This is a genomic window from Kaistella soli, assembly GCF_019038595.1.
Taxonomy (GTDB): domain Bacteria; phylum Bacteroidota; class Bacteroidia; order Flavobacteriales; family Weeksellaceae; genus Kaistella; species Kaistella soli.
The window spans coordinates 1-57,671 of the sequence record NZ_JAHOPF010000006.1; the positions used below are offsets into that span (position 1 = coordinate 1).

The 57,671-nt window shown below is 37.3% G+C and carries 46 protein-coding genes (1 of these 46 running past the window's edge); 18 read left to right on the forward strand and 28 right to left on the reverse strand.

Annotation, left to right across the window (positions count from 1 at the left end; genetic code table 11):
* Positions 1-182: 182 nt before the first annotated feature.
* On the forward strand, positions 183-788 hold the full coding sequence (locus KSK37_RS12085; protein ID WP_217201821.1) for a transposase: 606 nt from the start codon (positions 183-185) through the stop codon (positions 786-788).
* A 686-nt stretch (positions 789-1,474) separates the two neighbouring features.
* Here KSK37_RS12085 and KSK37_RS12090 read toward each other — a convergent pair.
* The 7 genes from KSK37_RS12090 to KSK37_RS12115 form a co-directional block, all read right to left on the reverse strand.
* Positions 1,475-4,963: a DUF6443 domain-containing protein gene (locus KSK37_RS12090; RefSeq protein ID WP_217201822.1), complete on the reverse strand. Its 3,489-nt coding sequence runs from the start codon at positions 4,961-4,963 to the stop codon at positions 1,475-1,477.
* 5 nt (positions 4,964-4,968) lie between these two features.
* Complete coding sequence (locus KSK37_RS12095) at positions 4,969-8,292, reverse strand: hypothetical protein (RefSeq protein WP_217201823.1); 3,324 nt, start codon at positions 8,290-8,292, stop codon at positions 4,969-4,971.
* Between the two features lie 195 nt (positions 8,293-8,487).
* Complete coding sequence (locus tag KSK37_RS12100) at positions 8,488-12,051, reverse strand: DUF5977 domain-containing protein (RefSeq protein WP_217201824.1); 3,564 nt, start codon at positions 12,049-12,051, stop codon at positions 8,488-8,490.
* The gene (locus tag KSK37_RS12105) at positions 12,048-13,664 is read right to left on the reverse strand and encodes a T9SS type A sorting domain-containing protein (protein WP_217201825.1); all 1,617 of its coding nucleotides are present in this window, start codon (positions 13,662-13,664) and stop codon (positions 12,048-12,050) included. The genes KSK37_RS12100 and KSK37_RS12105 overlap by 4 nt, the downstream gene beginning before the upstream one ends.
* 581 nt (positions 13,665-14,245) lie before the next feature.
* On the reverse strand, positions 14,246-17,578 hold the full coding sequence (locus tag KSK37_RS12110; RefSeq protein WP_217201826.1) for a hypothetical protein: 3,333 nt from the start codon (positions 17,576-17,578) through the stop codon (positions 14,246-14,248).
* A gap of 138 nt (positions 17,579-17,716) precedes the next feature.
* The gene (locus KSK37_RS14155) at positions 17,717-17,848 is read right to left on the reverse strand and encodes a hypothetical protein (RefSeq protein WP_281418167.1); all 132 of its coding nucleotides are present in this window, start codon (positions 17,846-17,848) and stop codon (positions 17,717-17,719) included.
* Positions 17,849-18,098: 250 nt separating this feature from the next.
* Positions 18,099-18,338, reverse strand: a complete 240-nt coding sequence (locus tag KSK37_RS12115) for a hypothetical protein (RefSeq protein ID WP_217201827.1) — start codon at positions 18,336-18,338, stop codon at positions 18,099-18,101.
* 232 nt (positions 18,339-18,570) lie between these two features.
* Between KSK37_RS12115 and KSK37_RS12120 the strand changes: the two genes are divergently transcribed.
* On the forward strand, positions 18,571-19,137 hold the full coding sequence (locus tag KSK37_RS12120) for a hypothetical protein (protein WP_217201828.1): 567 nt from the start codon (positions 18,571-18,573) through the stop codon (positions 19,135-19,137).
* Between the two features lie 19 nt (positions 19,138-19,156).
* Here the strand turns inward: KSK37_RS12120 and KSK37_RS12125 are convergent, their stop codons facing one another.
* Positions 19,157-20,044: a DUF4145 domain-containing protein gene (locus tag KSK37_RS12125; protein WP_217201829.1), complete on the reverse strand. Its 888-nt coding sequence runs from the start codon at positions 20,042-20,044 to the stop codon at positions 19,157-19,159.
* A gap of 320 nt (positions 20,045-20,364) precedes the next feature.
* Between KSK37_RS12125 and KSK37_RS14085 the strand changes: the two genes are divergently transcribed.
* On the forward strand, positions 20,365-20,613 hold the full coding sequence (locus KSK37_RS14085) for a hypothetical protein (RefSeq protein ID WP_343216994.1): 249 nt from the start codon (positions 20,365-20,367) through the stop codon (positions 20,611-20,613).
* Positions 20,614-20,788: 175 nt separating this feature from the next.
* On the opposite strand, the gene KSK37_RS12135 is transcribed toward KSK37_RS14085, so the two are convergent.
* Positions 20,789-21,244, reverse strand: a complete 456-nt coding sequence (locus KSK37_RS12135) for a GNAT family N-acetyltransferase (protein WP_246566570.1) — start codon at positions 21,242-21,244, stop codon at positions 20,789-20,791.
* Positions 21,245-21,808: 564 nt separating this feature from the next.
* Between KSK37_RS12135 and KSK37_RS12140 the strand changes: the two genes are divergently transcribed.
* Positions 21,809-22,393 carry a hypothetical protein gene (locus KSK37_RS12140; protein ID WP_217201830.1) on the forward strand — a complete coding sequence of 195 codons (585 nt, stop codon included), beginning with the start codon at positions 21,809-21,811 and terminating at the stop codon, positions 22,391-22,393.
* 529 nt (positions 22,394-22,922) lie between these two features.
* Here KSK37_RS12140 and KSK37_RS12145 read toward each other — a convergent pair.
* From KSK37_RS12145 to KSK37_RS12180, 8 genes are all read right to left on the reverse strand, one after another.
* A complete protein-coding gene (locus KSK37_RS12145; protein WP_246566572.1) occupies positions 22,923-23,924 on the reverse strand; it encodes a DNA adenine methylase in 1,002 nt (333 codons plus the stop codon).
* Positions 23,884-25,383 carry a hypothetical protein gene (locus KSK37_RS12150; protein ID WP_217201831.1) on the reverse strand — a complete coding sequence of 500 codons (1,500 nt, stop codon included), beginning with the start codon at positions 25,381-25,383 and terminating at the stop codon, positions 23,884-23,886. The genes KSK37_RS12145 and KSK37_RS12150 overlap by 41 nt, the downstream gene beginning before the upstream one ends.
* A 1,004-nt stretch (positions 25,384-26,387) precedes the next feature.
* Positions 26,388-27,179, reverse strand: a complete 792-nt coding sequence (locus KSK37_RS12155) for a hypothetical protein (protein WP_217201832.1) — start codon at positions 27,177-27,179, stop codon at positions 26,388-26,390.
* Between the two features lie 882 nt (positions 27,180-28,061).
* A complete protein-coding gene (locus KSK37_RS12160; protein WP_217201833.1) occupies positions 28,062-29,108 on the reverse strand; it encodes an IS110 family RNA-guided transposase in 1,047 nt (348 codons plus the stop codon).
* Positions 29,109-29,372: 264 nt separating this feature from the next.
* On the reverse strand, positions 29,373-30,338 hold the full coding sequence (locus KSK37_RS12165; RefSeq protein WP_217201834.1) for a GxxExxY protein: 966 nt from the start codon (positions 30,336-30,338) through the stop codon (positions 29,373-29,375).
* 178 nt (positions 30,339-30,516) lie between these two features.
* Positions 30,517-31,596 carry a hypothetical protein gene (locus KSK37_RS12170; protein WP_217201835.1) on the reverse strand — a complete coding sequence of 360 codons (1,080 nt, stop codon included), beginning with the start codon at positions 31,594-31,596 and terminating at the stop codon, positions 30,517-30,519.
* 322 nt (positions 31,597-31,918) lie between these two features.
* A complete protein-coding gene (locus KSK37_RS12175) occupies positions 31,919-32,992 on the reverse strand; it encodes a DUF4238 domain-containing protein (protein WP_217201836.1) in 1,074 nt (357 codons plus the stop codon).
* Positions 32,993-33,088: 96 nt separating this feature from the next.
* A complete protein-coding gene (locus KSK37_RS12180; RefSeq protein WP_217201837.1) occupies positions 33,089-33,235 on the reverse strand; it encodes a hypothetical protein in 147 nt (48 codons plus the stop codon).
* Between the two features lie 195 nt (positions 33,236-33,430).
* On the opposite strand from KSK37_RS12180, the gene KSK37_RS12185 reads away from it, so the two are divergent.
* Positions 33,431-33,592 carry a hypothetical protein gene (locus tag KSK37_RS12185; protein ID WP_217201838.1) on the forward strand — a complete coding sequence of 54 codons (162 nt, stop codon included), beginning with the start codon at positions 33,431-33,433 and terminating at the stop codon, positions 33,590-33,592.
* 232 nt (positions 33,593-33,824) lie between these two features.
* Here the strand turns inward: KSK37_RS12185 and KSK37_RS12190 are convergent, their stop codons facing one another.
* The gene (locus KSK37_RS12190; protein ID WP_217201839.1) at positions 33,825-34,157 is read right to left on the reverse strand and encodes a hypothetical protein; all 333 of its coding nucleotides are present in this window, start codon (positions 34,155-34,157) and stop codon (positions 33,825-33,827) included.
* A 1,207-nt stretch (positions 34,158-35,364) separates the two neighbouring features.
* On the opposite strand from KSK37_RS12190, the gene KSK37_RS12195 reads away from it, so the two are divergent.
* From KSK37_RS12195 to KSK37_RS12210, 4 genes are all read left to right on the forward strand, one after another.
* Positions 35,365-35,517: a hypothetical protein gene (locus tag KSK37_RS12195; RefSeq protein WP_217201840.1), complete on the forward strand. Its 153-nt coding sequence runs from the start codon at positions 35,365-35,367 to the stop codon at positions 35,515-35,517.
* Between the two features lie 481 nt (positions 35,518-35,998).
* Positions 35,999-37,297: a TlpA family protein disulfide reductase gene (locus KSK37_RS12200; RefSeq protein WP_217201841.1), complete on the forward strand. Its 1,299-nt coding sequence runs from the start codon at positions 35,999-36,001 to the stop codon at positions 37,295-37,297.
* A gap of 38 nt (positions 37,298-37,335) precedes the next feature.
* Positions 37,336-40,515 (forward strand): SusC/RagA family TonB-linked outer membrane protein, encoded by a 3,180-nt coding sequence (locus KSK37_RS12205; RefSeq protein ID WP_217201842.1) that lies wholly within the window; start codon positions 37,336-37,338, stop codon positions 40,513-40,515.
* 10 nt (positions 40,516-40,525) lie between these two features.
* Positions 40,526-41,875 carry a RagB/SusD family nutrient uptake outer membrane protein gene (locus KSK37_RS12210; RefSeq protein ID WP_217201843.1) on the forward strand — a complete coding sequence of 450 codons (1,350 nt, stop codon included), beginning with the start codon at positions 40,526-40,528 and terminating at the stop codon, positions 41,873-41,875.
* Between the two features lie 50 nt (positions 41,876-41,925).
* On the opposite strand, the gene KSK37_RS12215 is transcribed toward KSK37_RS12210, so the two are convergent.
* From KSK37_RS12215 to KSK37_RS12230, 4 genes are all read right to left on the reverse strand, one after another.
* Positions 41,926-42,243 carry a hypothetical protein gene (locus tag KSK37_RS12215; protein ID WP_217201844.1) on the reverse strand — a complete coding sequence of 106 codons (318 nt, stop codon included), beginning with the start codon at positions 42,241-42,243 and terminating at the stop codon, positions 41,926-41,928.
* A 182-nt stretch (positions 42,244-42,425) separates the two neighbouring features.
* Complete coding sequence (locus KSK37_RS12220) at positions 42,426-42,881, reverse strand: MauE/DoxX family redox-associated membrane protein (RefSeq protein WP_217201845.1); 456 nt, start codon at positions 42,879-42,881, stop codon at positions 42,426-42,428.
* Positions 42,882-43,035: 154 nt separating this feature from the next.
* Positions 43,036-43,833, reverse strand: coding sequence for a hypothetical protein (locus KSK37_RS12225; protein ID WP_217201846.1), 798 nt, complete (start codon positions 43,831-43,833; stop codon positions 43,036-43,038).
* The gene (locus KSK37_RS12230; RefSeq protein ID WP_217201847.1) at positions 43,830-44,468 is read right to left on the reverse strand and encodes an N-acyl amino acid synthase FeeM domain-containing protein; all 639 of its coding nucleotides are present in this window, start codon (positions 44,466-44,468) and stop codon (positions 43,830-43,832) included. The genes KSK37_RS12225 and KSK37_RS12230 overlap by 4 nt, the downstream gene beginning before the upstream one ends.
* Before the next feature lie 130 nt (positions 44,469-44,598).
* Here KSK37_RS12230 and KSK37_RS12235 point away from each other — a divergent pair, with 130 nt between their 5' ends.
* Positions 44,599-45,354, forward strand: a complete 756-nt coding sequence (locus tag KSK37_RS12235; protein WP_217201848.1) for a response regulator transcription factor — start codon at positions 44,599-44,601, stop codon at positions 45,352-45,354.
* Positions 45,355-45,603: 249 nt separating this feature from the next.
* Here the strand turns inward: KSK37_RS12235 and KSK37_RS12240 are convergent, their stop codons facing one another.
* The gene (locus KSK37_RS12240) at positions 45,604-46,407 is read right to left on the reverse strand and encodes a ThiF family adenylyltransferase (protein WP_217201849.1); all 804 of its coding nucleotides are present in this window, start codon (positions 46,405-46,407) and stop codon (positions 45,604-45,606) included.
* A gap of 148 nt (positions 46,408-46,555) precedes the next feature.
* On the opposite strand from KSK37_RS12240, the gene KSK37_RS12245 reads away from it, so the two are divergent.
* From KSK37_RS12245 to KSK37_RS12270, 6 genes are all read left to right on the forward strand, one after another.
* Positions 46,556-47,395, forward strand: a complete 840-nt coding sequence (locus KSK37_RS12245; RefSeq protein WP_217201850.1) for an RteC domain-containing protein — start codon at positions 46,556-46,558, stop codon at positions 47,393-47,395.
* A gap of 211 nt (positions 47,396-47,606) precedes the next feature.
* Positions 47,607-47,810: a hypothetical protein gene (locus tag KSK37_RS12250; RefSeq protein WP_217201851.1), complete on the forward strand. Its 204-nt coding sequence runs from the start codon at positions 47,607-47,609 to the stop codon at positions 47,808-47,810.
* A 513-nt stretch (positions 47,811-48,323) separates the two neighbouring features.
* On the forward strand, positions 48,324-49,082 hold the full coding sequence (locus tag KSK37_RS12255; RefSeq protein ID WP_217201852.1) for a hypothetical protein: 759 nt from the start codon (positions 48,324-48,326) through the stop codon (positions 49,080-49,082).
* 2 nt (positions 49,083-49,084) lie between these two features.
* On the forward strand, positions 49,085-49,489 hold the full coding sequence (locus KSK37_RS12260) for a DUF5675 family protein (protein ID WP_217201853.1): 405 nt from the start codon (positions 49,085-49,087) through the stop codon (positions 49,487-49,489).
* Positions 49,486-49,704, forward strand: a complete 219-nt coding sequence (locus tag KSK37_RS12265; protein ID WP_217201854.1) for a hypothetical protein — start codon at positions 49,486-49,488, stop codon at positions 49,702-49,704. Before KSK37_RS12260 ends, KSK37_RS12265 begins: the two co-directional genes overlap by 4 nt.
* The gene (locus tag KSK37_RS12270; protein ID WP_217201855.1) at positions 49,701-49,889 is read left to right on the forward strand and encodes a hypothetical protein; all 189 of its coding nucleotides are present in this window, start codon (positions 49,701-49,703) and stop codon (positions 49,887-49,889) included. The genes KSK37_RS12265 and KSK37_RS12270 overlap by 4 nt, the downstream gene beginning before the upstream one ends.
* A gap of 430 nt (positions 49,890-50,319) precedes the next feature.
* Here the strand turns inward: KSK37_RS12270 and KSK37_RS12275 are convergent, their stop codons facing one another.
* The gene (locus KSK37_RS12275; protein WP_217201856.1) at positions 50,320-51,246 is read right to left on the reverse strand and encodes a malate dehydrogenase; all 927 of its coding nucleotides are present in this window, start codon (positions 51,244-51,246) and stop codon (positions 50,320-50,322) included.
* 273 nt (positions 51,247-51,519) lie between these two features.
* On the opposite strand from KSK37_RS12275, the gene epsC reads away from it, so the two are divergent.
* Together epsC and cysK are read left to right on the forward strand one after the other, a co-directional pair.
* The gene (gene epsC, locus KSK37_RS12280) at positions 51,520-52,335 is read left to right on the forward strand and encodes a serine O-acetyltransferase EpsC (protein ID WP_217201857.1); all 816 of its coding nucleotides are present in this window, start codon (positions 51,520-51,522) and stop codon (positions 52,333-52,335) included.
* Positions 52,336-52,649: 314 nt separating this feature from the next.
* On the forward strand, positions 52,650-53,582 hold the full coding sequence (cysK, locus tag KSK37_RS12285; RefSeq protein ID WP_217201858.1) for a cysteine synthase A: 933 nt from the start codon (positions 52,650-52,652) through the stop codon (positions 53,580-53,582).
* 55 nt (positions 53,583-53,637) lie between these two features.
* On the opposite strand, the gene KSK37_RS12290 is transcribed toward cysK, so the two are convergent.
* The 4 genes in view from KSK37_RS12290 to KSK37_RS12305 are tightly spaced (at most 41 nt apart) and all read right to left on the reverse strand, a layout consistent with a single transcriptional unit that may run on beyond the window.
* On the reverse strand, positions 53,638-54,372 hold the full coding sequence (locus KSK37_RS12290) for a DNA-formamidopyrimidine glycosylase family protein (protein ID WP_217201859.1): 735 nt from the start codon (positions 54,370-54,372) through the stop codon (positions 53,638-53,640).
* Between the two features lies 1 nt (position 54,373).
* Positions 54,374-55,396, reverse strand: a complete 1,023-nt coding sequence (locus tag KSK37_RS12295) for a catalase family protein (RefSeq protein ID WP_217201860.1) — start codon at positions 55,394-55,396, stop codon at positions 54,374-54,376.
* Between the two features lie 41 nt (positions 55,397-55,437).
* Positions 55,438-55,992 carry a biliverdin-producing heme oxygenase gene (locus tag KSK37_RS12300; RefSeq protein WP_217201861.1) on the reverse strand — a complete coding sequence of 185 codons (555 nt, stop codon included), beginning with the start codon at positions 55,990-55,992 and terminating at the stop codon, positions 55,438-55,440.
* An 8-nt stretch (positions 55,993-56,000) separates the two neighbouring features.
* Positions 56,001-57,671, reverse strand: the 3' portion of a protein-coding gene (locus tag KSK37_RS12305; RefSeq protein ID WP_217201862.1) for an ATP-binding protein. Its footprint extends 519 nt past the window's final position; only the last 1,671 of its 2,190 coding nucleotides appear in the window; its start codon lies off the right edge, out of view; its stop codon occupies positions 56,001-56,003.

Genomic DNA, 57,671 nt, shown 5'->3' on the forward strand with positions numbered 1-57,671 from the left:
TCGCTTAATGCTTCAACTACTACTTTAAATTTGAATCCTGAATTGAATTTTCTTCGCTGTGACATATTGTAAATTTAATTGTTTTTTTTCAACTAAACTTACTGTCCGATTTTCCGGGGGAACTATAGAGTCATCGATTTAAAATTAGTCTTTCTACGGTTACAGAGATTCATCTGACCGAAATGAGACTGCTGTATACCCATCGGGAAAAAATAATCAAGTCAATATCCCAATATGAGAAGGAGTTTGAAAATACAGACTTTTTGCCCAGAGAAATACAAAAGGAGATCCTGAAGTCCACTAACAGTATTTTAAAGAGCTTACATGCAAACTTAAAAAAGATAGAGGATCGTTTGGGTGTCATCCTGAAGGAGCATGCTGCAATGGAAAAGAACTTTAAACTGATCACGAGTATACCCGGAATAGGTAAACAAACAGCGCTCTATTTAATGATTGTAACAAAGAACTTCACGGCCTTCAAAGAAGCGCGACAAGTCGCCTGTTATGCAGGAGTAGCCCCTTTCCCGTATCAATCTGGCAGCAGCATTAACGGGAGGACGAAAGTAAACAACCTGGCAGATAAAAAACTCAAAAGTCTGTTGAATATGTGTGCATTAAGCGCTAATAAATACGATATTGAACTGAAAGAATATTTTCAAAGAAAGGTTGGCGAGGGCAAAAATAAGATGCTAGTTCTAAACAACATCAGAAATAAGCTTCTGGCGAGGGTTTTCGCAGTTATCAACAGACAGGAACCATATGTTAATTTGAGAAAGTATGCCGCTTAAAAAAATGAGATTTTACTTGTTTTATACGATAGAATGCGGGATCGGGGGTTTTCGCAGTAATCAACAGACAGGAACCTTATATTAATTTGAGAAAGTATGCCGCTTAAAAAAATGAGATTTTACCTGTTTTTTACGATAGAATGCGGGAGCGGGGACGTTTTATTGAAAATAGAAACCAATAAAATCCTCGGTTCGAATTTTTCGAACCGAGGATTAAAGAAATTATTTTTCTTTGTAATAGCTATGAATACTGCATTTTATAAAAAATAGGAAAATAATTTTAAAGATGTTGGTTATTAGACGAAACCTTGTTATTTACGGGGACAGAGCGGCGATATTGGTTAATTAAATATAATATTAAAAAAGTAGTAACAAAAAAAGTACAAGATAAAAATAATCCGTCATTTCTACTAAATATTCTTGCAGGCAATAAAGTAGATGAAAAATAGAGTAAAATCACCCAGTGTGTTTTTTTCGAAAACTTTAAAAGCACATAAGAATAAAATAACGGTAAAACAATATATATCAGAAAGATGCTACTATAAAACAACAAAATAGGAGATGCTATATTTTTTAAAGCAATAAATTTGAACAATAAAACAACTACTGCTTTAAATGAATCTACATTGAAAATCAAAATTAAAAAATAGATGTACTTACTTATTTTTTTCATACCAAATAAATATTTAATTAGACATAAGACTTCTAAGACCCTCCAATAAATTTTGAGTTACATCTATATCACTACCCATCTTTTGAATCATCCTTAATTTAATTTCGTCTTTCATTTTTTGGGGAATAAAGGAGTTGGGTAGGTTATCATATTGTTTTACCCCTCCTGTCCAAAAATCAGGTTGATTATTTAAAAAATTTAAAGTTTTTTGTCCTTTTTGATTGATATTATAAAACGCTTCATATGAAAAATTAGTCAATTTATCTAAAGAACCTATTTTTTCCGCTCCATAATCCAACTTTAAATACCCTCCGTGATTTTTTTGAAAATTATATGTATAATTTTTAATTGTAGTTTCAACGCCTTGCATTGCATCGGGTAAATTTCTATATAAAACAGTTGTTTGTGTTGCTGTGATAACATTTGCAGTCCCTAGTTTTGTTTCTGTTGTACTAATTTCGGTCGTTTCAGTTTGATAAGAATTGTTAGGTAGTAGAGTAACATCAATTCCATCATTCGTTGTGTATGTATTATTTGTGACACCATCAGAATATGAATCATATCCTGCTGCTTTTGCTTGATCGGCACTTTTTATATTATCTTTCCATTCCCATGTTGTACTACCATTTTCATCTGTATTGCCAACCCAATCCTCCAATCTACCATCAGGATCAATGAATCGTAAAGGGTTATTGTAAGCGTAACGATATGGTGACCAAGACCTATTTACTTCCGCCAGCGGATCCACCACACCCCATCTTCCTATATCCGGCATGTACATTCTCGCTCCATAGTCGTACATTCCGGTCTCTTGTAACTCCTTGCCGTTGTACTTGTAGTTGTAAGTAGCGCTTGATTGGTTTTCATTATAACCCTTGTGTTTCAGGCCAAAAGGATAATAATTGTTTTCAGTATCAATGGTAACAACTCCTGCGCTGTTTTTAAAGTAACTTAACCTTACATTTCCGAGATGATCGGTGTAATTGTAAATGTACGTATTTTTTACAAAATCATAATAACCTTCTGCAGTGGGCATAAATTGCAACACTTCATTTTCATATTGGAAGCCGTTCAGATAATCTGTACTTTTATCACCCGACCTGCATGTAGGACAGATTATGGATACTGTTTTATTTTTTTTAACACCGTCTGCGCTGTAAGTGTAATTTACGGTTGTTGACATATCAACTTCCACCACTTTTACCTCGTTAGATAAGTTTAAGAAATTGTAGGAAATTGAATTAATGTTTTTATTCTTCTCTGAGGTCATGTTGCCATTGGAATCGTAAGTAACGCGGTTTGGAATGGCTGTATATGGATATCCATCGTCATTCTGTTGAGCATCTGAAATGGTTTGCAATTGGTTTCCTGTGTAGGAATACGTTAAATTATCTATTAAAGCTGCAAAAGCATTTCCGGCTATTACTGAGCTCGAACGTTTTAATTCTGTAATATTTCCATTCCTATCATAAAGTAAGCGTTCAAAGTATTCCCTTGCTGAAGGATTTTGGGAATCCTGATAATAACCTGCCGTAAGACGGTTCAAGCCATCATATACGTAGCCGTATCTGCGTAAAATAAAATCATTGGCAGTTGCCCAATCCACCTCTGCAATATTGCCATTGTATTTAGGTATTACTTTATCATTAATAAAATCTGTATTTGGAACTTTTAAGCCATCCACATTATTATACTTTATTTTGTATCCAAATAATTTTGTACCCAGACTAGAGGGATCATTTATAGTCGTCATCCAGCCGCGGATATTATACGTATAATCGATTTCCTGAATCCTGTCACCCACTTTTTTCTTGATGACCTGCCCGATTTCGTTATAGGTGTTTTCTGCCAATATTTCAGGTAATTGTTTATCGATCTGATGTTCATTCTTTAGTAAACGGTTTTGGTGGTCATACGTAAAGGTTTCTTCTATGGTGACACTATTGCCTGTGCTTTGCCTGCTGTGATGGGTAAAGGACTTCTGAGGAAGGCCCGTAAAATCGAGAATATTTTCTGTTATGGTAAAACCGCCGAGATGATTGACGCTGTGGTTTCCTATTTGTCTTCCTTTTCGGTCATAAAAGGTGTAGTTTTTTGTCCAGTAATCATCTTCTATATTTTTAACAAAAGAAGCGGTGGACAGAGATCTGGTAGATTGGGTGACTCCAGCAGGAAAAATATCTTCCAAAATGGGCTCACCCTGAATGGTATTACCAACTGGATAGGGTGTTCCTATAGGATAAGTATCATAATAATTGACGGAAAGTAAAGTCATGCTTCCTGTTGGAAAGGCGTTCTTGGTGTAAAACAATGGTAATCCCTGCAAGGTAATAGAGGCTGTGGAGACCCGCACTTCATTATTAAGTCCTTTCATGTTATTCAAGGCAGTCTGCATAGCATCGCGGGTTGCCGTATTTTTGAAGAAGCCGGTATAAACCACCCTTCCAAACATATCATACTTGGTGAACAGCCAGCCTCTGGCTTTAAAGTTATTGGTGGTTAATCTAAGATTTGCGTCCTGAGTCAAAACCAGTCTGTCCTGTTGGTCATATACCATATACTCCCAGCCTTTCCCCGGAAGTTTTTTTTCTGCTAACCGGCCTCTTCCATCATACCTGTACTGATAACACAGTTGTGATAATGTAGGACCATCTGAACTTAAATCAATATTCAAATTGTTCTTTATAGCATCTGATGCCAATGGTGAAAGAACATATGCCAATAAATTGTATTCGTTATATATATAATATGTATCGACAGGAGTCAGTCCTTCCATTTTTCTTACTAATAAGGTTTGTCCTTCACCATTTTTAAACTCGTAGGAAATATTTCCATCTTCATCAGTCACTTTGTTTTTATAAAGCTGATTGGCTGGATAATATTCAGCACCAACTGTCAGGGACAGTGTATTATTAGTAACTCCAGCTTTCCAAGGAACTGGGTCAACTGTGCCGAACTTGAATACGTCAGTGCCTGAATTGGTTTCATAATCAAAAGTTACAGGTTTGTTTTGCCATGCATCTCCTACCTGTACCTGCTGCTGAATTCGGTTTAAAGGTGAACTTTCTAAAACCTTGTGAGAAAAAGGTTTGGCATCTGTAAGAGAGAAATCTTTAGTGGTACTGTTTTGTGGGCTTGTATAATAGGTGACCACACCTGCTGGATCTAATGCTTGGATTCCTCCATCTTTGCTAACCATTGATACAGATAAATAGGAATCTATCTGCCTGCCAAAGTTATCATAAGGAATGGTAGTAACCAAATCGTTGCCTTTGGGTGATGCTTTAATAGCTACAGTCTGCTTTGGTCGGCCCAGGCCATCAAAGTACGTAACAGACTGCTGCTGTTTTTTACTTTTTTCGCTGGTACGTGTAGGCTCCAAATATTGTCTGCTGTAAACGAAGTTTTCTGTTGTAAGAGTGGTAAGCCCGCTGGGAAGTACAGTTTGTGAACTGAAGACGGCAAACCATCCCATAAGTAGTATTAAGTAGAATTTTTTCATTATGTTTATTGTTTGTATTTGTAACCGTATTCTTTAATTACATTACCGTTTAAATCAACAACCGATTGCAATCTATTTGAACTATCATAGTTGTACATCTCTCTGATTCCTGAAGGAGGTGTGATACTGGTTACTCCAATTAAAGGTTTATAAGTAAAAGTACTGATCTGGTAACCGGGCAAGCCAACTCTGAAAGTATCTAATTGAGTTATTAAATTTGATTCCGAGTAAGAGGGGTTGCTGTAATCTGATGCATTTACAATATTTGTAATTAAGCCCTGAGGAATGTCAGATAACTTAGCTCCTTCTATTTTTGCTATTGGCTGCGACTGGTTATAGCCCCAAATGATTACAGTGGAAACCCCTGCTTTTGTGGTGTATTGGATGAGGTTGCCTTTGTTATCATACTGATCGTATGTGATCTCAGTAGGCGATGATAAAGTCTTCTGTATATCATAGAGTAAAACCGATTTCGGCAAAGGAAATCCTGAGGTATTTGCATCCGCATCACCCTGACTCAACGGAAAAACCGTTTCCTCTTTGGAAATGATTTTTCCAATATCTAAAGAATCTGCTTTTTTTACTATCATAGTTTCTAAGGGTGTTCCCACGATATTCTTATCGATCAAAAATTGATTTCCTTTTTCATGAGCGTATTGATATGAAATTTCCCTCGTGGACATGTCAGGAGTTATTATTTTTTGAGAGGTTAATTGTTTATGAATGGGATAACCATAAAAATAATCAGTAGTCGTTTTTAACACTTTTCCAGTTAGGTAATCGGATGTAGTTGTTGAATCAATATTATAGATCTCGGTAAATAGAGGGTAGAATTGATATCTGTAAAAAGGTCCAAAAAAATCGGTCAAACGATATTCTGCAACTAAACCGAAGTCGCTGATTTCTTTTCCCAGCTTAGAGGAATACGAATTCGTTATTACTTTTAGAGTGTCACTATCTTTATTATAAACGATTTTCTCTAATAATAAAGAATTTCTCCAGTGCTGAAATAAGTCACTTTTGTTTCTAAGTAAGGTTGTCGGTTGATCAGACTGCACTACTGATCTATCGTCGACGTTAAAAAAATGTTCCGTTCTTCCTAAACTTTCCCCTTCATTGTCATAATCTATTTCCGTCACTTTTTTATATACAGGTCTTCCACTGTTGAAAAAGGAATGTAAGGTACTGCTCGATATTTTATATGAACCACCTTCGGTTGAGTAGTAATCCTTTTCAATATGCAGTGGATAATTGAGAACAGTTCCCGATGATTTCCGGTCAATTTTATAGAGATAATTTTTACTCTTTACAATATTTCCGAATTCGTCTTTTAATGAATACTTTTTTAACCTCAACCCTCCAATTTTTGTATTTCCACCTCCCACGGATCCGTTTGTGCCATCTTCATTTTGGAATTCTTCCCAACCGAGATCAATCTCGAATCCAAATTGCAACGGATGACTGCTGTTGTTAATTTGTCTGTTTTTGGCAATTAGCTTATAGTCCCCAGGTAGCAACCTGAGTGATAATTCTGACTGCCCAATCGAAATCTCCGACTGATCCTGAAGGTTTTGAATTTTTAGTGTAAAGTTGCAGTTTGTGTTATTAAATATAGAACTATTACAGCCTTCATTTCGGGCATTTACAGTGACATACGATGCCGCATTTGAAATGGTAAAAACTTGCTCATAATCTTTTTGCAGTACAACAACATCCGTCGGAGTGATGATTACATCAGCTCTTAAACCAAAAGTTTTTGGGTTTGATGCGGAAAAATTGAAGGGATAAGATAAATCTAGAATTCGATCTGCATCATTTAACTCGTATTCGTACTCAATTGATCCGCCAGTAGGATATTTTATTTCCTTGAGGGTAGATGCAAGGCTTGGCAAAATTGAAACCGATCGGTCGGCATCACCTGCTATACCTGCAATTGCTGTTATGGGAAAAAGATCCGTTTTGGGAATTAAAGATGTATTGTTTTTCCCATTAAAAAATCCCCATGCATCTTGTGAGAAACTATACCTATTTGGCAAATCTTGAGGATAATATGTGAAATTGTATTTCAAAGGAGTAACAGATGAGCCTTCAAAAATATTTATCGAGTTTAGTTTTAATCTGAAATTGTCGTAATATTGATAATAACGTTCGTCATAGTTATAAGTTAAATCAGCCATAAAATAAGCTGAGTTCAGAACTACTTTTCTTATTTTTTCAGGACCATTCTTAATGACTATTTCATTAATTGATCTGGATTCCGGAAGATCAGCTCTTGGTACTGAATTAGAAACAAAATCGATTTCAGTTAAGTTATTTTTAATTTTCACCAATCTTCTTTCTTTTACATTTCTAGAGGTATAATTTCTCTTAAAGGGTATAGAAGGTTGTACAGCATATATATGAGAATTTGGAGAGATAATTTTACTCTCTTCTAATTTTGAGTACAGAGTGTAAGTTGGCTGTTGTTCATATTCAAATGTTATAGTCTCAGAATTTGGGGCTTCAATTTTTGTTAAATACCATGTTGTAATATAATTTGGAATTGTATAGCCAGTATCAGATACTGCATTTGTTATTGAAATGCTTTTTGAATTTTCAGAATGCTCCACCTCATTATAAGTGCCAAAATAATATTTATTACCAAAGCTATCTGTAATTATCCATGATTTTATTACCCCACCGATGATATTTGGTATTATTTTATTTTCCGTTAACGGAACTTGAATAAATTCATTATTTGCACGGTCATAATAAAATGACACATTCAGACTTCCAGCCGAAACATTAAACAAGTCGGGCTCCAAATCATTATTTTCTTGCTCGCCACCATATCTGGGATTATTATAGTATCCAATCCTCATTTTGGGGATGGTCGCGCTGGTATACATATAGCCATTACTGTTATCATCAGGCAAATTCTTTACTACTCGTGTTACCAAACCTTTACCAATTAAACTCCAACCCAGCCCTACATTACTGGATATTTCATCAACCTTAATTCCTCCAGCATAGTAATCTAAGGAAATTGGATAATTTATATTTCCCATCACAATATTATAAATAGGAATGGAAATTTTAGGGATTCCCGTACTTAAATTAACTTCCTGATCAGTAAACTTCAACAGTGCATTTACATCCGGACTTGGAGGGAAAATCTTTTTTATATCGAACTGCGCTTTTGTAATTAAACTGAAGACTATCAATACCACCGTCATTATTTTTCTTATCCATAGCATCTCATAATACCAATGCCTGCAGATGTCTCCATTGCTGTTGCCTTTTAGTACATACATCTGTTGCGGTAAATCTGCGATTTTAATTTCTGTCACTTTATATTGTTTTTATGTTTGTATCTGTGATAATACGGTAAAATACTGTTTCTGTCTTCTTAAACCCTTTCCCATATTCCTCCTACAACCCAGCACAACATAGGTGAATATGTTTGTAGAAAGTCTGTCATTTATTTAATATTGCGGGAAACCATTTTTTTTTACTTATAAAACCAGCTTACAATATGCGGGAAGCTAATCGGTATAAAATATAAAGGACATCTGATAGTGTGGTATCTGTGCAATATCACCATCGTATTTTAAGATCATTTTTCCATATACATCTACATAAACCGTCCAAATAGCATTAGGATCTGCTGTACCAATATCATATCTGAACGTTTTATAAGCAGGGGAACATTCCAAATCTATTTCTGCGATCGTTACTCCCTTATTCCAATCGTAATATAAATTGTTAAAATGCAAATCAATGGTAACTTTAACCTTTCTATAGCCGATTTTATCTACAGTAACCCCATTCCTGAATGAACTAAGTCTAATACATTGCTTAACCTCACAAGTCTCATTGAAATTAGCTTCTGCCTGTCCGTTATTAATTAGATCCTGATAAGCTTTACTATCAGCATCCTGCTGACTTATAAATGAAAAATATTTTCCGAATGGAATGATATATTCGTAATCCCCACCGTTCTGCCCATCCGGACAATCGTTCTTTGTGAAATTATCTTTTCTTTCTCCATTGTAAAAAATTCCGCTCAGAGGATCTACACTGTTATAGTTATAAGTGAACTCCTTTACAATTTCATTTTTGGAATTTTTTATTGCCTGTAATCTATAATTGTCATCATAGACATAATATTCTGTAATCCCAGAGGGAGGCGAAATAGATTCAATTCCGATATTAGGAAAATAAGTATATGCAGTAATTTGGTGGTCGGGTAATAATTCTCTTATTTCTTGCTGTGCATTAATAATTTGAGAATTGATTGAGGTGCTGCTCTCGCAAAGAGTGATGAGACTTTCTATCTCAACGTCCATATTTTTAGTAACTGAACCTCCTTCAATTTTCAATATGGCATATTTACCATTGTAGGCATAATAGTAATAGTAAAATTTACCTTTTGCATGTGCCATTAATATATTGCCGTACTTATCATATTTATCAATTACTAATTCACTCTCTAGAGTGTTGCCGAATTTAGAAGCATCATAAGCATTAGGGAAAATATTTTGGCCAGTAGTCACGTTACCCTTAGCATCGTGAACAGGAACTTTTGAGTATTTAACCTCTGATTTTGAAATCGGAAGATTATTCAGTGTATTTTCTTTAAATATCGTACTATATTCTCGCTTATTTGCCAATTCGGTATATACTGGTGATGTGACATCAAACGTATACTTATAGCTCTCAATTTCAGTTTTTTTATCAGGATATTCGATCCGTCTTGATCTTAAAAACTGATCACCAAAATTGTCTTTCAGATCATAATAGAAAGTTTCTTTGTTCGTAATACTATCTGTGCCATTGTATATTGTCGTTATCTTTTCAGTTTGTGCATTGTCTGCGTAATAGATTTCATATCCCGTTCCAACAGGAATATAAAAATCAGAATTTTTACATATTTCAACCCAATTATAATTAAATGCACGCACCTTCTGCATAAGATTGTATTTGTAATCATACTTTTCGGTCTGCAGCAGATGACCATTTTCATCATAATAGGACTTTAACTTAATTTTCCCCCTTCTAAAACCCATCTCCGTTCTGGGTTCCATAATGCTATTTGATTCCACTAAGGATATTCCCTTTTTATTAGGATCATCCTCGTAGTTTGAAAAGCTGTTAACCGTATATCCCTTCCCCGTTTCTCTCTCTATTACATTGCTATATTCTATAAAAGAACCTGAAAAATTTGAAAGGGGAATTATGGAGTTTATATTAAAAAGATCTGCATAAACATCATGAGTAGGAGTTCGGAACGAAAACCAATTGGGAAATATATACTTATTTTTCTTTACAAGAATTCCAGAGGATTTTCTTGAATTTAATATGTTTGTGTAGAGGTAATCAACACTTCTAATAGGAAGAAAATTGCTGTCATACTCTGATTTTCTTTTGATCCTTATACCACCAATATAACCTTCCTCATTATCAAGCTGAAAATTATCATTTAATGTCTTCGAATACTTATGGGGTTCATATTCGAAAAATGTTGAGCCTTTTGTGGGATATACAATTCTGTTTAATGCCCCAAATTGAACCATAGAAACATTAGAGTTTCTAGTTCTAGAATGCAGATTTGGATCAAGAGAAAAATCTTTGCCATTGTAATAACCAAAATGATCTACAGATTTGGATAAATAATTAGGTAAAGACTCAAATTTTATATAAGAGAATTCGTATGCATGATCATCTGAAGATTTTAAACTTTCTAGCTTTAGTCTGGTCTTTGGGTCATCATTATACTTAAAATTTATTTCTTTAGACAGGATATTCCCGTTAATGGCAATTCTATCAAGTTTTCTCCATTTTAACCTTTTCAGTATTGATTCAAAAGTCAATTGTCCCCAAGGCATATCGGGAGGTAGTTGTGTAACCCCATCCATGTCATGATAAAGATAGAAAAAGGTGGAAAGTGCCTTTTCACGAATATTATTAGCACCGGGTATAATTTTATTATGATCCCATTGGACATAGGATTCAAGTAACGAGCGATCAGCTGTAGAATAGTGGAGCGCCTGGCTTTCTGACGATTTGAAATCCACAACAGTATTTGATTGAAAAGCCTGTATTTTACTCAAATAAGAAGGGAGAATTAATTGTCCCGGCGCTGTTAAAACATTCAAATACTCCATTTGTTGACAACCTGAATTTAGATTACTATGGCTTACCAATTTATAATTATTTAATTGGTAACTATTAAAGAATGAAGCCTGATATCCTCCTCTTTCGTACGAAAATGAATAAACGTCGTTACCATATCTATCAACAACCTCGGATAAATACCATGCTGAGGCCATCATGAAATTGTACGACTGGTCAAAGAAGTCACTCACGTTAAACTCAATAGCATTCATTTTTCCTCCAAAAATGTATTGATTACCCTCCCCATCGATTAACTTAATTTTCCCTATTGTTTTTATTGGGGGGATCCCGAGACTGTAAGGAGTATACCCTACATTCTCAAGATTCAGTGGTTTTACACGGTCATCAAGATCAATTACAACCTTAATATTACTGTCTGAAGAAACTTTCCATTCACCATCCTCACCAAGAAAAAATTTCCCACTAAACCCCATAAAGCTAAATGTGAATATATCTGGCTCTAAATCAGGATTATTATTTTGCTGTGCACTAAAAGCTATATTTGTTAAATTGGTTGGCGTATTCCAGTTCAGTAGCGCTAATGTGTTATGAGTAAACAGATATCCACGCTGAATATGGCCCTGCGTCCCATTTGTTTCATGTTCGTCAAAACCACCTTTCATTGTCCTTGTTATGATCCCTCCCGCATTGAGCGACCAATTTTGACCAACCCAACCGGGATGATCATTAACCAACACTCCTCCTGTATCATAACTAAGACTGATGTCAAGTGGAATATTGGCATCATTTAAAGAATATATGGGAACATTAACATTCGCCCGGCCTGTTGATAGATTCATGGGTATGTCGCCATATTTACCTAATGACGATGCATTCGGTGACTGTATGTTTTTGGGCAATTCTAACGTTTGTCCAAATAACCCTAAAGGAAATAACAATACCCAGTAAATATTAAATACTCTCCTACTCATTTCTTCACAATTTTAGCACTAGCAGATTTAATATTTGTTTTAGCGGTTACGATATATAAGCCCTGGGGAAGGGTTTGTGTATTGATTTTGGTAACCTGATGTTTTGTTTTTAGCATTTGCACTTGTTTACCAGTCATATCATGTAGAAAAATTTTAGCTTCATCATTATTTCGTAACTCAAAACCAATCTCTACATAACAATAATCCTCAACAGGATTAGGATAAATTCGAATATCCTGCTTCTCAATCAGATTTTCCAGTTCCTTACTTCCCAATTTTATAATCTTCCAGTTTTCCTGTCCCAGTTCTTCTGCGCTGGTTCCGGCCAATAAGTAAGTTCCGTCACTTTGTAACTTTGCAGAAACTAACCGTTCCTCCTTTTTGTTTGATTTTCCTTCCACGTGTTTTCTCCATTCTTCTTTTCCATTGCTGTCTATATATAACATCCAAAACTTTTCATCATCAGTTTGTATCTTTTCCTCAGCCTGGGTGAACCCTCCAATCAAAAACCCTTTGTCCTCACTGACATTATTTTTTCCTGTTCTGCGAATAACATCTAAGCTCATCACTACATCCCTATTTCCGAAGCTGTAATTCTTTTGCCAAATTTCATTTCCGTCCTCATCAATAGTAATAACCCAGATATCGGTTCCTTCTTTAATGTTCTCTCGTTTATTGCCTGAAGCACTGCTTCGGCTCTCTCCCGCAATGACGTATCCGTTTTCTGTAAAAGCAATAGTTTTAGGCCGGTCATCTTCTTTCCCGCCATAAGTCTTTTGCCATTCCATCCTGCCCTCTTTATTCAATTTAACAATCCAATAATCTCCTTCACCAAAACTATCTTCACTTTTAGCATGATATTGAATAATGGGGTTATCATTTTTCTTATTTAATGATGAGTTTGAAAAAGAGAGAATATCTATGGATTGGTTTTGATTATTTTGTTCGTCCCGCTTATTTCGTTTATCTGCAAATTCCCGCGGTTTTTCATTTTCCACCTTATTGGGAAGATTAATATTTTCCGTTCTCCCCGATTTAGAATACACCAGAACAACAGCTCCACCATCTTTAGTAGGGATAACCTCCTGAACTTCGTCCAGTCCTTTACCACCTAAAATAACCGTATTGGTAAACTCTCCTTTTTTACTTAATTTGGACACAAAGACATCTTTGGATCCAAACAAATCCTGGTGAGAATTGATATTTCCTGCTACAAAGAATCCCAAATCGATGGTTTGCACCACCGACGAAGCTTCGTCATTACTTTTTGTACCTAATGTCTTTTGCCACAGTTCTTCTCCGTTTTCATCCAATCTCACCATCCAAACATCTGATCCTCCCAAATTGTTCTCCTTTTTATCTCCTGACTCGTTGGAGAATGAAGTTCCCGCAAGAAGAAAACCACCTTCCTGCGTAGCAATGGAGGATATCAAATAGTCATGTCTGTTCCCGCCAAAGTATCGATCCCAAATTTTATTACCCTGCTGGTCCAATTTTACCAAATGGTAATCATAACCTCGGTTTTGCTTTTGCGTACCAGTGGAGAGTTGTTGCGATTTTTGATTGATGGAACTGCCGGAAAGCAGGATTTGCCTGTCTACAGTCGTAGTCATTGCCGTAAGGAAATCCTGTGTGGAAGACTGAAGATCTTTCTGCCAAAGGGTTTTCATTTCCTGGCCGCTGGTATTGAGTATACCGAATAAAAATAATACACCAGTAGAGATATTTTTCATAGGCTTAATTTATGTATGTGATTGATCCAAAATTAACATTATTTAACAATTTTTATGCTTTTTGATAACAACTATTACTTAAAAGTGATTTTTGTCATATTGGTTGTTTTTATACACCAATATTTTTGAGGTCTTACCTGATATTATTACAGAGAAGCGACCATGCGTCATTTTAGCGATCCCGCAAGTAGGAATTGATCTGCGTTGCTGTATGCCATATACAACACTTTCCGGTTTTTTTAACAGGATGACTTTTGTCCGTCCTGTTGATATTGTAACTGTTTAGATATCTAAAACTGTTCTGCAGCACATCCGTCTCATGTTCATATCCTCCTTTTTTTAAACTCTATTTCTGTTAGATCATCGTTGGCAACAAAATTTTTTATTTAATTTCCTCGATTTATATTTCTTAAAAAATTTACGATGATCCACATTAGGTGGCAGACATTCTATCACAAGATCTATTGTTTATATTGATAACTGTATTCTTTTAGTATATTTCCGTTCACATCAGTGACTGACCGCAACCTGTTTGCAGTATCGTATTTGTAAATTTCTCTAATGCCGGAAGGCGGTGTAATAGTTGTTACCCCAATTAGGGGTTTATAAGTATAGGTGGTAATCTGAAAAGTAGGCAGGCTTTTTCTGAAGGTGTCAAGTTCAACTGTTAATTTAGTTTCTGAGTAGTTTGGATCCCCATATTCTGAAGCATCAATAATTGCTGCCGCTGAAGGTGATACTTGGGCATAAGTAGCTCCTTCAATTTTTGCAATAGGTTGCGTTTGATTGTACCCCCAAATAATAGCAACAGATCCACCAGACTTGGTAGTGTATTGTAGAAGATTTCCTTTTTCATCATACTTATCATAAGAAACCTTCATCTCCATTAGATTCGATTGTAGATTGCGAGTGTCAACTCCATAAGGTAAGGGTAATCCAGCGGTATTTGCATTGGCAACGAACTGAGAAACCGGATATTTCGTTTCTGTCTTGGAGATTATAACATCATTTTTCTTCACTTCTGTTTTCAAAGGAATACCTATCATATTCTTGTCAATCAAAAATTGATTAGCTTCTTCGTACGCATAGCGGTATATATTTTCTTGTGTTGTGAAATCAGAAAACCTTGTATTTTCTGATGTTAATTGGAAATGCTGCGGATTTATATAATAATATTGTGTGGTGGTGGTTAATTTTCCATAATCGAAATAGTCTGTGACTTCGGTTTTTTCTTTTTCCAAACGCCCTCCTGTAAAATAAAAAGGTTTATAATATAAATTTTGACCTCTGTGTGGAGAGTAATTCGGATTAATCCTATAATCCTCTGGAGGTTCTTGGGCACTTGGATTTACCTCTCCTTCTATATCGTAGTATAAACGGGCTAATGGTAGCGAGAAACGATTTGTATCACTATATAATGCTATATTACCAGCAATTACAAATTGTGGATCACTTATCAAAGATGGGTTAGCTAACTTCCCAATTCGATAAAAGTTTTCTACACTTTTAATTCTTTCAAAGGTCCCGTTTTCACTTTTAAAATACGTTGTAGTCAAGGGTAGCCCCCGTAACCACTCGTTATCCGCAGGATAAAAATAGGGCCATCTATAATATTTTCCTCCTCCATTTTTATAAGTACTATACGTATACTCTGTTTTACCTTTTTGTTTATTATTATCTTCTATGCTTTCTATCACTGAATTATAAATAATGCTATTTATATTATATGAGGACAGAGGTGAGCCAGGTCTTATGCCGTAGGGATCAAGTATAGGATTTATACTAGTGGGCACGGTTCCCAAAATGGTGAAGTAATAAGGATACCCTATAATTATTCCGCTTTTTCTACCACTTCCGTCAACATACTGATATTTGAACTTTTTCAAAACTTTATCATCTTCCAAGTATGCAATTTCGGCAATTCTCTTTCCTTCTCCAAAGTAATATACAGGAGCTGGATCAGTTTGCCCACCTTGTGACCTCGTTTCTTCTAAAGATACTGCAAAAGAAAAATTCACATTTTCAACTTGAGTACAATTCCAAGTCGTCACTTTCAATTTATAGGTTGCGTTATTTTGTAACAGCCCACCTGGTAATGTCTTGTCTAATACTGTTAGATAATTTCTGGTTGGTGATATAGTCAACGGCACATTTTGTTCATCCAAAATCTGAGCAATAAAATGGTCACAAGGGTTACCCTCCTGTCCTTCGACCATAAAGCTATTTACTTTAAAATCGACCTTAATACCTTGGGAAACATTAACATTATTTGGAATGACAACTTCTGTTTCAAACTCACCAAGTAAAAAATCGATGCTTGTGCAATTGTTCCTATTAGGATTATAATAATTGCTTATCGTAAAGTATTTTTGAACATTACTTTCATTAACTTTTATAATATCCGCATCCTGAATTGCACTGATTCCTTCATTATGTTCATATGTAAATTTTGAAGTTAATCCACCCGGATATTTAATCTCCTCCAAGATTCCGCCCAACGATAATGTTTCATTAACTTTCCTATTTACCTGCCCATGCAGGCCATTTATATCTAAAAAATATCCATTTGTTGCTCCGTTGAAGTAACCATACATATCAATAGAATTAGAAAATCTATCTGGCAGATTAATATTGCTATATTTAAAAGAAGTTGTTTTATAGGCTGTATCTAAACTGATATCAATCTCGTCTATATGCGAGAGAAACATACGCGTTTTTGCAGAAGGATCATACGAAAGGACGACGCCCGTGGTATTATGACTATCTGAAAATTCTTTATTGAAATAATGTAAACTATATTTTTTAACAGCTTTAGCAGCTGAGAAAAGGGTAATCTCTTCCAATCTATTCCCCGCTATTAAATCTGGCCTGTTATCAGAATAAGTAAAATCTAAACTTCCACTAGGAAAAGTTATTTTTGATAATAGTTTATCATGTATCTGATTGTGTGTGAAATAAGTTTCCTGCTGACCTTCTGAGTACATGGGTTGTTTCGTAATATCATAATTTTTATCGTAAAAAATGCCTAGAGAATCCTGATATTCGAAAGTTACCTTTTGTATACCATCAATTGTAATCGAATTTAAATACCATGAATCGTAATAGGTATCAATGTTACTCTGAGATGACACCACACCCGCTCCATAAGTATAAACCAATTGTTCCGCTACCGAGTGCTTTTTGTAGTCATTACCGTAAATATATTTATACCCTTTTTCATCAATTATCTCAAATTTAGTGATAACACCATCTGTGTAATCAGCTTTAATTTTTAAATCATCAAACTTCTGCTGCAGTATGGCTTTATCTTCCCAATTAAATATAAAGCTTCCCTGCTTACCGGGAAGAGAAAAATAAAATTTATCCGGAATAAAATCATAATCTGAGTTATTACTTGCTACCTCTTGCCGTTTCTGTAATGAGGAAAAAAAATCTTGATAAATACTGTTATATAAATAACCTAAATAGGAGTCATCAGCCTTTCCATAAACCTGTCGGGAAATCCTGTATGGAATACTTAAATTCCACCCTAAACCGACTTCAGAAGCTACTTCGTTTACTCTAACACCTCGACCATTATAATTTAATCGGATCGGTATACTAACATTAGAAACATCTATATTATAAATATTCACACCAGCATTTGACAGCCCGTTATTTAAAGTTGGGGAAGTTTCCACATTACGAATTAGTGGATCAATACTATTATTACCTACTGGAAAATCTACTTGACAATATATTACCACTGGGCATAAAAAGTTAAACAAAAATATTAGTTTAGTAAGTACTCTCATTTCTTCACAATTTTGGAATTTACACTTCCCTTCTCGGGCTTGGCACTTACGACATGAATCCCCTGTCGTAATGAGGCTGCATTAATTTGGGGCACTCTATTTTTTGTTTTAATTATTTGTAATTGTCTTCCCGACATATCATGAGGCGATCTCCACCTCTTTAAAATCCAGTTCTATTTCCACGTACGCGTAATCATCGACCGGATTGTGATAGATTCTGATCTCCTGTTTTTCGATAAAGTTTTCCAGTTCTTTGCTTCCCAGTTTCATAATCTCCAGTTTTCCTGGCTCCCAAATTCTTCTGCACTAGTTCCGTCGAGAAGGAAAGCACCGTCATTTGCGCAGAGGCTTCATTATTCCCTGTGTTGCCCAGAATCTGCTGCCACAGTTCTTCTTCGTTTCATCAAGTCAGATAATCTATACATCAAAACCTCCTCCTTTGTTTCTTTTTCGCCAGACAGATTTCAATATGAGGTATTGGCGGGGAAACCACCGCCTTCCTGATTAACAACAGCTGTCATCAGATATTAGTGTCTTGTGACACTAGCCGTTGTTCTCCTCTTACAGACCAGCGGAAAGCTGCTATCGTTTTGACTGATCTTCCAGCTGGCAGCATCTGCCGGTCTTGGGTAGAAGTCATTGCTGTGAGGAAATCCCGTGTGGAAGACTGAAGATCTTTCTGCCACAGGGTTTTAATTTCCTGGCCGTTTATAGTGAGTATACCGAATAAAAATAATACACCAATAGAGATGTTTTTCATAGGCTTGATTTATTATGTACTTGCTCCAAAATTAACATTATTTAACAATTTACATCCTTTTTGTTAACAACTATTAATTAAAAATGATTTTTGTCATGTTTGTTACTTAACAGAAAAACCTAACAGGGAACTATCTGTGTGGATATATCTTTTTACGATTTGCCACGTGATTTGAAGAACATCAATCTTAATTGATATTTTCTTAACTTCATGCAACCATAAATCTATGATTATGAAGCCATCACTACAAAAACAGGTTTGCGGGCTCCGGTTTATCACTGCGTACAAAGTTGCCAGGAATATTGAACATGAGATTCTGCACAGAATGTTGCACGAAAAGCGTGCGGTAAGGTTTTTAAGCACCCGGTATGGCCTCCCTAAAGCCGATATCGTCAAGATTTATAAACAACTGGTGCTCCGCGTCAATTTATTCGCCAAAAAACTAAGGAACATTCAGCGTACCAAAAAGCAGAGGATGCGGTTGCGCCGAAGCAGACACAGCAGAATAAAAGAAAAACTTTATAACCGTTTTGAGTGTGCCCTTTTGGACAGGAAAATATCAGACAGCACTTTTCCTTTCACCAATCGTATGCGGAATATGCTCCAGAGGCTGAATTTTTTCACCATCAGAGAACTGACCGAATGTCAACTTGAAACTTACACGAAGTTCCGAGGTTTTAAAACTCTATGCATGAACGAATTGATCGACTTTATTATATTCGAAAATCTACAGGGGTATTTTAGGGGATTCAGTTATAAATCTTCGGTTTCTTGTCTTGCAGAGAAAACGAAAACTTAGTTATTATCGGCAGTTTTTTTTAAAGATCCCAGAAGAAACTTAATTCAGGCTCTCCAATGACTTTATAAATCTCTTTTTCGACATCTACAATTTCTAAAAAAACAATTTCTTTATTATTAATTTCATTATTTAATTCCACAAGAAATTTTTTTAAGTTTTCTTTTGTAATTAACCTTCGTGATTTTCCCAAAAAATCGTCAATTAAGAAATCCTTTTTAAGCATTTCCTTTGTTATTTTTCGCTGTAACAGATTTTTAAAGTCTTTATAGTCATCTATAACTGTTTCAATTTGTCCTTTTATAATTTTATCATTTATGAATAAATTGGATAACAAATGATTTATAATTTCTAATAAAATTTCAAGTTGTGCCTTTTTAGGCTTTTCGATTTCATGTAAAGCGTCGTTTCCAAGAAATCGAATTGAATGCAGTCTTTTAGATTCGCTTAAAGTTAAATGCCCTTTGTTGTGCAATAAATTGATTCTTTCTTCTAAATTACCTTTTTTAATCTTTAAAAAGTTGCAAAGAGCCTCAATTATTGCTCTAAAACCTCCTGCTGTTAAAATTAAAGCATCTGCTTTAAATGCTGAAATAGTTTCAACATAAATTTCTTTTATTGGGCTTGGTAAGTGATATGCCGAAATTTCATTTCCTTTTTCAATAAAATATGGATAAATTGTATCTTCTTCATAATAATCAATTTCATCCTTACTTATGTGTCTAATCATTTGATTATCACCAAATATATAAAGAAAAGAAATGTTTTCGCAACCTAAACATTGAATAACTCTATATTTTTTTATCCATTGATAATCATAATCCTCTTCTTCTCCTGAAACTTTATGATCAAAAATTATTTCATGATTTCTTACTCCTTTACAACTTTTACAAAAATATTTGTTTTTCATGAGAGTGTTTTATAGGTTACTACAATTTTTCTATTTTTTTCGTAAGTTCATCGGCTTTTTTAACATCCTTATCAACACCAATTCCATTTCTGTAAATTTCTTGAAGTTTAGACATACAATTGATATCATTTATTTCAGCCCCTTTTTTCAGATATTTTAAAGTCAAGTTAAAAGCAACGAAAACGGAACACAGCCCGATTATTTTGTTGCTAAATTTCAATATGATAAAATCACAGATTGTTACACTTGTCCGGAAGGTAAAATATTGAAAACCACTGGACCGAAAGCGACAGGAGATCAACGAACATATCTTCGGCACCATCAAAAGGCAATGGGGTTATAATCACACGAATTTAACGGGATTAGAAAAAGTAAATGGCGAACACAGTTTAATCATGTTGGTGTATAACATCAAACGTACGATCAATATTCTGGGAGTACGGGAATTAATTTCGAAACTGAAGAACTGGAAGTCCTCTTACAAAGCGAAAGCTTGTTTTGTTTTTAGAGTAACGTGTTTTGCGCCTAATTTAGCCTCTTTAGAAAATAGATTAACAGCTGCAGCCTAAAAAACAGTCGCTCTCAAAACGGGTTTATTAAGCTGTAAAAAAATTGTCCAACTTTTTTTCCGTGAAACATTTAGAACATAAATTCTTAAATGTTTCGTAAAAAATTTGTCTGCCAATTTTTTGTAATTGTAAAATTTGGTCTTTCGTGATTTTTATTACTTCAATTGTATTCATATTATATTTTCAATTCATAGTTAAGCCATTCATTATTTTCTTTTGCACCTAATCGCTCATAAAATTTTTGTCCTGCTTTGTTCCAGGGTGCAACTGTCCATTTTATTTGGCTACAATCATTTTGTTCTGCTTCTATTTTTAAAGCATTCATTAGTTGTTCTCCAATTTTCTGACCTCGATAATTTTCATCTACATAAAGTTCTTTCATATAAATTGCTGGACGGTTTTGGGCTGTGTAAAGAAGAAAATAATAGACTAGCATTCCAGCAATTTTATCATTGTCTTCGGCTACAATACAATAAAAGTCTGGTGGATTTTTACGAAAACCACTTTCCTTTACAATTTCAGGTGTAATAGCAAAACTGTCAATATATTTTTCAAAAACAGCTAATTGTTCCATTAATGTCCAAATTTTTTCGCTGTCTGCTTCAGTTGCTTTTCTTATTATAATGTTCATTATTTTTTGTCTTGACGGTGTTCGGATAAGGTTTTGACGCTAACTCTCAAATATACGCAAATAATTAAGCTGACGAAAAAAAAAAAAAAAAAAAAAAAAAATAGCCATTGTAACTTGCAATACATTAATCATCTACCCACTTACAAATAAATATAAATATTTGCTGGTCACGGTCCTTCTATTTCCAATTTATACAAAATACGCATCTCAGTAAAAGGGTCTTTTCACCCTTTTACGCTGACAGTTTTTATATCATTTGAGTGTTTTATATTTGTAAAAACAACCTATGAAAACACTGAAAATTTACAACATCATTGCTTCGATCTTAATCGTGTTATTGGTAATATGGGTAAAAAAACTTCGAAAGGATGTTAGTGAGACGGAAACCCTATTGGAACAGTGCTCTACACGATATTACAATGAACTTAAAAAAGACGGTGTTTTTTAAAGATAACTATGGAAATATCTTTTACGATTTTACCATAAGTCGACCCCGCCCTATTTTCACAATCATTTCTTTGATTTAACTTTATACACTACCGTGGTTTATAAAAGATACATTATATGAAAACCTCACACGCCACCCTATGGGAACGCAAACGGCTGCGGCTGCTCCGCATCTACCGAAAAGCATGGGCAAAGGAACACACCATACTTCAGCAAATGCTCATACACAACAAATCACCTTTAGAACTTTCACGCGGATATGGTATCAGCGAGGAGGATATCAGTAATATGTACCAGCGGATGCTTACAGTTGCGCTTCCGTGGGTCGTAGAATACAAGCAAATCACAATAGGAAATTCCCGGACAAAACAGAAGCGGTACAGCAGATCTTACACCACGGAAAATATGATGCAGAGTGAGAACCACCCACCGGTACCTGCCGACAGCAAGCGGAATGATCTGTTACAATTAAAACTTACTGAATGCGGTGTTCCTCTGCGTTATCGGGTGCTCAAGACCCTTCATTCATTGGATATAGACACTATAAAAGATCTTTCCGAGACGCCTCTGATCGACCTCCTCAAGTACAGGGGATTCGGGCCATGGTGTATGCGGGAACTGCTCAGTTTTGTTGAGTCTGCGCAACTGGAGCTATACTTACAAGGATTCAAAGAAGCTAAGAAAAAGTATGGCAGAAGATAGTAGTTATTAAGTAAAGTGGGACAGCATAGTCGATTCTATTTTGTGGTCAAACTTCGCACGCTAATTGCAGAGTCTTGATGTAACGCTTATAGGAAGGCTCACTGTAATTCACGTCAACATGTTTCGGATTTTAACCTATACAAATGGATAATATAAATGGGGAAACTGCCTTTTTGCTACATACACTACAGTTTTTCTGGAATTACTGAAATAGTGGAAAAAACTCCAGCTTACGGGGTACAAATGATCTCTCAAATCATAGATGACCTCCCACAATTCGTAACGTTTATATTCTTTGTTGTGCCTGATCTCTATCCTTCGTCGTGACATATTAAAGTAAACCTGTACTACAAATTAATAATAGAAATACTATACTTATCCTCAAAAAACTCTTTCAACAAAACCTTATCATCTCTTTTATTAAAATTCTTTTCTCCCCATCATCAAGTTCGCATATCCCAAGTTATTAATGTAGGTGCTGTTTAAAAGGAGGGTAAACAGGAGGTGAAATAAATTTGCATCGTAAAAGTTAATGCATATATACAATTTTCTTAGTGTTGGGTTTGCGTGATAGTTTAAAGTATATAGGGTTCCAATCATTTCCTTGCGGGACTATCATTCCATCGCTAAAATAGAGGATTTCTTGTCCAACTTTGCTCGTGTTTGCCGAGTGGTTGAACGTATACTCTGTGGGTATAAATGGTTCGTAAAGTTTTTTTATAACTTCATGATTATCATACGAAACAATCCAATTTACGTGTTCGATTTTTTTAATACGCTCAGCGACTGCACTGTGATCTGATTTTTGATAATAATTCATGTACAGCATGGACCCTTTCAGGTAATACGGAGGATCGAAATAGAAAATCGTGTTTTTGTTATCCGACGTCTTCTCTATAAAGTCAATAAGCTCGAGCGCATCCATCGATGTCACAGTTATATATTCGCGGAATGAAGCAATACGCCGAATTTTTGTGATTATTTCCGATTTATTAAATCTACAATTAAGCTTATAATTCCCATTTTGTGCATTTCCTCCTATTACACCGCCCTTTATTATACCATCTCTGTTAGTTCTATTTAAAAATAATGTCGAAAAGCCTAATTGAATTATTGAATAAGCATCCGGGTTTTGTTGAACAGCCTTTTGCTGAATACGGTTTTCAATTGAAATATCGCAATTGCTTATTAACTCACAGAGTTCGTCTGTATAATTGATTACTGAAAACCAAAAAGCATATATTGATCTATCTTTATCATTAATTGTGACCCTATCTACAATCTTCTCCATTAGTAAAAAAAGTGCGACCGATGCACCCCCCGCATATGGTTCTACGTAATGTCCGTGAATATTGTTATCAATACATATTTTGGATATGAAGCCTGATAGTTTATTTTTTCCTCCAGGGTACCGTAATGGCGAATAAAACATAGTTCCTAATTTTAAGCAAAATAACTGAAAATTAAATTCACCGGCCAGTTTTTTAACATTAATTAAGATCGCCCCAGAGCACTTCGAAGAAACCTTCAAGTATATCCCATTTTTTCTTCAGGTCGTTAGGACCCGCCTCCAATTTTCCATCGTGAACATAATCATTAAACCGTTGTATTGAAAAAACTGAATTTTCCCGTCCAGAAGTTACTACTTTCTCTATATGTGTAAATATTTTAGAGTTATGTCCAGCGTCCTTTAGCTTAGCAACTACCCAATGAAGTTTCTGAGATAGAGTTATGTCTTTTTTAAAAATATGACCGTGTTTTTTCTCTGCGTAAAAGTCTACAGAACACTCCAGAAACACCCTGAAAAGCACACTTACTGCATTGGGAACCGATCTCGACGAATCATCTAACAATAAATCGCGTTGTAGTTCGATATATATGTTATTTATCTTAGGTTGGTTGATGACAAGCTTGCACTCTTTTCTTATTAAATACTTGCGATCTGTGGATTTTTTATTGGGTTTCGGTTTTGCCGGATGGGCGCCACTGGTCCCGGGCGTAAAAATAGTATTTTTACTCGAACCGTCCTCTGATTCGTCAGGCATTTCAGGTCTCAATATATCATGATCGTTTTTTTCTTCTGCTCTTGTACCAGAAGATTTCCCAGTATTGGGTTTCGAGTCTTCGCGAAATAAATCTTCGATCTCTTCATCTTGTACTTCCTCTTCACTATAAGAAGATAAAATAGTAATGGATTTCAAATACTCTTCTACTTCTTGAGCATTAAGTCTTGAAAACTTTTTCTCTTTATATTCTTTTCCTTCCAGGATATCATTAATTATCACGATCAAACTTGAATGGAAATTCTCTTTTCCAGAGATGAGTTCATGATCATCATTGAAAACTAATTGAAAATGCGAGGCTGCCGTTCTTGAGTTCATTATTCGAAATAGAGTCGTCACAAAGCCCCGCCCGAGAATCCTATTTTTTGATTCTTTGGGAATACTAAGGTTCCTGATTATTATTTGCAAATTAATTTTGAAATTATCTAGCTTTTCCGGATCATCAATCCATCTGAATTTTGCATTAAATTGCTCGATTGTACCCCAGCGTGCTTCATTATTGTTATTAAGGTGCTTACGGTTTACGTAGCGAAGAATCTCCTTCTTATTATCGGACAATACACAATCAATTTTAAAATCACTGGTAATTGATATAGAGCGCTTCAATTGGTGGAAATATTCTTGGATCGTTAGGTCGGAACATAGCTCAGGCTTTACTAATAGTTTATAAACTGTTAATCTTCGATTCCCCTCCACTGTAATATTTTCTCCTTCGCCATCAAAAATAGCAAGCTTTTCAAAAATCGGCATATCAAAATCCTGCACAATCTCTTTCGCAAATTCTTTGATCTTATAGATTGGAATCGAAACAATATAATCTATCAATTCCGGTTCCGTTTTACCAAAATATTCAGCCGGAAACCGGGGGTTTTCTGACCACAACTCTAAATCTCGTACGCTCAGTTTTGATTCTCTAAAAATTGCCATGTGTTTATTTAATTTATAACAAATATATATAAAAAAACAGCTTACAAGAACACGGGGGAGTATAGACAGTATTATCTCCCCTTAGATAATGAACAAGACGATTGAATTTTTTTTCTGAACCAAGTGAAGTTCTAACTGATGACATCAGTTAGAACTTCACTTTTAATATTCGAAAATACGGGCATCTATTCCTCCCTATTTCCTTGGTTCTGAGTGAACATGAACTTGATGACCAAGTCCCGGCCTTGGAAATTAGACGGTCCAACTTTATTACTTTTGCTACGTGTGATGCCTACCTGGCGCCAAAGAGATTACGTATTATGCTAAACACAGCACTGATAGAATCTCCCTTTCTTCACTTCCGAACTGGGTTTGCAGCGACTTAAAATCGTTTTTTTCGGACGCAAAAAAACTTGCCTACCATTTAAATCTGTTGAAAGATCCATGGAGAATGAAATATTTCTCAGCAGAGAAGTTTTCTCCAGCGTGAGAGCAGTTAACAGAGAGACGATAAAATATTTGAAGAAACAGTTTTTCGCTACTTGATGATAAGGCGAAGGTATTCATTATTGAGAATGAAGTTCTTCATCATAAGCAGCAGCCCCGGAATCATTGAGATAACCTCGGTGTATCTTTTAATGGTAACCCAAGGCTTTACCACCTTCAGCAATGGACGTAAATTCGCCTGTTATTCGGACGTTGCACCGTTCTAGCACTGTTCCGGCACCAGCATAAAGGAAAAACCAGAGTGAGTTATTTAGCAGATAAAAAAAATGAAATCATTACTTCATTTAGTCTCCCTCACGACTATCAAATACGATCCAAAGGTAAAAGAATATTACATCCAAAAAAGAAGAAGGAAAACACACAAAATCGTCTATAGAATCTTTGCGGTAATCCAACGAAAAGCAAACTTTGTCAATCTTCCTCAGTTTGCATCATGATTTAGTAATTTTTACTTGCTTTTTTATCATAGAATATATTATACGATCGTATTTTTTTCATTAAAAACTCTTTTTTTGAACCATTCCATTTTTAATCATTTCAGCATCAATTTGAATTATTAATTCTGTAATCACAACTAACGCATTTGAGAAAGTTTCAAATTTAGTTGGAAGAGCATCTCTGTCTCTCAAATGTGGAGTGAATTTTTTCCCAAAAGTATTTGCATATTTAGTGTCAACTTTTCCATGATTGTGTATAAAAAGATGTCGCATTTCAAGGTACATTAAAGCCTCGTCAGTAACGGTTGTAGGAATGTTTACTTTTGTATCCTTAAGAATTTTTTCTAATAACTTGTTAGTGCTTCTTAAATCTTCAATACTTCTGAAAATATTATTGACAATTTTTTCTTGAATATTTTCATAATTACCCAATCGAACTATTTCCGCATATGTTATAGTTAAGTTTTCCTTGTCTTCTCCATTCTTATTTATTACTGCTTTTCCAACAACAAGCATTGGATTTTTGGCATACATTTCTTTGGTTATTCCCTGCAAATAAGCAGTAAATAAATTGAAAAGTCTGATTATTGAGAATTCAATATTCTTTTTTTGAGAATGTTTTATTAAAGCACTTTGCTGTTTAACTGGGTGATTTAGACGATTGTAATCATCCTCGGAAATTAATAAAGCTTTATTTATATGTAATTCTTTATCCATTGTCTTTTTTAAGACTTTTGAGGTTTGAATTAAGGATGCATCTAGAAGTTGAATATGCGTTTGTAAAAAATCTATTGCTCCTCGAAATTGTTGCAGTGAAGTTGTCTCTTTAAAATCTGGTTGTTTTTTTGCCATAATGTTGTTTTAGTAAATATATGCAAATTATTAAACTACAAAGAATAATTATATCAGTGTAAATTGCTTTACATTAATCCCATCACAATTACAAACATCTGTAATTATTTGCTAACCAGGCCTTTTTTTCAGTTTATACAGAATACTCAAGTCACCGAAAAAAGGTCTTTTCACCCTTTTTTCGATAATAGTATTTGTGGAAATTTGCTGTGCATATATTTGTAAAAAACAACAGTTATGAAAACACTGAAAATCTACAACATCATTGCCTCTATCCTAATCGTATTATTGGTTATATGGGTGAAAAAACTTCGAAAGGACATAAACGAGACTGAAACATTATTGGAGCAGTGCTCTACACGATATTACGATGAACTTAAGAAAGACGGTGTTTTTTAAAGATGACTAAGGAAATATCTTTTTACGATTTTACAAACCTATTGGAAGAACAGCAATTTGAATTGGTATTTACCGAAGGAGAATTTATTGATTTCCGAGATGTAGGAAGTAGTAAGTTTGTTTTGTACAAACTTTACAGTTTTTTTATAGAACTACAATATGATATATTACAAAATAGTATTGTAAATAAAGTTGTCTTTCAAAATGAAAGGTAACTATTTATACAAAAGTTTTTCAGCCGATGACAAATATATGTATCTGAAACAGAGGTTCTGCTGTATTCTGAAGCAATCGGAAAGTTAATCAAAATCCCTAACCTACTCTAGGTTTCCTTAAAACAAAATTCCGAAGGTACTATCTTAAAAAACAAATTTTACTCTAAGTTATTTTACATAATTTTGCCATTGCAGAGAGGAAGCATACTGTGATCTTTCACTGGATGTTTACCTTGTATAGCCTCACATTGCTGAGGCTATTTTGTTTCTACGAAACAAGCAGAGAAGGAAGCTCCTGTTCCTTTTCTTGGATTTTCACTTTTTCAGGGTCGTATGGCTGATTGTTTTTGTATAAGGAATAAATAATTACAAGTAGTTTTTTCTGCACTGCAACATAACTTTTCATCTTTATCCCGTGATTTGAAAATGTACGGTTATATAAATTTAGAAAGGGAGCTTCCTTGCATTTTACAACCGTAAACGCAGGCATGAATAAAATCCGCCGTATACGGGAATTTCCTTTTTTTGATATTTTGGTTTTTCCCACCCTTTTTCCTGACTGATTCTCTATCACATCGTACCCGGAAAAATATACAAGCTGCCTGGAACTTTCAAATAAAGAAAACCCGTTGGTTTCCGCTAATACCGTAGCCAGAGAAAGAATTCCTACTCCTTTTATTTTACAAATATTCTCTACTTTCTGCATTACTTCAGAATTGGATTCCAAATGTTTTTCAATTTGTTCTGCCAGCTCTTTCAGCTGCTTCGTGAAAAGTTTAATGACCTGTTCAAGCTGTTTCACAATGGCTTTGTTTATATACATGGAACTTTTTAATGAATGAAGTTGATTTCTATAAACCGTAATCTGCTCCTGTACATTCTGGTATTGACGAGTAAACTGTCTCAGTTCGTAAAAATATTTGCCCATTGGTTCCCACATCTTGAGGCTTTGTTCTGCTCCCATTTGTGCCAAACCTTTTGCGTCAATAGAATCATTTTTAGACTTGAGCCCAAGTGCCTGCAAATACTTCTTCGCCTTGTTTGGAAGAACTACCGAGACTTTATATTCTTTTTCAAAAAGGAAAAGTGCACACGATTCGTAATAGACACCTGTTGCTTCCATACAGATTACCAAGGCAATATCTTTCTGCCTATGGTTTTTGATAATCCAGTCGGACAATAAATTAAATCCTTTGGGATTGTTAGAAACCGTAACGGTAGATTGTACCGTCACTTTTTGACCCATGTCGATACTGCTGAAACAGCAGTCGATTTTTTGGCTTGAAATATCAAGCCCGACAGAATACTTTAGCATAATAAATGGTTTTTGTAAATAAACGATAACCAGTTTTTGCCTTCACTCATATTTTATACAACATCAATCTGAAAAAGAGAGTGCTTAAGTACTAATTGAAGCTCTAGTGGTTAAAAGCAAGGATGTTTTTCCTTCGGAGCGATATCGTAAAAACGTATCTGTCGGGAGAGCAAGTTTCATCCTTGTCTGTTTATTTAATATTTATATTAACAAAGATATGAGTCGGGAGACTTCAGAAAGCGGGGGATTATTGCTGCATTCTTGCTATGATGAAAGAATTGCAACATTATAACTTTTTTGATTTATAATTTGATTTGTGAAATTTACTTTTTTATCAGACAAAATATTTTCAAAGTTTATATTAAAAATAATTCCATTTTGAATCTTAGTTAATTCCAAATATTTAAGCATTTGATTAATATTATCTTGAACCATAGAATCTTGTAAACTCTTCATCTTTTTTATCTCTATTATAATTTTTTCACCAAATATTTCAATAATAAAATCCGGTCTTATATTGCCTCCTTTAAATTTAATTTTAGGTTCTCTTTGCACTGAAATATTATCATCTGTAAGAAAATCTAAATATGCACTAAAATATCCAATGATTTCATATTCATTAATTTTTCCATCAGATTGTTTTAGGTTATCATTTTTCTTAATGAAATCAATAATTATGCTAATTGCTTTATCAATTGCTGTAAATTTGCTACTACTATTTTCTTTTATTTCCCTTAGTTTTTCTTTTTCTTTTTCAAGTATCTTTTCATAAATATTCGAGGCAATTTTTTCTTGAATTTGTTTTAGTAATAGATGAACAAAACTAGATACATTTATCAATGCCAAAAATGCTTCACTTTCGTCGAAAAATAATTTGAAATCGTGGGTGGATTTATTTCTCCATTCTTGTCTGTAGTTTTTGAAAAGCTGTAAAACTCTTTCTCTAAAAATGTTTTCCTTTTCAAAGTAACTTTCAATTTCGTTTGGAGTTTTTTTTGAAACTTCTTCATCTGTTTTTCCCGCTAAAACTTTAAAAGATTCTTTTAAAGCTCCTTCAAATGCTTGATTACTTCGGTAAATAACATCATTAAAGAAATTATTATCGTTTTTGCCTTCTAAATAGTAATATTCAGCTCTATTGATATGATTAAAAATTGAATCTAAATAATTAGAATCATCATTTTCTTTAATTGTGGAAATTTGATTTTGAATTTCTTTAATTATATCCATATTTTTCGTTAGGTTACAGCTAACAGTTGCAGCTGGGCGGGTTACGGGCTAAAGAAGCCGAAACTTTCGATTAAGTACTGACTTTCTTTCATTTGCCTCTGGCGAACCTTCGGTTTCTTGTCTTTCAGACAAAGCGACCCAAGGCGAAGCCGAACAGAGCGAAGCTATAGCTTAGTTATTAGCCGCAGTTATTCTTTGAAATTACTCTTTTTAATCTTCTGAATATTTCCGGAAGATTTAATCTTAGTCCTTTATATTCAAATTCTCGAATTGAAACAAGACCATCAAAAGTTTTTTCTTCATTTTTTATAATTTTTTCTTCAATGAAATTTTGCTTTTGAAAATTACTGAATTTTAAACTTTCAATTGTAGCATTCTTTGATTCAATCATTGAAGTTGCCAAAAGCAACTGTGATTTCAAATGAAATATGTTTGCCAATAACTGCTGAACACTTACATCTTTATATTCCATTGCTATTACTTCAAGGTTTTTGGCGTTTGGTAATGTGAGATAGAAAGCTAATAAATTATGAATATTTTGAAGTGCTTCAATGTCATTTTTTGGGGTTATTGTAAAAATGGTCTCACCTTGTTCTGATTTTAATTGTGACGAAATTTCAATTCCGTAATCCTCTAAAAATTTTGAAAAGTACACTAAATATTGCTCGCAAACTTGTCTAATTTCCTCAGGAAAATTAAAAGTTTTTGTAATTGAATTAAGATTGAAAAATTTTGGATTTTCAAATATTTGTTTTAATTCATTATTTATTATTGATAGAAAATTGTAGTATTCTGTTTCAATATTATTATCAAAATTTAGTTCTCCTTTAATATTAAATCCATCTTGAACAATATCCATCGGATTTTTTAAATCAATAAATATATTATGGGGTGATAAAAGAGAAGAAAATTTTTCAAGAAACGAAATAAAAGTAAAAGTTTTGTCCCATTTTATTAAATCTGGAATAATATACCAAACAATTGTTTTCTCCTCCTCAAACCATATTTGATTAAATCCATCTTTATTCCACTCAAAATAGTGGAATTTATCACAATCAATAGGAACAATAATTGAATAAATATTTTCTTTAAAGAAATTTTTTAACGTAAAGTGTCTTGAAATTTCAAGGATATCTATTTCGGTATAAATTATAAATTCGCTGCCTTCATCACCAAAATCATCAGCTTTTCCAACAAGTTTTCCTTCAAAGTAAACATCATAATTGTTATCTTCTTTTTTCTTTATTTTTAAGTTCATTCTTTGCGGAGTTTTGTGGAATAATTCTGACTAACGTCAAAATTAAAATATTGATTATTAACTTGTTCTAAATATGCCTTAGCTCTTAAAAGCATATTCAGTTTTTCCGAAATAGAGGAATTGCAGATAACTAAAAAGTATTGGCGAAATTCGGGCTGGATTTAAATGAAAGTTCAATTCAGACTGAACGTAGCCGATGATTTTTCAGATTGTCTAAATTAAATAAAAAAACAATATGAAAAGTAGCGGCGGTTAAACGTTACGAATAGTTCAATTTTGTATTTAACCCCGCTTTTATCATAGAATATGTTAGCCGTAGTTTTTATTTATTCTCGATATAATTGTATATTTCTTTTGCTTTTTCTCTCATTTGTACGGCTTCATTAGTTGGTTTGAAGTTTTGTCTACCAGAATGAATTTTAATTTTCGAGATAGAAAATTTTGTTCGTAAATTACTTTTAGTTTGACCTACTATTATGCTGTTCGGTTCTTGAGGATTTTTGAATTCTTTAGTAATAATTTTATTACCTTTTTCAAATTTTTTTGACTTTTCAAGAATAATTTCGAGATATTTTTTATTTACTTTTTCATCGAAATATAAATTCTCATTACAGTTTAATATTTGTAATATATTCAATTGATCAGCATCATTTTGGGTAATATCAACAAATTTCTCCTTGCTATTACCTATTTTATAAGTTGTTGAATCATAGAAAATTAATGAATATTTGTAATTTAAAGGAATAATTATTTTTACTCCTATCCAGCCATTTCCTGTGTATGAACCAAATTCCCACACAAATTTTTCCATAAGTGAATTATATCTAACTACAGGATTATCAGATGTTAAAAACGGATTTATATTTTCATTTACTAGTACTTTATATTGTAAATCCATATTAAGTTTAGCTAGATTTATTGATTGGTGAAAAATTACTCGATGGATATTTTCAGTTGTCAAAAATTCCTCAATTTTTTCAGTGTTTTGTTTTGCAAAAAATGATGAATCCAATTTGTCCACATAACTAAATTGTTGCGAAAAAACATCTTTAAAGAGTTTTACATGAATTGGATTTCTTTCTTCTAGTAGAATGAAAAAATATAGTAATTCAAAATGTTCATCTGTGTATTGACGAGGAAGTTTATTTTTCAAAATTATATCCCTAAATAATGGAGCTGTCCTCTTTTCAGTTAAACAAAAAAATTCTTCAAGTTCTCCATCTTTTCCATAGAAAAATCTTTTGGCACCTTGATGTTTGATTGGAACTCGTCCTTTGAAGAAATTTGAATCTAAATTGAAAATTCCCATTTCTTTTTGATTCTGTTTAAATGAAAAATTTCTAAAATAGAATTTAGGCACAAAATGTTGATTTGCTTTTTCTGTGATACTGGTCATAAAATTACGGCTAACACTCAAATATACTCATTTCCTCACAATAAACCTTATGGTTTCCTGCAAAAACAAAATCCCAACTTTCGTCAGGATTTTAACTTATTTCGAATCCCTTGGCTTATGTTCATGCGGTTTTAATTTAGGATGTTTTGGCTGGTTAGGAGGATTAACTCTTGGTCTTTCATCTGGTGTTCCATCTTTCTTTTTCGGTTTGGGGCCAGGTTTAATAGTTTCAATTGTATTCATAATATTTGTTTATAAAAATAAAGATATCACTAAACTATTACCCTACCTTACGGTTTCCCGTAAACAAAAAAAATACTTTTTGCTGATTACAAATCTTAAAAAGTATTTCGCGTGCCAAAAGGTCTTTTCACCCTTTTTCTAATGTAAATTTTGCTACAGTCATCAGTCTAATTAAATTTGTAAAAAACAACAGATATGAAAACACTGAAAATCTACAACATTATTGCCTCTGTTATGATCGTGTTATTAGTAATATGGGTGAAGAAACTGCAAAAAGATGTTAGTGAGAATGAAACTTTATTGGAGCAGTGCTCTACACGGTATTACGGCGAACTTAAGAAAGACGGTGTTTTTTAAAGATAACTGAGAAAATACCTTTTTTCGATTTCACAATTATACCTGAAGAACAGTAGTTTGAATTGATATTTACAGAAGGAGAATTTATAGATTTCCGAGATATAGGAAGTAGTAAGTTTTGTATAAACTTTATGGCTTCTTCGTAGAACTACAATACGACGTTTTACAAAACCATATCATAAACAAGATAGTATTTCAAGGTCAAAATAAATCAGTTGATTAGTCACTAGTTTTAATTTTCTCTTTTAATATACTCTCGAGTGAAGCTGTTTACTTCCTCATTTGTAATTTTATCATATTCTTCTGCAAAGTCAACTAACTTGTATCCCATTGATTCAATTATAAGTATAACTGTAGTCATTGCAGATCTTGTATGCCCATCAAAAGCACTAGTAACAGTAGCTTTTCGCATATCACTATTGCTGTTTAATGCTATTTTCTCATAGCTGCTCACATCCTCTTTGCTACTTGTTTTCCCTTTGTATTTCTCTTTATTTTTATTATGTAACACTCGTAAAGCGATTGCTATTTTGATCTTAATATATTCTTCACTTTTATTGTTCATGATTGCAATTAACCACAATCAAAAGATTTTTTCGGTACGGTATTGCGTACCTAATTTATTTTATATATATTTGAAAAAATAATTACAGAAAATGTAATTTTGCGATACTTCAAAAAATAAAAGAAGCTATTGCTTAGAATCTCGATCTGAAAACTGGTAATTTTTAACGTACGAGAGGATAAGTAAAGTAGCTCACGCTTCGGCGTGGGCTCACTTATCTGTACGTAAGGTATACCAGTGCCCCAGATCGGATATGTTGAGACCCACGCTGTTTTGTATCCGGCATTCTCAATCTCTAAGCCACTCTTCTATTAAGTATAACACGACATTTACAATGGTTGCGCAGCCATTGCGGCCTTAGGGCTTACTTGTGAAACGGTCTGGCAAACGCCGGTTGTTAATAATCAACCCTGCATCCAGCATCTGAAATTCAGCATTCATCCAAATCTTAACCCCGTGAAAAATTTTATTATCTACGCGGATACCTCATTAGAGAAAGAAACATTCATATCAATTTCTCTTCAGAAGGATTTGTTCTTAGCGGGAAGGCGTTTTTAATTGATGTTGCTTTCCCCTAGGGCAATCCGAGGGATTTTCTATCAGTAATGAGCAATGAGCAATGAGCAATCAGCCATGTTTCCGGTGGGTGAGCGGAGCCGAAGCAGAGGGGAGGAAAAGATAAAATGTAAAACTGCGTCGTTTTGCTGAAAGGGCCTTAGTTCTATTGCCTTGATGCAATTGCGAAGCATATCACGAATACCATAGATAAATAGATAAGGAATGAGTAAAATGAAACAAAAAAATCAAGACTGGATCTTTTTGCTAAAAAATTGCAATTATTTATAAGAAAATCCCCCAAATTGACTCCCTTCGGTCGTCGAACCGCAAGCGGTTTCGGGCGGGTCGGAAGGTTACAGCGCGGAATATATTTTATTGCCGCTACTCAAACAAGGGAGATTTTTATGTCTGCTAAATGAAAAGGACGTTTCGGAAGAAACAGCAGTTTTTTTTAACGCAAAAATCTCCTAGGTCGGGGTTTTTTAAAGAAGTCGGTGGCTGAGCAGAGCCGAAGCCGAGTTTAAGGAAAAGGATATGGTGAGATTGCCGGTTTGTGGCAGGGTCTGGATTCTTATACTGCTCAGGCATCCAGCACCCAGCACCCAACCTTAAGAAATCCGGCGGAAGAATTTAACATTAACGGTAAAATATGAAAACACTTAAAATTTACAACATTATTGCTTCCCTACTGATTGTTTTGTTGGTGGTTTGGGTGGTGGAGCTCAGGAAAGAGGTAAAGGAAACTGATGAGCTGCTCGATCTGTGTGCAGAACGGTTTTATGAGGGAGTAAATAAGGAGTGATTCTTAAGTAATGGCAAGTCTGAAGGACTGCCTCTCGGACTGCGGAGCTCTAAAGAATAAGGATGTGTTCTTAGTGGGAAAGTTTTTTTCTTCATCATTTGTGTTGCTTTCCCCTAAGGCAATCCGGACAATATCATAAGTAATGGGTAATGAGCAATAAGTAATGGCTCGGTGGAACAGGAGATTTGAGATGGAAAATTTAAAATGAATAAAATAAACTTATCAAATACCACCGCTTTATAAAAAAGGATTTGCTTCAGTGGGAAAGTGCCCTTCTTCATAGGTTTCTACACCGCTTTCCCCTGGGCGATCCGAATGATGGTCATAAGTAATGAGCAATAAGTAATGAGTAATAATAAATAACGCGAATAGATGGCTGTTAAAAGCTAGCAATAAAAAAGCCCTTTCCCCTCCAGTTTGGCGACGAAGAAGGAAAGAGCGTGGAATTAATTAATGTATAACTAAAAACCTTAACAAAACTATGAAAAAAAAGTTTTGCAGGGAAATACTTTCCCTGACATTAACGGCAACGCTGTTCCTGCAGATTCCTGCACAGCTAAAAGCCTTAAAAATTGGGGATGCGATCCCCGAAGAAGTCTGGAAGACCCCTTTACAGGTGGTCAACAGCGGGGAAAAAACCATTACCCTTGCCAAAGACCGTGATAAACTCATCCTGTTGGATTTCTGGGCAACATGGTGCAGTGCCTGTCTGCTTAATTTTCCGGGCATGGAAGCATTGGAGGAAAAGTTTAGCGACCGGATTAAAATAATGCCCGTGACGGAACAGACGGATTCGGTATTGGAAAAATTTTTTACTACGAAAAACGGCCAGCGGTTTAGTCATGTAGCTTCTGTGATTAATGACAAAATGCTCAAAAGCTATTTTCCCCATAAAGGGATTCCTTTTATAGTATGGATAAAAGACGGTAAACTCATCAACACAACGGATGCAGAACAGGTCACTGCGGAAAACATCAGTAAGATATTGGGTGGAGATCCAGATGCCCTACATACCGTGATTCAGATGGATAGGACCAGACCGCTGATGTTGGACGAAAGTTTCGAAAGACAGAGGAATGTTTCGCTTCTTAACTATTCAATTTTCATGAAAGGGGGAATTCCTGACATTGGAGCCGGTGGCACCTTCAGATATACTGCAGACAAAAAAGTGAATGGCAGGCAGTTTACCAATCTTCCGCTACGGGACATGTACTTCGCGATAGGATATGAGTTGTTTCAGTCGATGAATATTAAGGAGAGTTTCAGCGAAAAACGAATGCTGGTTCAGATCAAAAATACCAAAGCAATGGATGGAGAGCTGCTGCCCGGCGGCAATTATAGAAAAGACGATTTGTATAGTTATGAATTGGTCGTTCCAGCCGAAAAAGCAGATTCATTATACCAGTTCATGCTCAAGGATCTTAATCGCTATACCGCTTTCTCTGCAAAAATTGAAAAGATCAAAACAGATTGTTATATCCTGAAAAGAACGGTTTCTGAAAACAGAATACAAACTAAGGGTGGCGACTTGATCTCTACATTTCCTCAGAAGCCCTCAATATTACGGAACGCTCCACTTAAACATATGGTAAATATGATTAATGGGCAAACTCCCATCAGATTGCCTCTAATTAACGAAACGGGAATTATGGGAAATGTTGACCTCCGGGTCTCTGAAATTACCACGGCTGAAAAGCTGAGTAAAGAACTCGCAAAATACGGGCTGACAGTTACGCGGGAACAGCGCGAACTGGAAATGCTTGTAATAAAAGACCAATAAAAATTTTCATTTACAGTACAACAAACTAAAATTAAATTATGAAAAAAAATATTTTATTGTACCTGCTGGCAGGTTGGTGGTCTACATTGGCTGCCCAAACTCCGATATCAGGTTCTGTAGTAGATGGGCGCGCAGGCAATCCACTTCCGGGTGTTACCGTTAATATAAATGACAAAATACAGACACGCACTGATAAGCACGGCAAATTTTCCATCATCACCGTTGAACCTACGGGAACCGTCGTGTTTACACTCCCCGGTTATCAGTCCCATACCGAAACTTACAGACTTCCTGTCTCTGCATCCATGACCGTTTTCTTGCATGAAAAAGTAAAAGAAATAGAAGGAATTACCCTGACAACCGGCTATCAGAAAATTCCTAAAGAGCGGGCTACAGGTTCATTTTCGACAGTTGATAACGAAACACTGAACAAACAGGTTTCGAATAATATCCTGGACAGGCTTTCAGCATCTGCCAACAGTGTCGTTGTGTCTAAGGGTACCAACAGCGGTGAAAGTCAGTTGATGATTAGAGGACTGAGCACCATAACAGGACCGAAAGCACCTCTGATTATATTGGATCAGTTTCCTTATGACGGAAATATCGCTAATATAGATCCTAATATCATAGAAGATGTTACCATTCTGAAAGATGCGGCAGCTGCCAGCATATGGGGAGCCAGAGCAGCCAACGGAGTGATTGTTTTAACAACGAAAAAAGGAAGTTTCAGAAAAGCATTCTCCGCCGAAATTAACACTTCACTGTCTGTCGCTCAAAAACCCGATTTAGGATACCTTTCATTAATGAGCAGTCCTGATTTTATTGACGTGGAAAGGGAGCTCTTTACCCGCAATTTTTATGAGGATGATATCAATTCACCATTCCACACTGTATTGTCTCCTGTCGTCTCGCTTCTTGATAAAGAAAGAAACGGAACTATTACCACCGCTAAGCTGGAAGGTGAAATCTTGAGATTAAAAAATATTGATGTAAAAGATCAGTATTTGCGATATATGTATGTCCCCGCAGAAAACAGGCAATATGCTGTGAATCTGTCGGCCGGAAGCGACAGGCTTTCATGGTCCTCCATGATAGGATATGATGATCAGACGGGTAATCTGGATGAAAAATATAAAAGGTTTAATCTCAGATTTCAGAACATCTGGAAACCTCATAAGCAGTTGATGGTAAATACGTCAATTTGGATGAACCAGTCTGAAACCCGAAGCGGAAGATATGGTTATGGAGGCATCACTGTAAAAAGCAATGGTCTGCCTTACCTTCAGTTCGCTGACCAACAGGGTAACCCTTTAAGTGTTTCTAAAGATTATAATCAGGATTATAAAATGAGTCTGGGCGGGGGAAAACTGCTGGACTGGAATTATTACCCGATAACGAACTGGCAGCATGAGGTATCACGGGGAAAACTTACAGAAATAGTTTTGAATGCGGGAATTAATTATAAAATAACTGAGGGTTTAAGCGCAGAGGTAAATTATCAGTACCAGAACAGCAGTGGAACCTCTAATACTCTGAACGATACTCAAAGTTATTACGCAAGAAATTATATTAATCTTTTTTCTTCAATCAGTCCGAATGGTACTGTTCAGTATACAGTCCCAAAAGGGGCAATCTACGGACTGAGCGATACAAAAAGTTCAGTATCCAATTTCCGGGTTCAGGGGAATTATGACCGCAAATGGGGCAGACATGCACTAACCGGAATACTGGGTGGTGAAATCCGAAACGCTTATTCGGATTATGTGAATAATCTCTACTACGGATACAATCCAAATAATAAGACTTTTATTAATGTGAATTATAATACGCGGTATCCTACATTAATGGGAACCTGGAGTTATTTGTATAACGGAAACTCCCTTGGAGACACCAGCACGCGGTATATGTCACTGTATTCCAATATGGCTTATACTTTCGATGGAAAGTATACGGTGTCGGGCAGCGCGAGAAGAGACGCCAGCAATTTGTTTGGTTTGAAAACTAATGATCAGTGGAACCCCTTTTGGTCAGTAGGATTTGCCTGGAACATTGCTAAAGAAAAATTTTATAATCTTACTCTTCTGGATGATTTAAAGATACGAGGTTCCTACGGATTTAACGGAAATATAGATCCGGCGATGGTGGCAGTATCTACGATCCGATATTTTGCTACTTCACCCTATACCCAGAGTCAGATGGCGATGTTTACCAATTACTATAATCCGAAGCTGAGGTGGGAGACTAACCGCATTACCAATATAGCATTGGATTTTTCTACTGAAAACAGTGCGCTTTCGGGGTCTGTGGAATGGTACGCCAAGAAGGGAGATCATCTTTTCGGGCAGACTCCGGTCGATTATACGACAGGAATAACAAGTTTAATGTGGAATGTGGCAGCAATGAAAGGACAGGGTTGGGATATTGAACTACAATCAAAAAATATCAGTCGCAAATGGTCATGGAACACATCAGCCAATCTGAGTTTTTATAAAGATCAGGTGACGGAGTATTATCTGAACAATACAATAGCTAGACAGTTTGTAATTTCATCTGTTCCGGTTTCCGGAGTGGTGGGTAAGCCGGTCTACTCGATATTTGCTTATCGGTGGGCAGGTCTGGATCCAGAAAACGGCAATCCCAGAGGATATTTAAATGGTGAGGTGAGCAGTGACTACTCAGCACTTACCGGTACAGAAACCAAACTTGAAGACCTTCAGTATTTTGGATCAGCAGTACCTACGGCATTTGGAAATCTTACCAACACTTTTGGTTACAGAAACTGGAGTATGGATATAGGAATTACGTACAAATTTGGATATTGGTTCAGAAGAGCATCAATTGATTATACGGGGCTTCTTACCAACTGGACAACCCACGGTGACTTTTCAAAAAGATGGCGCCAGCCTGGTGATGAAAAATTCACGGACGTTCCTTCTTTACTTTATGAAACCAACTCTTCACGGGATGATTTTTATGCAGGTTCTGCCGCACTCGTAGAAAAAGGAGATCACATTCGGCTACAGTATATTAATCTCAACTATACCTTCAAGCCTGAATCTTCATTCCTTTTTAGCAGTTTACAGCTTTATGCGAATATTAACAATTTGGGTATTCTGTGGAAAGCGACTGATACGGACCGGGATCCCGATTACAATATGGGTAGTTTCACGTTGCTGCCTCCATTAACCTTAACATTCGGACTTAGAGCAAAATTTTAAATATATTGAAATGAAAAGATTTTATAACATGATGATTTGTTTGTTGATAGCATTATCCATAACAAACTGTCGCGATTTTCTGGAAGAGAAATCAAGTTCCAAATTGACTACTGTAGAGAGTTTAACTGACCTTCAGGCGCTTCTGGACAATTATGGATTTCTCAATACCGAATTCGCAGGAAGTGGGGAAACCGGTGCTGATGATTTTTATTTAACCGATGCACAGTACAACAGTTTGAATTTCGAAGAAGATAAAAGATTGTACACGTGGATGCCGGATCATGTGGCGAAACCTGCTTCTTTGGGTAATAACTGGCTGTCATGTTACAGGGCAATATATGTATCCAATGCCGTTCTGAAAAGTCTGGAACACAATGAATTCAATGGTACTGAAGCAGATAATATTCGGGGTCAGGCTTTAGCATTAAGAGCCTCCAGATATTTGGATGCAGTGCAGATCTGGTGTTTAGCTTATGACCCTTCTACAGCTTCAGAGTCATTGGGTTTGCCGCTTCGGTTGGATCCGGATATGAATACCCCTTCCTCGCGAGCTTCCCTAAAAGATACTTATAATCAGATTCTAAACGATCTGCTGACGGCAGCGCCTCTACTACCTGAAAAACAGATTTCAAAAATGAGAATTTCCCGCGCTGCTGTCTTCGGTCTCTTAGCACGTACTTATCTTTGGATGGGTAATTATAAGGAGGCATTCTTGTATTCAGAGAAAGCGCTCGCCATTAACAATATTTTGATGGACTTTTCAGCACTTAATCCTGACTCAGAGCTCCCAATAAAGGAAATGAATGATGAGGTTTTGTTCTGGGCCGGAATGAGTTATGAATATCATTTGATTCCTGCCCGTATCCCGGAAAATTTGTACCAGAAATATGATAATAACGATCTTAGAAGACAAATTTATTTTCGCGTGAACGATAGTGGTGAAATCTTTTATAAAGGATACTACAATAATATGAATGGTCCTAATACCTCTGTTACCGTAGACGAACTTTACCTCATCGCAGCAGAATCCCTCGTTAGAAATAATAAAGTCTCCGAAGGGATGCAGATGCTGAATAATTTGCTGGTGACGCGATGGAAACCCGGCACTTTGACGCCCCTTCCCACAGTTCCACAAGAGCAGGCTTTGTCTGTAATTCTTGAAGAAAGAAGGAAAGAGCTGCTTATAAGGGGTCTGCGATGGGCAGATATAAAAAGATACAACAGAGACGGAGCAAATATTACACTGACCCGTACTGTTAATGGCAAGAATTATCTATTGCCGCCAAATGATCCCCGATACGCGCTTGCTATTCCGGAAGAAATTATTGAATTGTCGGGAATACAGCAAAACCCCAGATAATTAAAAAGCAGTCTCATCTTATGAGACTGCTTCTTCTTTTCCATACAGTTCTACGGTTTTCTTTCCGTAGGATTTATTGCCAGTACCTGACTGTTATTAAGTCCGGCAATTTGGGAAGCTAACGTCTGTCCCGCCGGAACAACAATGTTACAGGGTCGGTTACCAGTACTTTGACAGCTCGGTGCAGAAGATACCACCATCCAGTTTGCAGTGTTTGCAAAAGATCCTTCTGTTACTTTATCACTATTGTAGGTATAAATGGAATCTGCAGTAGTTTTTTCTGTCATTTTAAACGACATTGTAATTCCTGCCGTTAGTATTGCTGCCATGAGCAGGAAATGGGTTCTTAAAAAATGTATTGTTTTCATTTTTGCGGTCTTTTTTTAATAAAAAAGATTACCATAAAAACTCAAAAATTAATAATTAAATTGGGTAGTCTGCCTTATATACAGACGGTGGTCTTTGGCGCGTTGCGGTTCGTCAACCATTCTGCGTTTCGTAATGCAGACAGGAATTCACTGTTTGCAAGTTCACTGAATGTCCGGACATTCTACTCTGAAAAGTGTGCATGCTTTTCATCTTTTTTATTTTGATCTCTACCGGTCCTCATGCTGATAATGCCAACAAGAGCGGTGATCATTAATCCTATATTCAAAGCTAAATTTTCTTTCCAGTTCATCTTCTCAAAAAGTCCAATGCAGGTACACGGCTCCTTCTTGGCTATCAGTATAACTGCAGTGTACCCTGCAAAGACGGTAAGCATTACTAAAGTAATCCATAACCCCCAAAACCGGAGAGGGCGGTAACAGAGCATAATGATACAAACCGTCAGCAATGCGATAATGCCGTAAGCTACTGGTCCTCCGTACCCCTCAACTCCCGGTGCCTGCTCCAACTGACTGCGGAAGTTTTTGAAACCGGTAGCTTTGCTCATTGCCGCATAGGAAAAAAGAACCGCAAAGAACAGGCTTATGGCAAAAGGCATTATTTTTATCAGATTTTTCATTAGCTTATTTTGATAGCGTAAAATTGCAACATCCCTTTTTCAAATACATGTACTTTAGTAGCAGAAGTATGTATAATAAAAACATTTTTATGTATAATAAGGACATTCTTATGTATAATAGTGTCAGCAGAATAATAGAACCGGTAAGTTAAAGTCACTGCTGCATTGCGATCCGGGGAATGCGGTGGAACGGAAAATGGTAGGTTCTGTGGAAGAGATTATAGAGTTGGTAGTAATTTGCAAAACCGTTTTTGTAGGCAATTTCCTTATAGCTCAAAGTACTCAGCAGGAGATCTTCGAGCACAGGAATCATTTTAATTTTAAGATAATGATGGTAAAAGGAACTTTCAAAAAACAAAGCGCTGTCTTTTCTAAACTGGAGGTAAGAAAGGCCTTTGCTCTTTACAAAAGCCCTTAATGTTCCCTGCTCGTCAGGATCATACATTTCCAGCATTTTTACCAGGTACCGGTACCTGTTGTTTCTTATCGATGCGGGAGGTCTGGGGTAAACGGTGTGATGGGTTACAATAGAAATAGTATAGTGGTGCTGCTTTTTGGTGACCACCCCTATAAAAATCTGAATCTCCTCTGCATTAATCTGCTGAACATGAATGGGGAGAAAAAACCGGTCATTAGAAACTGATCCGGCGATGCGTTGGTAGGCCACAGTAAGTAATCTGACAATCTCCGCATACTCCCCTATGGGACATTCCTGTTCTTCTACCTCCTGATGCGTAAAGATAAATCCCTTATGATAATATTCAGTCTGATCGTCCAGAAAATGCAGAGCCTGAAACAATCCAATATAGTGCTGAACGATATCCTTGGTTTGCTTCAGAACCGTCTCGTCGCTAAAGTACTTCCTTTCCGCTGATGAATCACAAAGTTCACAGTACCGTTGCAATGCGTTTTTCAGATGCTTTACTAAGAGATCAATATGGTAAGTGTTCATGGTGACAGGTTCAAATCAGAAAATTCCTGCCTCAAAAACGGCACTTTATAACCCGGAAGGTTCCTGTACCTGTTCAGGAAAGTTTGATAGCCGGCCCATGGCAATTGGACCGGAACAGTTTCTGATCCCAGATACAGCATAGGTTCGCCAATTGCTTCAGCCTCAATTCCGAGAAGGCGGATGGTACGGAGTAATTTGAGGTCGCATTCTGCAAACACGGTTCCTGTCGGCTCTTTATCCGCAACATTAAGAGCCAGCGCCATCAGGGTCTTGAAGATACGGAAGCTCTTTTCGTCACACCCTTTAGCGATCGCAAATCTTCCGATATGATACACCGGCTGCCCTGCTTCGGTGATCGCAGTGAGATCAACAGGATATAGTTTTTCCGTAGGCAACTGCTGAAAAGCTTTCCTTTTGAATATCCTTATACTGCCGCAAATACGTTTCTGGAACATTGCTGCAAAAATATGGGAGTTATGATACTGTGCTTCTTCGTCACAAAGTGCTGCTTTTTCAGCCTCCATCTCTGTAAAAACATTGCCCTTCCCATGATGAAGTTCATTTTCGGTGAGGACAAACGAAATTAATTCTGGAATAAAGAAGGAAGACAGCTGTAAATAGGTAATTTTTTTCATTTATGATTGCATTTTAAGCAAAATTATCCTCTCACCATTGCAACATAGCTACACTTTTGTGTATATTTGGTCAGCACGCCACAAAACTACACTTGAGTGTAGCATCATTATGGGGCGGGCTCCTACTGATATGGATGATATACAGCGATTCTTTTTCGGAAAGAATACCGTACATTCTTTATCCGAAGCCGAGTATGCCCAAAGCAGGAATTATCTTGAAACCCTCCGTGCCGTTTCAAGACTCACCTACATGAGCATGTACGTGATCGACTACCAGCTCAAGGAATTCGAATACGTTTCAGACAATCCGTTTTTCCTTTGTGGGCATTCCCCTGAAGAAGTGATGGAGCTGGGATATGCTTTTTACTTTAAGCACGTCTCTCCTGAAGACCTGGAAATGCTGATCAAAGTGAACGAAATTGGTTTTAATTTTTTCGACAGGATTCCGCTGGCAGAGAGGAAGAACTACAGTATTTCTTACGATTTCAATTTACTGAACGGAAAAGAAAAAATTCTTGTCAATCATAAGCTCACTCCGATTTTTATTACCGAAGAAGGAAAGATATGGAAGGCACTGTGCCTCGTCTCTCTTTCAGCCAACACTGCTGCTGGTAATATCGTGCTTTCAAAAGCAGGGGAAGATGTATTCTGGGAATTGGATCTACCTAGTGCTGAATGGCATAAGACCGAAAAGATGAAACTGACGGACCGCGAACTTCAGATTCTCCGGTATCATGCTCAGGGTCTTTCTATTGGCGAAATCGCGGAGAGGATGTTTGTCGCCACAGACACCGTAAAATTCCACCGCAGAAAACTCTTTGAGAAGCTGCAGGTAAAAAACATTGCGGAAGCTCTGGCCTATACGACAAACAATAAATTACTATGAGCCAGGCTCCTGATAAACGCCGGCATTAGCTCTTCCTCTCTTCTAACCAAGGATACACAGCGCTATCCACAGTTTACACCGTGAATTATATATGATCATAATGCACACCCTTTTGTTCTTTTTGAACCCTTTAGAGATTATGCTTTTGTGACTTTGTGGTGGAAGTATTAACCACAAAGTCACAAAGGTTTATTTTAAGCTGGAAAGCATCACGCGTTAAAGGTCATCAAGGGATTCGCATTAAGCTTTTTAATTTTTCTTTAAACCATTAAGATTCTGTGACAGGCATCTGCTGTCATTCAGAACCTCCTCCTGAAACAGCGAACACAGGTAAAATTCAGGAAACTTCTTATAGAACTTTCCGGTAGCCATTTTCACCAGCAGATGGGTACACATGGCGGCGGCATACCAGGAACCGATGGCCAGTTGCGGCGGCGGAAGCAGTTCGCTCTCGTTTTTATACTGCGCGATCGTCTCTTCAAGCCATCTTTCAGGTTTCTGCCAGAACCGCCTGTAACCTGCAGCATATTCCACCACTTCCAGTTCGCTGAAATTTTCGGTCTTTCCAATGGTGGTTAAAGGAGGTCCTTGCGGTGTAAGAACAGTCACCAAACTTCCCCACCCCAAATTATAAGGATGCAGCACCGGAATTCCGTTCTTCAAACACTGTTCATCAAAAAGCAGGGGTGTGCGGTCGTGGAAATCCAATGCATTGATGGCTGCGTTGTATTTTCCTGTCTCCGGCATCTGATCAGGGGTGATAAACCCGTTAATAAAACTGATGTCTGCCTGGCTGTTGATGCTTTTCAGTCTTTCATACAGTGCCACTGCTTTAGGAGTACCCCTATGATTTTCTGTATAGTTCTGCCGATTAAGATTGGAATCTTCAATAAGGTCACCATCAACAACGCAGATCTTTTCAAATCCCGTTCTCAGCGCACATTCGGCAATATTACTGCCGATGCCGCTTCCGGCAATCAGGAGCGGATAATTTTTGAGTTTTTCCTGATCATCACTGCTGAGGTAAATGCGGTTTCGTATATATCGGTCCATAGATCAAAAGTTTTCCAAAGCTATTGTTTATTCACCTCTCCTCGACCTACACAAATGGGTAGTTCTGGATCCTTTTTCTTCTTCTTAATCTGCAGTGTAGTGCAAGTAATAAAACCGGCTAATACATTTGGATGTAAAACTGACAGCTATGGTGAAATTTATTGCCCATCTTGAAAATGAGTTGGAAAGCAAACTTCTCTTTCTGAATTTAGAACATGACAATCCTTTAAAAAGAGCCGAAGCCTCCATACAGGAAATAACGAATGCGCTTAAAAAACTTAAATCGTTTATTTTGCGGAGCAGGTTTGCCTCCGAAAGCGAAGAAATTGATTTCTTTAAAAACCGTAAACCTCTGGTGTTGGCTAAACTTATTTATCATAATGATATCTTCAGAATCGAGACCCGTAAGCCCAGTGGCGGTGAAAAAATGATCCGCAAATATTACCAGACAGAGCTTCTTAAACTGAAAGAATTTTTTGAGGAAAATGTCGATTTTTATGGGTATTACAGAACATACAGCACCTACCTCGACCATAAATATTTTATCCGGAAGAAACTCGACATCAGACTGACTCTGGATTCTTTTGTTTTTGAATCCGATTCAAGATTCAGCACTTCGCATGATTATAAAGTCGCAAAAATAATAGCCAATGATTTACTGGAAGTCTATCTCAACGATGAACTGATCAAACTGAACCGCCAGAGTGAAGAACAGTACTGCATCCCGACCCCAAAGACAAAACTGATGTGGACCGACAACAAAACCGCTTTGATCGAAATGATCTACGCGCTGCATTACAAAGGATCCTTCAACCACAGCAATGCTGACATCAAGGAAATCAGTGCCTATTTCGAAGCGGTCTTCAGTATTGAACTGGGGGATGTGTACCGCACCTATCTGGAAATTAAAAACCGGTCCGTCCGGACCAAATTTCTTACCGGTCTGGAAGAACTCTTAAACAGCCGGATGGAGGCCCAGGATGAATGAGCTATTTTTAATAGGCAATTCTGAACAAAGAACCGCTTTTTCTTATAAAACCTTCACCATCTCACAGAAAATTTTGTCGCTGTCTAAAAAACGCAAGGTCTCCAATTGATGCCCATCAGGATTATTCAGAAAAAAAGACCCCAACTTGGGTATACCTTGTGGATGTACCTTGCTTTCGTTGACCAAATTTGTCAGAAGAAACTGCAAAAATATGAAAGCCCGAATTCCCCGCATCTGTATTTACACCAAAGACGTGCAGTGCATTACCGGCAAAAGCGAGCGCTATAGCCGGGATCTCATCCATAAGATTAAAAAATCCCTTCATAAAGAAGCCCACCAAGTTCTTACGGTGGCAGAATTCTGCGCATATATGGGTATACCGGCAGATTCTTTACAGACGCTGATCAAGGACTGATTAGCCTGAACGCCGTGAAGCCACGGATGGTGCCTGTCTTTACGCTTCAGCCCGAGGAAGGTCAGGTTGATGGTTGAAATCCTTTATTTTTATTTCGTATTCACTCCGATTTGTTGGTTAATGTCTGTATTTTTTTGATGAAATACTATGCATTCTCCCTGCAGTTGGTCAGAGACGGTTTTAGGATTGGACTTCGGGGCTTCAAGAGCCTCAGCCACCGGGGAGGACGAACGGTTGAGTGAATTATAAGACGGGTCGGCGGACAGTTTGGGTTCGCAGTTTTAATTCATTCAACTCATGCATTTCTTTATGGAGTATATTTCTGCTAATGAAGCCGTTTACGGCATTTTGCGGCTGATTGCGGAAATAAACGGCAATTTCGGCTAAAAACGCCGTAACCGGCATGAACACTTGCTTTCTATGATTTTAATGCCAAATTTTGTCCTGTGATCACAACAGGTTTTACCGGATGTACCTCAACATCTGAATCTTAACTTTTTAAAACTTAAAACAATGGCAAGACAAAAAGGTATTATAAAGCTGAAAGGTACGATGGGTGACATCACTTTCTACCGAAGCAAAGACGGCTATATGGCCAGAGAAAAAGGCGGAATCACCGCAGAACGCATGCAGAATGATCCCAGATTCCAGAGAACCCGGGAGAATATGGCAGAATTCGGAAGGGCAGGTAAAGCAGGAAAAGTACTGCGTGCCTCCATTCAGAACCTCCTGAGAACTTCTGCAGACCGCAGAATGGTGAGCAGACTCACCAAAGAGATGGTTAAAGTGATTCAACTCGATGCAATTAATCCGAGGGGACTAAGAAACGTCATCGACGGAGAAGCCGAACTGCTCCAGGGATTTGAGTTCAACATCCATGGTAAACTGGAACATTCACTCTCTGCACCCTTCACTGCTACTTTAGACCGGATTACCGGCGATGCTGTAATCGAAGTTGAACCTTTTATTCCTACTGACAGCCTGGGAGCACCATCTGGAAGCACCCATTACAAATTAGCCTCGGCCGCGATGGACATTAATTTCGAAAGCGGAACATTTGTTTCCGAAAAGAATTCAACGCCCATATTGCCGATTGATACCGTAATGACTACGGCGGTGCAGCTGAACAACAACCTGCCGGAAAATTCCGTCAACCCGCTCTTCCTGGTATTCGGAATCAGCTTCTATCAGGAAGTCAACGGGACGTTCTATGAACTGAAGAACGGAGTGTATAATGCGTTGCAGATCGTCAGCGTTTCAGGCACCCCATAACCATGGAACTTCAACTGATCAGGACCTACCGCCCGAAAGGGACCAACGGGATCCTGCTCTTCAACGGAGCGGAACTCTGCAGAACGATTGAACTGCCCTGGCAGAACAATCAACCGCGGGTGTCCTGTATTCCGGAAGGAAAGTACCGGCTTCGCAGGCGCCATACCGCGAGGTTCAAAGCACACTTTGAAGTCATGGATGTGAAAGACAGGAAGTACATCCTCTTCCATGCCGGCAATGATGCAGGGAAAGAACTCAGGGGATGTATCGCACCAGTGCTGCAGCATACCGGTGAAGGAAAAGGCAGTTCGTCTCGGGCTGCTTTGGAAAAGATGAAAGACCGCCTCTATCCGCTGATGGATAATGGGCACGTAATCACATTAACCATCAAAAATGCTGAGTCATGAAAAACATCATTCAGAGAGTGCAGGAACCTACGCCGCGGTTCTTCCGCAAGATCAGAAACGCGGGCCTGTTGCTCACCGCTGTAAGCGGAGCGGTACTCACGGCGCCCGTTACCCTGCCGGCGGTGCTCATCACGGCAGCAGGCTACCTGGCCCTTGCAGGCGCGATTGCAAGTGCCATCAGCCAGACCGCCGTAAACAGCGAAGGACAGCCATGATGTACTTCGACAGTTCCCAGCGCATCGGGGCTTTCAGTGGCATGGCAGTGATTGTCCTGATGCAGATTGAAAGCGGGGAGGTCCTCAAAACCATCGTTTTGGCAGGCCTCGGAGGAATCTCGAGTTACCTCTTCACCCTCGCGGTCAAATTTCTACTGATCCGTTTCAGAAAGAAATTCAAATAAACCAAACGGAACCAGCCTCCCTCCGGGGAGGCTTTTTATTTCGATTTCAAGCAGATGCTCCAATAAATGAGACAGGAGACTGTCTGTATTTAGTCATCTTATCAAAAACTTTATAAAAATGATTATTTTACCGGGATCCCTCACTCCTTTTTTACCTTATTCAACATCTAGCCCGGAATCATGTTACTTCCTACAAAAAGCCTCCCGAAATTATTTTCCGGAAGGCTTTTTATCATTCATGTCGGTTCTGTCAGAACTTCTGATCACCGTTTCACAGGGTTGCACTCTATGCTGTACTATGACACCGTTTCGTACTCAGAGTATTTTAGAAATTTAAACTTCCGTTGTTACAGAATTTTAAACTGCCATTCATAGGGGTTGCACCCTATGCTGTACTATTACGCCACTTTGTGGCTTAGGGGGCAGGATCTTAGAACTTCAGATCTCCATTCACTTCTCTTACTGCTTTTGCAGCGGTTGCGAATTTTTCTTTTTCTGCATCGGTTAAACTGATTTCCACAATTTTCTCAACACCATTGGTGCCGATGATCGCAGGAACACCTAAACAGATATCGCTTTCGCCATACTCGCCGTCCAGCATTAATGAACATGGAATCATTTTTTTATGGTCACAGAGAATAGCCTGAACCATCACAGAAACTGCTGCTCCCGGTGCATACCACGCAGAAGTACCCAGCAGTTTGGTTAAGGTAGCCCCGCCCACTTTAGTTTCTTCAGCAACGTAAGCCTGCTTTTCAGCATCTAAAAACTCTGTTACAGGAACTCCGTTTCTTGTTGCTTTGCTCATTAACGGAAGCATTCCGGTGTCGCTGTGTGCTGCGATTACCATTCCGTCAACATCAGAAATAGGGCATTCCAAAGCTTCCGCCAGTCTGTATTTGAAACGTGCAGAATCCAATGCGCCACCCATTCCGATGATTTTATTTTTTGGAAGTCCTGAAGTTTTGTGAACCAGATACGCCATGGTATCCATTGGATTGGAAACTACGATGATGATCACATCCGGAGAATGTTTTACCAGATTCGCGGTAACGTCTTTTACGATTCCAGCGTTGATTCCGATCAGTTCTTCTCTGGTCATTCCCGGTTTTCTCGGGATCCCTGAGGTGATCACGGCCACTTTGGAACCGGCAGTTTTGCTGTAATCTCCGGTAGTTCCGGTGATTTTGGTATCAAAACCATTTAATGAAGCGGTCTGCATCAAATCCATTGCTTTACCTTCGGCAAAACCCTCTTTAATGTCCACTAAAACTACTTCTGATGCGAAATTTTTCATCGCAATGTATTCAGCGCAACTTGCGCCCACTGCACCTGCTCCTACAACGGTAACTTTCATATTATAATTTATTTATTATTTTAACGGTCATATGGAACCTTCGGTTTCATATTATAATTATTTACTATTTTTTAGATTTTCTTAAATGAGTTTTTCGTATGGTTGTTTTTTCTAAACCCTGTACAAATTTAAGAAATATTGAAGTGGTGAGCAATTCTGAAAATATGATTTATTATTTATTTTATGAATCACTTTGTTTGGCTTTTTTGTTACCCTAAATCAAGTCTTTTGGTTAAATTCTTGCATACCTTTGTATTCAATTAACACGGGATCATGAGCTTTACCGAACACCTCCATTTGGGCTACAGCAACAGAAAATTTGATATCGACAAAAGAAAAACCGAAGATTTTATCGACCGGTTTTTCCGCTTTATCTTTTTTCTTGAATACCAGCGCTGTGTGGAAATCTCCATGATCGAGGAAAGGCTGAACAGTTTTAAAACTGAATTTGATGAGATACTGTCTTCTGCCATGAACGGCAGAGAAACCGTAGAGAGCAGTTTTTTCTTTTCAAAATTTTCAGAAATTTATCAGCAGCTGGAAGAAGATGCAGGGTTTATTTACGAAAATGACCCTGCTGCAAAAAGTGTAGAAGAAGTAATGTTCTCTTACCCGGGATTCTTTGCTATTGCGGTCTACCGGTTCTCCCACGAACTTTTTAAGAATGACGTTCCGCTGATCCCGAGAATCTGGACCGAGTTTGCCCACAGCAAAACCGGAATCGACATTCATCCCGGCGCCGAAATAGGTGAAAATTTCTTTATTGATCACGGAACCGGAATCGTCATCGGAGAAACTACCGTCATCGGGAAGAATGTGAAGATCTATCAGGGCGTTACTTTAGGGGCGCTTTCCGTGACCAAAGATCTTCAGAATAAAAAAAGACATCCGACAATTGAAGACCAGGTGGTGATTTATGCCAATGCCACCATCCTCGGCGGAGAAACCGTCATCGGGGAAAATTCACTGATTGGCGGAAATGTATGGATTACAGAAAGTGTAGCTCCCAATTCTGTGATTTTCCATAAAGGGCTGGTGACGGTGAAAAATAAACTGCCTGTCAACGAACCGATTAATTTTATTATTTGATTCAAGACGGCCAGCAAAATGTAGCAGGTGATAAAATACCCCATGAAGTTTTTGTAATTCCTTTGTGGTTAAAAGACACCATTTTACCACAGAGATCACTAAATAGCAGTCCCCTTTTTTGGTCTTTTGAAGACCTTAATATACTTAAAGCTTTTGTGACTTTGTGGTTAAAATGAAAATAGAAAAGCTACCAGTTTACCACAGAGATTACAGTGTTTAACGGAGGTCATAGTGATTAGTTGATGTAAAATATAACAACGGGAAGTTTTTATTGGTAAAGCGGCCCAATTAATAATAATTTAAAAACAGAATTCATGAAAATTAACACGGTATTAGAAGCGATCGGGAACACCCCGACGGTAAGAATCAATAAAATTTTTGATCAGAATGTAGAAGTCTGGATGAAGCTCGAAAGACAGAATCCCGGCGGAAGCATCAAAGACAGAATTGCGCTTTCGATGATCGAGAAAGCTGAAAGAGAAGGTAAAATCACCAAAGACACCCTGATTGTAGAACCTACCTCAGGCAATACCGGCGTAGGACTTGCCATGGTGTGTGCGGTAAAAGGCTATCAGCTGGTCTTGGTAATGCCCGAAAGCATGAGCATGGAGCGCCGGAAACTGATGTCATCCTACGGCGCAAAATTTGTCCTGACTCCGAGAGAACTCGGTACATCCGGAGCGGTAAAGAAAGCAATGGAAATGGCAGAACAGCTGGATAACGTATGGATTGCCCAGCAGTTTGAAAATGAAGCGAATCCTCAGATTCACCAGAAAACAACTGCACAGGAACTGCTGACGGATTTTCCTGAAGGTTTTGACTACCTGATTACAGGCGTCGGAACCGGAGGACATATCACCGGAGTGACAGAAGTTTTAAAACAGAAATTCCCCAATTTAAAAAGTTACGCGGTGGAACCGAAAGATTCACCCGTCATTTCAGGCGGAGCACCGGGATCCCATCCGTTACAGGGAATTGGTGCAGGATTTATTCCTAAAGTTCTAAACACGGACATCTTAGACGGCACCATTCAGGTCGAAAAAGAGGAAGCCTACGAGTTCACCAAAAGGCTGGCTCGGGAAGAAGGAATTCTGGCAGGTATTTCTACCGGAGCCTCTCTCGCTGCGATCAGCAAAAAACTTTCTGAGATTCCTGAAGGGTCGAAAATTCTTACTTTCAACTATGACACCGGAGAAAGATACTGGTCTGTTGACGGGCTTTTCACGGAAAGTGTTTTTGAATATTAAGGATCACACCGATCACCCCATATATCATCAAAATCCTGCAGCAGTGCAGGATTTTTTATGAATACAGTTTCTGGCACTTCGGACAGACGTAGGTTTTGCGGTGGACCTTTCCCATTTCTTCAGCAATCAGCTCGGTCTTATCCTTCGGGCAGATTTTCTTTTCATAAATCAGCGCCTTTTCTTTTACCTCATCATTTTTGAGGAAATCAAGAAATTCATACGCGTAATTCACCACGGTTTCAATCAGATACACCAGCTTTTTTTCCGGAATATCTTTTACCAGACTGTCCGGATGTATTTTCGCGCGGTAAAGCGATTCGATACGGATGATATTCCCTACCCCGGTAAACAGTTTCTGATCCAGCAGCACGTCGCCGATCATTTCCTCAGTATGGTCTTCTCTAATACTTTTCAGGACGAATTCACCGTCGTACTCTTTCTTCAGAATATCGGTTTTAAAATTGAAATGATCTGAAGGTTTTCCCTGATACAAATGCGTTTTTGCGACATAAAAGTTAATTTCAGAATGAGGAAAATGCAGCGCAAAACTGGCATTCACTTTCTTTCTTTTATTCACCAGCATGCTTCCGAAGAGCCCAAGATGAACGCCCACGAAAAAATCTTTGAATACGAAGAACAGATTTTTGCCGTACGTTTCAATATCCATGATTTTAATATGGTCAATAGCAGATTTGTCCATTTCGCTGTAGCCGGAAGCTTCAGAAACGGTCTGACCTTTAAAGCGCTGGAGTTTGTTTTTTAAGAATACAATGGAAGGTCCTTCTGGCATTTTACAGGGTTTGATTTAAAGATTGCCGTGTCGCAACCGATTGGTTATAGATTTTCTGACGGATTTTCTGCATCCGTCCTACAGGCTGCAGTGCTTCAGGGTTTTCAAACGGATTATAGGACAGATTCTCATAATCTATGCTTCCGTATCGGGAAATATCCTGTTTCGGAAGGAGAATTTTCCCGATAGTAATGAATTCCGAGTGTTTTTCTTTCCACTGCTTAAGCAGATTATTCACGGGAGTTTTCTTTTCATCGGTGGCGAGCTGCACCTGAAAATCAAGGGAAATTTCATTTCTCAGGAACCATTCTCTTAACGCTTTTGCCTGATCAATATCGGCATCGGGTTTAAATTTTTCATGATCTGAAGGTTTCAGGCGAATCTTGACAATACGGTCTTCCAGCCGGAAACTTCCCACAGAATGATAAGCATAGCCATTGATCAGATGTTTTTCGATATCCAGCATTTTAACTGTGTTGTTCAGGATGGGCAGAATTTCTCTGTCGAATAAAAGACTCAATCCAGCCTTAAGGACTCCGGGAATCTTTAAAAAAGAAAAAGAAAAAGAGCTTCCTTTTGAAATGAGAAACTGATTGGCTTTAATATGAAGTTTTAAAAATTTCGAAACCGAATTGGTGATAAAAACGGGGAGATTTACCAGCGGAAACTTCGCGCTTATCGGAAGATCTTTATTGTAAATCTTTACCGCGCAGCCATAGAGCGGATATTCACCTTTGCCTTTATTAACTAAAAAATTGGGATGAGAATACCGGAGGATGACTCCCAAATTACTTCCTTTCAACAGTTTCGGAAAGTCGGCAGCCTTATTATCTACAGGAATGAAATTTCCGCGGACAAACCCAAAGGCTTTGGCGTGCGCATTGCGGGTGGCGATCCGTTTTTTATTGAGTTTATGGGAAACGGTAACTGCTTTTTCTATGAGTTCTACATCCTCTTTCAGCAGCTGTTCTTCTTCCGCGGTAAGTTGATCAAATTTCGGCGAATAGGTCAGGAATTTCTTCATAAGATTTCTTTATTCAGCAGCATCAAATATGAAACCACGAATTACAGCGAAGCATCCAGAAGAAAACGGTAGGCTTTCTCAGCTCCTGAAACACAGTCATCATAATGGTCAGGACTGATTTCCCTGTCCATTACTGTTTTGAAATCCTTCCAGAAAGACCCGGTGTTTTCGCCATAACAGCGGAAATAGGAAAAAGAAATATCTTTAAAATCTGAATGTCGGGAAAGCTGTTTGGCAATCACATTTCCGCCCAAAGTGGAACCTTCCATTACATAAAGAATACCGAATGCTTCGGCCTCATTTTTAATCTGTTCAGAATTTTGAGTTCCTGCTTTTCCAATATTTAAAATTTGCAGATCTTTTTCAATTAGAGAAAGTTTTCTTCTTTTCTCAAGCTTCAATTCTTCTGCAGCAGGCTCAGATATCTGTGAAAAAACCGCATTTTCAAAATTCTGCAGAAAAAGGTAATTGTAAAGAATAAGATTCCTGTAATCATTCAGCGAAAAGGAGCCGTCAAAAATCCTGCGGGAATTGAATTTAGCTTCGACAAGGTCGTGCAGAACTTTGGTATTTGCTTTTAAAATTTCAGAAATCATTCCTGTTTTTATGGTCTTTTAAACGTCAGAATAAAGGTCGTTCCTTCATTTTCTTTGCTTTCGTAAGAGATTTTTCCTCCCAAACGGTTCATGATGCGGTACACGATAGAAAGTCCTACGCCGTTGCCCTCAAACGATTTGGCATTGTCCATCCGGTTGAAGATCTTGAACATCTTTGCCTGTGCCGCCTCGGGAATACCTATACCGTTATCTTTGATTTTATAAATCACATGATTTCCGTCGGCTTTACCGTCGATCTCAATTTTAGGATTTTCATGTTTGGAAGAATATTTTACGGCGTTGCCGATGATGTTCAGAAACACCTGTGTAAGCATGGTTTCGTCTCCCATCACATTCGGGAGGCTGCCCAACTTAATCTCTGCATTTTCGTTAAGGGTGAGTTTTGTATCGCTGGAAACCTTGCTGATAATGTCAGCGGTTGGCAATTCCTGAATATTAATCTCAGACGATTTGGCACGGCTGAGACTCAGCACACCGCGCATCATATTTTCCATCCCGAGAATTTCCGCTAAAATGCTTGATACCCTCTTGCGGACTTCCGGATGATCGTGATGGGATTTTTCCAGAAGCTGGGCATTGAGTTTCATTACCGTCAGCGGAGTTCCCAGATCATGCGAAATAGAATAGGAAAAACTGTCGAGTTCTTCATTCAGGTTCTTCAGTTCCTCGTTCAGCTCCTGTACTCTGCGGAACTGGCTGTAAGTGGTCTCCAGAATGGTGGCCACCACTTTCTTCGCAGCGAAGATGTCCCTGTTTTTCCAGGGTTCTGCTTTACCTTTGATTTCTTCAATATAGATTTCGAAAGATTTTCTTGGGGAAATCATCATTTGTTCCTTCCCGTCAATGATCCGGGCTTCCGTTTTCTTAGACGGATTCCCTGCCCAAAGCACCTGCCCGTCAATTTCTTTCCTGAACCAGATCAGAAGTTCATTCCGTTTGTCATCTGTAAATCCGAACATTACGCCGGCTGCATTTTCGATATTTCCTAAATTCCCCTGCAGAGAATTACTGAAATCATTGGATGAGTAGAAATTTTTCAGAGGATTCTCTCTCGCGTACTGCACAATCTTAAGGATATTTTCATCGGAGGGAACTTCGCCTGAAGTCCTGATATTATGCCCTACGATAATAGCCAGGCCGTCCGCAGCAGGATATTCCTGCATTTCTGCCACATTTCCGAAGAGCGAATCCTCCAGATTATCGTAAGCCATGAGTTTACCTTTCAGGGCTACAATTTTTCTGTCAAGTTCTACACTGTCGGCAAGGGTCTGTCTTGATTTATAAGAAGTATAGGCATTTGCAGCAATTACTGTAAATACTTCTGCACGGATCCGGTTGACCAGATCGATATGTTTGGGTTCAATATTCTGGCAGGTTACCATTCCCCACAGTTTGTTATCGATGACGATCGAAGTGCTGAAACTGGAGGAAACTCCCGTATTTTTAAGGTATTGGCCGTGAATGGGCGACATTCCTCTAACCGAAGAATACGTTAAATCCACCGCCTCCTCTGTACTGCTGATAATGGGAACGGGTTCGGAATATACGTTACTGAAAATCCTTTTGCGTTTTTTAAGGTAAAGCGCTCTTGCCTGTCTCGGAATATCGCTTTCCGGATAGTGGAGATTCATGAAGCTTTCCACTTTATTTTTTACCTT

What these genes read in the sequence shown, in the direction of transcription:
- cysK (WP_217201858.1), top strand. Translation starts at nt 52,650, where the DNA reads ATGAAAATTAACACGGTATTAGAAGCGATCGGGAACACCCCGACGGTA.
- KSK37_RS12155 (WP_217201832.1), bottom strand. Translation starts at nt 27,179, where the DNA reads ATGGCAAAAAAACAACCAGATTTTAAAGAGACAACTTCACTGCAACAA.
- KSK37_RS12100 (WP_217201824.1), bottom strand. Translation starts at nt 12,051, where the DNA reads ATGAGTAGGAGAGTATTTAATATTTACTGGGTATTGTTATTTCCTTTA.
- KSK37_RS12215 (WP_217201844.1), bottom strand. Translation starts at nt 42,243, where the DNA reads ATGAAAACAATACATTTTTTAAGAACCCATTTCCTGCTCATGGCAGCA.
- KSK37_RS12175 (WP_217201836.1), bottom strand. Translation starts at nt 32,992, where the DNA reads ATGACCAGTATCACAGAAAAAGCAAATCAACATTTTGTGCCTAAATTC.
- KSK37_RS12225 (WP_217201846.1), bottom strand. Translation starts at nt 43,833, where the DNA reads ATGAACACTTACCATATTGATCTCTTAGTAAAGCATCTGAAAAACGCA.
- KSK37_RS12185 (WP_217201838.1), top strand. Translation starts at nt 33,431, where the DNA reads ATGAAAACACTGAAAATCTACAACATTATTGCCTCTGTTATGATCGTG.
- KSK37_RS12250 (WP_217201851.1), top strand. Translation starts at nt 47,607, where the DNA reads ATGAAAGCCCGAATTCCCCGCATCTGTATTTACACCAAAGACGTGCAG.
- KSK37_RS12195 (WP_217201840.1), top strand. Translation starts at nt 35,365, where the DNA reads ATGAAAACACTTAAAATTTACAACATTATTGCTTCCCTACTGATTGTT.
- KSK37_RS12200 (WP_217201841.1), top strand. Translation starts at nt 35,999, where the DNA reads ATGAAAAAAAAGTTTTGCAGGGAAATACTTTCCCTGACATTAACGGCA.
- KSK37_RS12300 (WP_217201861.1), bottom strand. Translation starts at nt 55,992, where the DNA reads ATGATTTCTGAAATTTTAAAAGCAAATACCAAAGTTCTGCACGACCTT.
- KSK37_RS12210 (WP_217201843.1), top strand. Translation starts at nt 40,526, where the DNA reads ATGAAAAGATTTTATAACATGATGATTTGTTTGTTGATAGCATTATCC.
- KSK37_RS12265 (WP_217201854.1), top strand. Translation starts at nt 49,486, where the DNA reads ATGAAAAACATCATTCAGAGAGTGCAGGAACCTACGCCGCGGTTCTTC.
- KSK37_RS12275 (WP_217201856.1), bottom strand. Translation starts at nt 51,246, where the DNA reads ATGAAAGTTACCGTTGTAGGAGCAGGTGCAGTGGGCGCAAGTTGCGCT.
- KSK37_RS12245 (WP_217201850.1), top strand. Translation starts at nt 46,556, where the DNA reads ATGGTGAAATTTATTGCCCATCTTGAAAATGAGTTGGAAAGCAAACTT.
- KSK37_RS12090 (WP_217201822.1), bottom strand. Translation starts at nt 4,963, where the DNA reads ATGAAAAAATTCTACTTAATACTACTTATGGGATGGTTTGCCGTCTTC.
- KSK37_RS12125 (WP_217201829.1), bottom strand. Translation starts at nt 20,044, where the DNA reads ATGAAAAACAAATATTTTTGTAAAAGTTGTAAAGGAGTAAGAAATCAT.
- KSK37_RS12105 (WP_217201825.1), bottom strand. Translation starts at nt 13,664, where the DNA reads ATGACTACGACTGTAGACAGGCAAATCCTGCTTTCCGGCAGTTCCATC.
- KSK37_RS12135 (WP_246566570.1), bottom strand. Translation starts at nt 21,244, where the DNA reads ATGAACATTATAATAAGAAAAGCAACTGAAGCAGACAGCGAAAAAATT.
- KSK37_RS12260 (WP_217201853.1), top strand. Translation starts at nt 49,085, where the DNA reads ATGGAACTTCAACTGATCAGGACCTACCGCCCGAAAGGGACCAACGGG.
- KSK37_RS12270 (WP_217201855.1), top strand. Translation starts at nt 49,701, where the DNA reads ATGATGTACTTCGACAGTTCCCAGCGCATCGGGGCTTTCAGTGGCATG.
- KSK37_RS12115 (WP_217201827.1), bottom strand. Translation starts at nt 18,338, where the DNA reads ATGAAAAACATCTCTATTGGTGTATTATTTTTATTCGGTATACTCACT.
- KSK37_RS12085 (WP_217201821.1), top strand. Translation starts at nt 183, where the DNA reads ATGAGACTGCTGTATACCCATCGGGAAAAAATAATCAAGTCAATATCC.
- epsC (WP_217201857.1), top strand. Translation starts at nt 51,520, where the DNA reads ATGAGCTTTACCGAACACCTCCATTTGGGCTACAGCAACAGAAAATTT.
- KSK37_RS12150 (WP_217201831.1), bottom strand. Translation starts at nt 25,383, where the DNA reads ATGGCAATTTTTAGAGAATCAAAACTGAGCGTACGAGATTTAGAGTTG.
- KSK37_RS12240 (WP_217201849.1), bottom strand. Translation starts at nt 46,407, where the DNA reads ATGGACCGATATATACGAAACCGCATTTACCTCAGCAGTGATGATCAG.
- KSK37_RS12295 (WP_217201860.1), bottom strand. Translation starts at nt 55,396, where the DNA reads ATGAAGAAATTCCTGACCTATTCGCCGAAATTTGATCAACTTACCGCG.
- KSK37_RS12235 (WP_217201848.1), top strand. Translation starts at nt 44,599, where the DNA reads ATGGATGATATACAGCGATTCTTTTTCGGAAAGAATACCGTACATTCT.
- KSK37_RS12205 (WP_217201842.1), top strand. Translation starts at nt 37,336, where the DNA reads ATGAAAAAAAATATTTTATTGTACCTGCTGGCAGGTTGGTGGTCTACA.
- KSK37_RS12230 (WP_217201847.1), bottom strand. Translation starts at nt 44,468, where the DNA reads ATGAAAAAAATTACCTATTTACAGCTGTCTTCCTTCTTTATTCCAGAA.
- KSK37_RS12190 (WP_217201839.1), bottom strand. Translation starts at nt 34,157, where the DNA reads ATGAACAATAAAAGTGAAGAATATATTAAGATCAAAATAGCAATCGCT.
- KSK37_RS14155 (WP_281418167.1), bottom strand. Translation starts at nt 17,848, where the DNA reads ATGAAACTGGGAAGCAAAGAACTGGAAAACTTTATCGAAAAACAGGAG.
- KSK37_RS12290 (WP_217201859.1), bottom strand. Translation starts at nt 54,372, where the DNA reads ATGCCAGAAGGACCTTCCATTGTATTCTTAAAAAACAAACTCCAGCGC.
- KSK37_RS12120 (WP_217201828.1), top strand. Translation starts at nt 18,571, where the DNA reads ATGAAGCCATCACTACAAAAACAGGTTTGCGGGCTCCGGTTTATCACT.
- KSK37_RS12170 (WP_217201835.1), bottom strand. Translation starts at nt 31,596, where the DNA reads ATGAACTTAAAAATAAAGAAAAAAGAAGATAACAATTATGATGTTTAC.
- KSK37_RS12110 (WP_217201826.1), bottom strand. Translation starts at nt 17,578, where the DNA reads ATGAGAGTACTTACTAAACTAATATTTTTGTTTAACTTTTTATGCCCA.
- KSK37_RS12255 (WP_217201852.1), top strand. Translation starts at nt 48,324, where the DNA reads ATGGCAAGACAAAAAGGTATTATAAAGCTGAAAGGTACGATGGGTGAC.
- KSK37_RS12180 (WP_217201837.1), bottom strand. Translation starts at nt 33,235, where the DNA reads ATGAATACAATTGAAACTATTAAACCTGGCCCCAAACCGAAAAAGAAA.
- KSK37_RS12140 (WP_217201830.1), top strand. Translation starts at nt 21,809, where the DNA reads ATGAAAACCTCACACGCCACCCTATGGGAACGCAAACGGCTGCGGCTG.
- KSK37_RS12220 (WP_217201845.1), bottom strand. Translation starts at nt 42,881, where the DNA reads ATGAAAAATCTGATAAAAATAATGCCTTTTGCCATAAGCCTGTTCTTT.
- KSK37_RS12160 (WP_217201833.1), bottom strand. Translation starts at nt 29,108, where the DNA reads ATGCTAAAGTATTCTGTCGGGCTTGATATTTCAAGCCAAAAAATCGAC.
- KSK37_RS12165 (WP_217201834.1), bottom strand. Translation starts at nt 30,338, where the DNA reads ATGGATATAATTAAAGAAATTCAAAATCAAATTTCCACAATTAAAGAA.